This is a genomic window from Trichocoleus sp. ST-U2, assembly GCF_039961875.1.
In the GTDB taxonomy this organism is placed as follows: domain Bacteria; phylum Cyanobacteriota; class Cyanobacteriia; order Cyanobacteriales; family FACHB-T130; genus FACHB-T130.
The window spans coordinates 1-55649 of the sequence record NZ_JAMPJY010000027.1 but is presented as its reverse complement, the minus strand read 5'-3'; the positions used below and the strand labels follow the sequence as shown (position 1 = coordinate 55649).

At 46.5% G+C, this 55649-nt stretch carries 65 protein-coding genes, 1 tRNA gene and 1 pseudogene (1 of these 67 running past the window's edge); 35 read left to right on the top strand and 32 right to left on the bottom strand.

The genetic code is table 11. From position 1 onward, the window contains the following. Both NC996_RS17945 and NC996_RS17940 read right to left on the bottom strand, forming a co-directional pair. On the bottom strand, positions 1–707 hold the start of the coding sequence (locus NC996_RS17945) for a protein phosphatase 2C domain-containing protein (RefSeq protein ID WP_190681948.1). Its footprint begins 1660 nt before the window's first position; 707 of the gene's 2367 nt are visible here — the first part of the coding sequence; the start codon lies at positions 705–707; its stop codon lies off the left edge, out of view. Positions 708–860: 153 nt separating this feature from the next. Further along, the gene (locus NC996_RS17940) at positions 861–1100 is read right to left on the bottom strand and encodes a DUF6737 family protein (protein WP_190410864.1); all 240 of its coding nucleotides are present in this window, start codon (positions 1098–1100) and stop codon (positions 861–863) included. Between the two features lie 356 nt (positions 1101–1456). Between NC996_RS17940 and NC996_RS17935 the strand changes: the two genes are divergently transcribed. Continuing rightward, a complete protein-coding gene (locus NC996_RS17935) occupies positions 1457–1804 on the top strand; it encodes a hypothetical protein (RefSeq protein ID WP_190681945.1) in 348 nt (115 codons plus the stop codon). 85 nt (positions 1805–1889) lie between these two features. Then, complete coding sequence (locus NC996_RS17930) at positions 1890–2162, top strand: hypothetical protein (RefSeq protein ID WP_190410862.1); 273 nt, start codon at positions 1890–1892, stop codon at positions 2160–2162. Between the two features lie 79 nt (positions 2163–2241). On the opposite strand, the gene NC996_RS17925 is transcribed toward NC996_RS17930, so the two are convergent. Continuing rightward, the gene (locus NC996_RS17925) at positions 2242–2586 is read right to left on the bottom strand and encodes an NAD(P)H-quinone oxidoreductase subunit M (RefSeq protein WP_190410861.1); all 345 of its coding nucleotides are present in this window, start codon (positions 2584–2586) and stop codon (positions 2242–2244) included. Positions 2587–2720: 134 nt separating this feature from the next. Next, positions 2721–3266, bottom strand: a complete 546-nt coding sequence (locus tag NC996_RS17920; RefSeq protein ID WP_190429652.1) for a 3-isopropylmalate dehydratase — start codon at positions 3264–3266, stop codon at positions 2721–2723. A gap of 370 nt (positions 3267–3636) precedes the next feature. On the opposite strand from NC996_RS17920, the gene NC996_RS17915 reads away from it, so the two are divergent. From NC996_RS17915 to NC996_RS17900, 4 genes are all read left to right on the top strand, one after another. After that, entirely contained in the window at positions 3637–4527 is an 891-nt protein-coding gene (locus NC996_RS17915; RefSeq protein WP_190681942.1) for a hypothetical protein, read from the top strand. Between the two features lie 483 nt (positions 4528–5010). Beyond that, a complete protein-coding gene (locus tag NC996_RS17910; protein ID WP_190432645.1) occupies positions 5011–5271 on the top strand; it encodes a hypothetical protein in 261 nt (86 codons plus the stop codon). Between the two features lie 219 nt (positions 5272–5490). Next, positions 5491–7719, top strand: coding sequence for a GAF domain-containing protein (locus tag NC996_RS17905; protein WP_190681939.1), 2229 nt, complete (start codon positions 5491–5493; stop codon positions 7717–7719). Between the two features lie 221 nt (positions 7720–7940). Beyond that, complete coding sequence (locus NC996_RS17900) at positions 7941–9623, top strand: AarF/ABC1/UbiB kinase family protein (protein ID WP_190681936.1); 1683 nt, start codon at positions 7941–7943, stop codon at positions 9621–9623. A 254-nt stretch (positions 9624–9877) separates the two neighbouring features. On the opposite strand, the gene NC996_RS17895 is transcribed toward NC996_RS17900, so the two are convergent. The 5 genes from NC996_RS17895 to NC996_RS17875 all read right to left on the bottom strand — a co-directional run bounded on the left by NC996_RS17895 (position 9878) and on the right by NC996_RS17875 (position 14934). Next, a complete protein-coding gene (locus NC996_RS17895; protein WP_190681933.1) occupies positions 9878–11113 on the bottom strand; it encodes a hypothetical protein in 1236 nt (411 codons plus the stop codon). A 1-nt stretch (position 11114) separates the two neighbouring features. Then, positions 11115–11369 (bottom strand): hypothetical protein, encoded by a 255-nt coding sequence (locus tag NC996_RS17890; protein ID WP_190681930.1) that lies wholly within the window; start codon positions 11367–11369, stop codon positions 11115–11117. A 2-nt stretch (positions 11370–11371) separates the two neighbouring features. Beyond that, complete coding sequence (locus NC996_RS17885; RefSeq protein WP_190681928.1) at positions 11372–13114, bottom strand: hypothetical protein; 1743 nt, start codon at positions 13112–13114, stop codon at positions 11372–11374. A gap of 246 nt (positions 13115–13360) precedes the next feature. Then, a complete protein-coding gene (locus NC996_RS17880; protein WP_190681925.1) occupies positions 13361–14431 on the bottom strand; it encodes a hypothetical protein in 1071 nt (356 codons plus the stop codon). A 2-nt stretch (positions 14432–14433) separates the two neighbouring features. Continuing rightward, a complete protein-coding gene (locus NC996_RS17875) occupies positions 14434–14934 on the bottom strand; it encodes a hypothetical protein (RefSeq protein ID WP_190681922.1) in 501 nt (166 codons plus the stop codon). A 12-nt stretch (positions 14935–14946) separates the two neighbouring features. On the opposite strand from NC996_RS17875, the gene NC996_RS17870 reads away from it, so the two are divergent. The 8 genes from NC996_RS17870 to NC996_RS17835 all read left to right on the top strand — a co-directional run bounded on the left by NC996_RS17870 (position 14947) and on the right by NC996_RS17835 (position 19335). Further along, the gene (locus NC996_RS17870) at positions 14947–15621 is read left to right on the top strand and encodes a hypothetical protein (RefSeq protein WP_190681919.1); all 675 of its coding nucleotides are present in this window, start codon (positions 14947–14949) and stop codon (positions 15619–15621) included. A gap of 195 nt (positions 15622–15816) precedes the next feature. Then, positions 15817–16185, top strand: coding sequence for a hypothetical protein (locus NC996_RS17865; protein WP_339380269.1), 369 nt, complete (start codon positions 15817–15819; stop codon positions 16183–16185). Between the two features lie 33 nt (positions 16186–16218). Continuing rightward, positions 16219–16782, top strand: a complete 564-nt coding sequence (locus tag NC996_RS17860; protein ID WP_190681913.1) for a hypothetical protein — start codon at positions 16219–16221, stop codon at positions 16780–16782. After that, positions 16782–17027, top strand: coding sequence for a hypothetical protein (locus NC996_RS17855; RefSeq protein WP_190681911.1), 246 nt, complete (start codon positions 16782–16784; stop codon positions 17025–17027). The genes NC996_RS17860 and NC996_RS17855 overlap by 1 nt, the downstream gene beginning before the upstream one ends. Further along, positions 17028–17828: a hypothetical protein gene (locus NC996_RS17850; protein ID WP_190681907.1), complete on the top strand. Its 801-nt coding sequence runs from the start codon at positions 17028–17030 to the stop codon at positions 17826–17828. A gap of 3 nt (positions 17829–17831) precedes the next feature. After that, positions 17832–18008, top strand: coding sequence for a hypothetical protein (locus NC996_RS17845; protein WP_190681904.1), 177 nt, complete (start codon positions 17832–17834; stop codon positions 18006–18008). Positions 18009–18179: 171 nt separating this feature from the next. Beyond that, a complete protein-coding gene (locus NC996_RS17840) occupies positions 18180–18497 on the top strand; it encodes a hypothetical protein (RefSeq protein ID WP_190681900.1) in 318 nt (105 codons plus the stop codon). 10 nt (positions 18498–18507) lie between these two features. Beyond that, on the top strand, positions 18508–19335 hold the full coding sequence (locus NC996_RS17835) for a peptidoglycan-binding protein (RefSeq protein WP_190681897.1): 828 nt from the start codon (positions 18508–18510) through the stop codon (positions 19333–19335). 60 nt (positions 19336–19395) lie between these two features. Here the strand turns inward: NC996_RS17835 and NC996_RS17830 are convergent, their stop codons facing one another. The 10 genes from NC996_RS17830 to NC996_RS17785 all read right to left on the bottom strand — a co-directional run bounded on the left by NC996_RS17830 (position 19396) and on the right by NC996_RS17785 (position 24021). Then, positions 19396–19542 carry a hypothetical protein gene (locus NC996_RS17830; RefSeq protein ID WP_190681894.1) on the bottom strand — a complete coding sequence of 49 codons (147 nt, stop codon included), beginning with the start codon at positions 19540–19542 and terminating at the stop codon, positions 19396–19398. A gap of 7 nt (positions 19543–19549) precedes the next feature. Next, complete coding sequence (locus NC996_RS17825) at positions 19550–21097, bottom strand: hypothetical protein (protein WP_190681891.1); 1548 nt, start codon at positions 21095–21097, stop codon at positions 19550–19552. Continuing rightward, the gene (locus tag NC996_RS17820; RefSeq protein ID WP_190681888.1) at positions 21097–21504 is read right to left on the bottom strand and encodes a hypothetical protein; all 408 of its coding nucleotides are present in this window, start codon (positions 21502–21504) and stop codon (positions 21097–21099) included. The genes NC996_RS17825 and NC996_RS17820 overlap by 1 nt, the downstream gene beginning before the upstream one ends. 16 nt (positions 21505–21520) lie before the next feature. Then, positions 21521–22186, bottom strand: a complete 666-nt coding sequence (locus NC996_RS17815; protein WP_190681886.1) for a hypothetical protein — start codon at positions 22184–22186, stop codon at positions 21521–21523. A 61-nt stretch (positions 22187–22247) separates the two neighbouring features. Next, the gene (locus tag NC996_RS17810; RefSeq protein WP_190681883.1) at positions 22248–22421 is read right to left on the bottom strand and encodes a hypothetical protein; all 174 of its coding nucleotides are present in this window, start codon (positions 22419–22421) and stop codon (positions 22248–22250) included. Beyond that, the gene (locus NC996_RS17805; protein WP_190681882.1) at positions 22418–22564 is read right to left on the bottom strand and encodes a hypothetical protein; all 147 of its coding nucleotides are present in this window, start codon (positions 22562–22564) and stop codon (positions 22418–22420) included. The genes NC996_RS17810 and NC996_RS17805 overlap by 4 nt, the downstream gene beginning before the upstream one ends. Next, positions 22561–22776 carry a hypothetical protein gene (locus tag NC996_RS17800; protein ID WP_190681879.1) on the bottom strand — a complete coding sequence of 72 codons (216 nt, stop codon included), beginning with the start codon at positions 22774–22776 and terminating at the stop codon, positions 22561–22563. The genes NC996_RS17805 and NC996_RS17800 overlap by 4 nt, the downstream gene beginning before the upstream one ends. 204 nt (positions 22777–22980) lie before the next feature. Continuing rightward, positions 22981–23376, bottom strand: coding sequence for a hypothetical protein (locus NC996_RS17795; protein WP_190681876.1), 396 nt, complete (start codon positions 23374–23376; stop codon positions 22981–22983). Continuing rightward, on the bottom strand, positions 23363–23632 hold the full coding sequence (locus NC996_RS17790) for a hypothetical protein (protein WP_190681873.1): 270 nt from the start codon (positions 23630–23632) through the stop codon (positions 23363–23365). Before NC996_RS17790 ends, NC996_RS17795 begins: the two co-directional genes overlap by 14 nt. Before the next feature lie 167 nt (positions 23633–23799). After that, on the bottom strand, positions 23800–24021 hold the full coding sequence (locus NC996_RS17785; RefSeq protein ID WP_190681871.1) for a hypothetical protein: 222 nt from the start codon (positions 24019–24021) through the stop codon (positions 23800–23802). A 78-nt stretch (positions 24022–24099) separates the two neighbouring features. Between NC996_RS17785 and NC996_RS17780 the strand changes: the two genes are divergently transcribed. After that, positions 24100–24540: a hypothetical protein gene (locus NC996_RS17780; protein WP_190681868.1), complete on the top strand. Its 441-nt coding sequence runs from the start codon at positions 24100–24102 to the stop codon at positions 24538–24540. A 136-nt stretch (positions 24541–24676) separates the two neighbouring features. On the opposite strand, the gene NC996_RS17775 is transcribed toward NC996_RS17780, so the two are convergent. Next, on the bottom strand, positions 24677–24991 hold the full coding sequence (locus NC996_RS17775; protein ID WP_190681865.1) for a helix-turn-helix transcriptional regulator: 315 nt from the start codon (positions 24989–24991) through the stop codon (positions 24677–24679). A gap of 260 nt (positions 24992–25251) precedes the next feature. Beyond that, positions 25252–25548 (bottom strand): KGK domain-containing protein, encoded by a 297-nt coding sequence (locus NC996_RS17770; RefSeq protein ID WP_242037430.1) that lies wholly within the window; start codon positions 25546–25548, stop codon positions 25252–25254. 112 nt (positions 25549–25660) lie between these two features. Here NC996_RS17770 and NC996_RS17765 point away from each other — a divergent pair, with 112 nt between their 5' ends. The 6 genes from NC996_RS17765 to NC996_RS17740 all read left to right on the top strand — a co-directional run bounded on the left by NC996_RS17765 (position 25661) and on the right by NC996_RS17740 (position 29804). Next, complete coding sequence (locus NC996_RS17765) at positions 25661–25894, top strand: hypothetical protein (protein ID WP_190681862.1); 234 nt, start codon at positions 25661–25663, stop codon at positions 25892–25894. Positions 25895–25967: 73 nt separating this feature from the next. After that, positions 25968–28496: a DnaB-like helicase N-terminal domain-containing protein gene (locus NC996_RS17760; RefSeq protein ID WP_190681858.1), complete on the top strand. Its 2529-nt coding sequence runs from the start codon at positions 25968–25970 to the stop codon at positions 28494–28496. A gap of 3 nt (positions 28497–28499) precedes the next feature. Further along, a complete protein-coding gene (locus NC996_RS17755; protein WP_190681854.1) occupies positions 28500–28715 on the top strand; it encodes a helix-turn-helix domain-containing protein in 216 nt (71 codons plus the stop codon). 3 nt (positions 28716–28718) lie between these two features. Further along, complete coding sequence (locus NC996_RS17750) at positions 28719–29066, top strand: HNH endonuclease (protein ID WP_190681851.1); 348 nt, start codon at positions 28719–28721, stop codon at positions 29064–29066. A 122-nt stretch (positions 29067–29188) separates the two neighbouring features. Beyond that, positions 29189–29539, top strand: a complete 351-nt coding sequence (locus tag NC996_RS17745) for a hypothetical protein (RefSeq protein ID WP_190681849.1) — start codon at positions 29189–29191, stop codon at positions 29537–29539. Beyond that, complete coding sequence (locus NC996_RS17740) at positions 29523–29804, top strand: hypothetical protein (RefSeq protein WP_190681846.1); 282 nt, start codon at positions 29523–29525, stop codon at positions 29802–29804. The genes NC996_RS17745 and NC996_RS17740 overlap by 17 nt, the downstream gene beginning before the upstream one ends. 164 nt (positions 29805–29968) lie before the next feature. Here NC996_RS17740 and NC996_RS17735 read toward each other — a convergent pair whose 3' ends face one another. Together NC996_RS17735 and NC996_RS17730 are read right to left on the bottom strand one after the other, a co-directional pair. Next, on the bottom strand, positions 29969–31096 hold the full coding sequence (locus tag NC996_RS17735; protein ID WP_190681841.1) for a site-specific integrase: 1128 nt from the start codon (positions 31094–31096) through the stop codon (positions 29969–29971). A 150-nt stretch (positions 31097–31246) separates the two neighbouring features. Beyond that, a tRNA-Glu gene (locus NC996_RS17730) sits at positions 31247–31319 on the bottom strand. Between the two features lie 279 nt (positions 31320–31598). Between NC996_RS17730 and NC996_RS17725 the strand changes: the two genes are divergently transcribed. Further along, positions 31599–32090, top strand: coding sequence for a hypothetical protein (locus NC996_RS17725; RefSeq protein WP_190681838.1), 492 nt, complete (start codon positions 31599–31601; stop codon positions 32088–32090). Positions 32091–32149: 59 nt separating this feature from the next. Here the strand turns inward: NC996_RS17725 and NC996_RS17720 are convergent, their stop codons facing one another. Next, complete coding sequence (locus NC996_RS17720; protein ID WP_190681835.1) at positions 32150–33835, bottom strand: iron uptake porin; 1686 nt, start codon at positions 33833–33835, stop codon at positions 32150–32152. 216 nt (positions 33836–34051) lie between these two features. Between NC996_RS17720 and NC996_RS17715 the strand changes: the two genes are divergently transcribed. The 5 genes from NC996_RS17715 to NC996_RS17695 all read left to right on the top strand — a co-directional run bounded on the left by NC996_RS17715 (position 34052) and on the right by NC996_RS17695 (position 39119). Further along, positions 34052–35029, top strand: a complete 978-nt coding sequence (locus NC996_RS17715) for an aldo/keto reductase (protein WP_190681832.1) — start codon at positions 34052–34054, stop codon at positions 35027–35029. Positions 35030–35287: 258 nt separating this feature from the next. After that, entirely contained in the window at positions 35288–36322 is a 1035-nt protein-coding gene (locus NC996_RS17710; RefSeq protein WP_190672916.1) for a multicopper oxidase domain-containing protein, read from the top strand. Positions 36323–36418: 96 nt separating this feature from the next. After that, positions 36419–37450: a helix-hairpin-helix domain-containing protein gene (locus NC996_RS17705; protein WP_190681992.1), complete on the top strand. Its 1032-nt coding sequence runs from the start codon at positions 36419–36421 to the stop codon at positions 37448–37450. Positions 37451–37474: 24 nt separating this feature from the next. Next, positions 37475–37909 carry a ferritin-like domain-containing protein gene (locus tag NC996_RS17700; RefSeq protein WP_190410818.1) on the top strand — a complete coding sequence of 145 codons (435 nt, stop codon included), beginning with the start codon at positions 37475–37477 and terminating at the stop codon, positions 37907–37909. 241 nt (positions 37910–38150) lie between these two features. Next, entirely contained in the window at positions 38151–39119 is a 969-nt protein-coding gene (locus NC996_RS17695) for an FTR1 family protein (RefSeq protein WP_190681829.1), read from the top strand. Between the two features lie 317 nt (positions 39120–39436). Here NC996_RS17695 and NC996_RS17690 read toward each other — a convergent pair whose 3' ends face one another. Continuing rightward, entirely contained in the window at positions 39437–39736 is a 300-nt protein-coding gene (locus tag NC996_RS17690) for a 30S ribosomal protein PSRP-3 (protein WP_190410816.1), read from the bottom strand. Between the two features lie 127 nt (positions 39737–39863). Here NC996_RS17690 and NC996_RS17685 point away from each other — a divergent pair, with 127 nt between their 5' ends. The 3 genes from NC996_RS17685 to NC996_RS17675 all read left to right on the top strand — a co-directional run bounded on the left by NC996_RS17685 (position 39864) and on the right by NC996_RS17675 (position 42682). After that, positions 39864–40697 carry a TIGR01548 family HAD-type hydrolase gene (locus NC996_RS17685; protein WP_190681826.1) on the top strand — a complete coding sequence of 278 codons (834 nt, stop codon included), beginning with the start codon at positions 39864–39866 and terminating at the stop codon, positions 40695–40697. Between the two features lie 154 nt (positions 40698–40851). Continuing rightward, positions 40852–41325 (top strand): peptidoglycan-binding protein, encoded by a 474-nt coding sequence (locus NC996_RS17680; protein WP_242029116.1) that lies wholly within the window; start codon positions 40852–40854, stop codon positions 41323–41325. Between the two features lie 313 nt (positions 41326–41638). Then, positions 41639–42682, top strand: coding sequence for a WD40 repeat domain-containing protein (locus tag NC996_RS17675; protein WP_242037429.1), 1044 nt, complete (start codon positions 41639–41641; stop codon positions 42680–42682). Between the two features lie 290 nt (positions 42683–42972). Here the strand turns inward: NC996_RS17675 and NC996_RS17670 are convergent, their stop codons facing one another. After that, on the bottom strand, positions 42973–43275 hold the full coding sequence (locus NC996_RS17670; protein ID WP_190410814.1) for an RNA-binding protein: 303 nt from the start codon (positions 43273–43275) through the stop codon (positions 42973–42975). Positions 43276–43669: 394 nt separating this feature from the next. Between NC996_RS17670 and NC996_RS17665 the strand changes: the two genes are divergently transcribed. After that, positions 43670–44734, top strand: a complete 1065-nt coding sequence (locus tag NC996_RS17665) for a WD40 repeat domain-containing protein (RefSeq protein ID WP_190681823.1) — start codon at positions 43670–43672, stop codon at positions 44732–44734. A gap of 218 nt (positions 44735–44952) precedes the next feature. On the opposite strand, the gene NC996_RS17660 is transcribed toward NC996_RS17665, so the two are convergent. The 4 genes from NC996_RS17660 to NC996_RS17645 all read right to left on the bottom strand — a co-directional run bounded on the left by NC996_RS17660 (position 44953) and on the right by NC996_RS17645 (position 50687). Continuing rightward, on the bottom strand, positions 44953–47373 hold the full coding sequence (locus NC996_RS17660; protein WP_190429972.1) for a sucrose synthase: 2421 nt from the start codon (positions 47371–47373) through the stop codon (positions 44953–44955). A gap of 184 nt (positions 47374–47557) precedes the next feature. Then, positions 47558–49081 carry a carboxypeptidase M32 gene (locus NC996_RS17655; protein ID WP_190681821.1) on the bottom strand — a complete coding sequence of 508 codons (1524 nt, stop codon included), beginning with the start codon at positions 49079–49081 and terminating at the stop codon, positions 47558–47560. A 51-nt stretch (positions 49082–49132) separates the two neighbouring features. Next, positions 49133–49249: a hypothetical protein gene (locus tag NC996_RS17650; RefSeq protein WP_347277778.1), complete on the bottom strand. Its 117-nt coding sequence runs from the start codon at positions 49247–49249 to the stop codon at positions 49133–49135. Positions 49250–49757: 508 nt separating this feature from the next. After that, entirely contained in the window at positions 49758–50687 is a 930-nt protein-coding gene (locus tag NC996_RS17645; RefSeq protein ID WP_190525142.1) for a tetratricopeptide repeat protein, read from the bottom strand. A gap of 565 nt (positions 50688–51252) precedes the next feature. Between NC996_RS17645 and NC996_RS17640 the strand changes: the two genes are divergently transcribed. From NC996_RS17640 to NC996_RS17630, 3 genes are all read left to right on the top strand, one after another. Beyond that, the gene (locus NC996_RS17640) at positions 51253–52680 is read left to right on the top strand and encodes an aspartate ammonia-lyase (RefSeq protein WP_190681818.1); all 1428 of its coding nucleotides are present in this window, start codon (positions 51253–51255) and stop codon (positions 52678–52680) included. Between the two features lie 59 nt (positions 52681–52739). Then, positions 52740–53042 carry a hypothetical protein gene (locus tag NC996_RS17635; RefSeq protein ID WP_190535628.1) on the top strand — a complete coding sequence of 101 codons (303 nt, stop codon included), beginning with the start codon at positions 52740–52742 and terminating at the stop codon, positions 53040–53042. A gap of 122 nt (positions 53043–53164) precedes the next feature. Beyond that, entirely contained in the window at positions 53165–54127 is a 963-nt protein-coding gene (locus NC996_RS17630; protein ID WP_190681815.1) for a DUF362 domain-containing protein, read from the top strand. 263 nt (positions 54128–54390) lie between these two features. On the opposite strand, the gene NC996_RS17625 is transcribed toward NC996_RS17630, so the two are convergent. Further along, positions 54391–54636, bottom strand: a complete 246-nt coding sequence (locus tag NC996_RS17625; protein ID WP_190410806.1) for an HNH endonuclease — start codon at positions 54634–54636, stop codon at positions 54391–54393. Positions 54637–54669: 33 nt separating this feature from the next. Between NC996_RS17625 and NC996_RS17620 the strand changes: the two genes are divergently transcribed. Then, complete coding sequence (locus NC996_RS17620) at positions 54670–54963, top strand: DUF4090 family protein (protein ID WP_190410805.1); 294 nt, start codon at positions 54670–54672, stop codon at positions 54961–54963. Positions 54964–55488: 525 nt separating this feature from the next. On the opposite strand, the pseudogene NC996_RS17615 reads toward NC996_RS17620, so the two are convergent. Continuing rightward, positions 55489–55649: pseudogene (locus NC996_RS17615) on the bottom strand (transposase); the annotation flags it as partial.

Here is a 55649-nt window from a genome sequence, read left to right as displayed (position 1 = left end):
TGTACGGCTCCTTGGTTGAGCTGCTGACAAACTTGTTCCAAAAATTTTCCAATGGTTGGGTGTGAAGCGGCGACCCATTTAGACCAGAGTTGACCTAAGTTTTGCAGCGTTACCGGGGAGCTTCGATCCGCCTGCAATATCAATAACCGAAGGATGGAACCTTCTACTCGCAGCAGCGCTGGTGTCAACAAACTCGACCCTACATGATTGATTTGCAGGGGTTCCCACAAATTTGCCATCTGCCATAGCCAAGTCAGTTGGCGCATTGCCGAGGCGTTTTTCCAGACGCTGGTTAGTTCTGGCATGAGGGTGCCTTCCCCGTTCCCGCAGCTGTAAATCGGTACCTGCTCTAGCAGCCAAGTTTCGGCGTTACGCTGCCCTTCTGTTGGTGTCAGAAGTCCGTATAGTTGGGGAACGTGCAGCTGATAGGGAGACAGCTTGAGATACGGCATAAGGCTGTTGGATATCTCCGGCAACATTTCCGGAGACAAAGCCGGTTTGGTATCTAAAATGATGCGATCGCTTTTCAGCAAATATCGCTCAGCAATCAGATCCCCAGCTTTGTAAGCCTCTATCCCTTCACCAACTGCCCACAAGTACCGTTTGAGCAGCGGCGTGCGGCATTTCTGACAAAAGTTATGGCTCTGGGGATTCGGAGCCTGACAATTGAGATTCGAGCAGTAAAGCGTTGCCGCAGAATTGTTCATGAAGGTTATGCGCTCCCATCAGCCTGTTGTGATTTGACTTGCTGTTACCAGAAGCTACTGAGAAAGGTAGCTCTTTCTCAATTCGCCAAATCTGAGCGTTAATCTGGATTGTAGCCTCTGACACTCAATAGATTTGCGATCGGTCAATAAAACTCATTCTTCACTTACAGAATTTTCGGTTTGCTGATAATAACGCCGCATTAGTCGAGGCCAGAGTAGCAAAAAGTATGACATCCACACAAGAATGGGAATCGAGACGCCAGCCGTGATCCAAATTGTTTTGGTTAGTGTCCAAGAGGCAGTGATGACGGTAATAGTCGTCAGCAAAATAGACCAAGGCTGACACCACCAAGGTTTATACGTCCAAGGGCTTTCGGGGTCTTTTTTATACACTAGAGGTAAAAAATAATCAAGTTTCTATTTCCAGAGTTTAGCGGTTAAGGGTCTTCTCGTGCTTGGGAAACTGACACTTCGCGTTAAATTTGAATCAGACTAGGCGATGCTTTTTTAAACGTTGGGTAAAATCACTCCGGCTACCAAATTTCAACCGGGGCAGTTTAACTCCTCTTTCAACTCCTCACGAGTGAGGGGCGAAATCCTCCCCTTTCTGGGTAGAGATGGGGAGTCGAGGGTTTACATTTGTTGTCCTGCTTTGATATCGCATTGTGCCCTTTGCAGGTTCTCCGGTTTCGCCAATCAAGGATTGTTGTTCCAATTTGCTCTGTGTACTGCCACTTTCCCCAATTGCCATGCCCAAGTCCGAAGCTTATACTGCTACAGATCCACCATTTGCAGAGCTTAATTCACCTGCTAGTGCAGAAATTAAGCAATTAATTGACTCTCTAGAGGAGTCTCACCGCCTGCGTTCCAAGATGGTAAATTTGGAAACTTGGGCGCTGGCTGAAACGATGGATCATTTTCTTCCAGGGTTTTGGAGCCGCTTCTTAGAAAATCGCCGCATTGCTCTTAAGCAATTTTTGGAGCAGAAACGAGCGGCTAAATCCCAAGTTGCTGCAAATGCTCAGTCTTTGGATGGTAGCGTTATCAACCCAACTCAGCAAAATTCCCCATCAATGCAGAAACAGACAGAGAGCTGACTTACACCCACAGAAAGAGGCGATCGCACACCCATTTCTCTAATCTAATATTAGTAACATTAAGATTCAAATCTTTAGGAGTTATATGGAAAACCCACCCAAAGATACAACCAATAGAACTACTAATCCGGGCGATAGAATTTCCGATAAACCCGAAACCGTTGAAGAAAAAGCCCAGCAAATTGCGGTAGATGCGCCAGATATTACCGGCGACCATATCGTTGTTCCAACTTACTTTGAAGTGGAAGAGCCGGACGGAGAAAAGAAGGCATTACACCATGTTAAGGATGCCGAGGAAATCTCTGATGTGATTCGCCAAGCTCGCGTTGATGAAAATGGGAATCGGATTTGGCGGTAAATTATCTGTAGTGACCAGTAATTAGTTGTTAGAAAGTTTTCTGATATTAAACTCAACTTTTCTAACAACTAAAAAAGAATTACTCAGCCGATTGAGTGCTAACCTGAGGCAGTCCCATGCTGTAATTGAGAACGCGGCTACTCAGGTTGTAACTAATTTGCCCCTGCTGTAGCAGGCTTCTCAGGAAATGTTCCAAGTCGGAACCGATACGACGCAGATTATATTCTGTTAAATCTGCACCGTTGTAAGCTTCAACCATCTCATCGAATTTGCCATAAACCTGTTGCAGAGCGTCTTCGTTCCAATTAAATTCATTATCTGGATCGACATCTAGGGTCAATACATTGTCACTCTCGACGAGTTCGTTGTTCTTCACTTCAGCGGTATAGATGCGGATGTGGCGGGTTGTACACTTTAGGAGCATAGTCGTCAATAGTTTTTGGCTTACAGACATTAATAACTATTTTAAAGAATTGTAAAAGCGATCGCGCTTAGATTCAAAAGTTTTGAGTGTTGAAAGATTGAACTCAAAATTCAACACTCAGAATATTGCGATCGCTACCGCGTAGGAATCATCCCCGTTTGCCGAGCATAAGCGAAAATTCCCCCTGCATCAATCACTGGGCCTACATCGCCCAATGGCTGGAGAGAATAAGTTTTACCCAAAGTATGGTTAATCAGCTGATTTTGTTCAAAATCAATTGAAACATCCTGTCCCGTTTCAAATTCATCGCACAACCGCTCAGAGGATTCCCAAGGGTAAAGTTCCCCAGTAGCCGCACAATTGCGGAAAAAGATCCGAGCATAAGACTGAGCCACCACCGCTTTAACGCCGCTAGCACCCAAAGCAATCGGTGCATGTTCCCGCGAAGAACCGCAACCAAAGTTTTCCCCAGCAATAATGATGGGATACTGGGTCTTGATTTCTCCAGAAGCCACAAACTTTCCATAACGATCCGGCAATCCAATCAAGGCATAACTGCCCAATTTTTCGTACTCGTCAGGCTTGGAAGGAACCAGAGTCAGGTATTCAGCTGGGATAATTTGATCGGTATCAATGTTGTCATCCAAAACAAAAATTGCGCCGCGAATCAATGCGCCCATGATTCAGTTCCCGGTTTTTCCAATCTTCTGTTTAGCTATTTCACTTTATCATTCAAGAGCGCGACTGGCTGCTCTGCGACAGATAGCATCTCGCGATGGGAGGTGCTTGCGTGCCTCCCAAGCGCCTTAACAAAGCTTCGTAAGCGAATCTTCCGCTCAATGTAGAAAAAATATCTTCTGACAGGGACATCTTGCCACAGCAAGACCCTTGGCAATCGTCTGCGCTGCTTCATGAAACTAAGAGCAAAAAAGGAGCGATCGCAGTTGCCGGTCAATTATACTACTCTGACAGAGTCTCTTAAACAAAAAGACTGATACTCTTAAATAAAAAAAGTCAGGTTGAACTACCGGCATCATTTACTCAAACAAAATGGTTGATCCGATGGATGATATCGCCAAACAAGCTCGCCAGGGGAGCGTGGCGGCGATTATTCAAATACTCAATGACAAGCTGGCAGAGGCTGGTGTCAGAACTAGAGCCATTTTTGCCGATGGTGTCTTGCAGCTTTTGTGTGAGGCAGCTACGCCAGATCAACTCGAACAATCTAGCCTGGTACAGCGCATTCGGCAGATTCTGGAATCAATTTCACCGCGAAATATTCGTCGAGTCAATATCAACAGTCGGATTGTCCGAGAGCAACAATTACTCTGGCTAGAAGAAATTCATCGAGATCCGGAGAGTCAGTTACTTTGGGCTGAAGAAATTACCCTCGCCAAGCCGAATGTTTTTCGACGTTTAGGAGAAGATTTCAAGGAACGGAAACCTGCCAAAAAAAGTCAGCCACCATTCCCCCAACCGTCCTCCCGGTTTGTACGGGAAAAACGCCAATTCTGGCGTGGTATTGTGGGCGGTGCCAGCTTATCGTTACTTTTACTGCTGGTAGGGTGGGCACTTTATGATTGGCTAGGGCCATTTACGATTACTCGGACGCCAGTTTCTGCGCCAAACTCTTCCCCAAAGACGACAGCGCCAGCAACCTCTTCAGCTCCTGTAGCATCAAGCACCCAAACAACTGCATTGCCTTCGTCAGATCCTTTTGCAGACGCGGTGCGACTGGCGGAACAAACGTCAATTGCGGGGAGAAATGCTCAGACTTCTGCTCAGTGGTTGGATTTGGCGGCTAAATGGCAACAAGCTTCCGATTTAATGGCTGCTGTACCCCCCTCTGATAGTCGTTACGGAACGGCTCAGGATCGGGTGGAATCTTATCGGAAAAAGAGTGAAATTGCCCAGCAGGAAGCAAAAAAAAGGCGTTCTTAAACGTCAAACATTGTTGTTCCCTAGGTTGTTCCCTAGAAAAACCGCTGAAAATCACTTCTTTAGTGAGAACCCCGTTTTATTCAAAAAATGAGCTTCTCGTTGCTCCAATGGTTTTTCTGCCGACTACCTGACATTAGACTGGCAAGACTGCGCTAGTGCTACGCCAACCCCTCCTGACTGCTCTTGTTTTAGGGATGAAACGCTTACGGAGGAGGGGGAGAAAAGAAGTTACATCACTGTGATTTAGACCAAGTCTGCCATTGAGCTTGATTTAAGAAAAAGCCAATTTGGCATTCAGGTTTTAGTAGATATTTCAGTGATTTCAATCACAAAAGCCCTAACTGGAAATCACAAGAATCAGGATGTATACATCATAAAGTCATTGCCGACAGGGTCACTTAGACACAAAGATTAGCGTCACCTGATGGCAACTGGATAAATTGGATACTGACCTTGCTGAGCAAGTCGTCTAGGAGGTGCACGATGATTCTAATTCGAGAAGTGGTTCAACAAGCTCTCAGTACTGGTTTTTTGACAGTGGAAGCAGAAGAGCTGCTCCGGGAGATGCTCCAAGGCAAATATGGCTCAGAGGATCTGAAAGCTTTTATGAGCCTACAACAAGCTGCCATGTCTGGTCAGGTGACGCAAGAGTCGCGCGTGCAGCTGGAAGAAAAAATACTGGGGCAGGCTGAGTCGTTGAAACGTTTACCCACAGAGGTACTGGTTACCACTTCTAGAAATTAGGCATTTGAACTGGTAGAAATCTAAAAAATCTGGGAACCCTAGTCTATAGAAGAGTGAGGGTGAAATCTGGTTGCCCCAGTCATGGTTGTAAAAGATTGACAGCGGATTGCTCCCGACAAACGACTGTTTTTATTGCTGCCGTGCCAACGCCTCTCCCTCTATCCAGCAGAGTGTCTTTTAACCCCTGCCTTGATGTCCTCCTAATGAAGCTCGGCTAAGATGAATGATGCACAAGCGGATATGGATGCAGCCACTGCGATCGCAACGCGGATGTCCCAAGAGTTGGTCGCAAAGCGGCACGCTAGCGTTAGTAAAGCGGCTCAGGAAGAGCTGGCGGCTGTCAAAGAGCTGCAAACAGCTGCAACCCTGATGGTAGAGCCTCTCACTTCACCGATGCCCAGTCCAGTTGAACCGGGTTTTATAGAGGAATACAAGGGCGCACTCATGCATTACCCCAGCGATCGCTGCATTCATTTAGGGCAACAGATTACTCAAATCCTTCTGACAAGCTCAGATCCGGAAGCGGTATTACCCAAAATTGCGGAGGTGGTGGGAAGGAGTTTGCAGGCAGATGCTTGTTTTATAAAAGCGATCGCGAGCCATCAGGCGACGCCACAGGCTGCTTTTTGGTACGCAGAGGCATTTTCAGGGTCTAACGGAACATCCAACGTGGCGGAGGCGGGAACCGTTGAGTTTAAGAGCGTGCGTCCTCTGCCCTCGAAAGGATGGATGCAAGAAAATGTCGTGCTAGAAGAGATCCTAAGCGCTCGCCAACCCGTAGCGATTTCGGATACTCAGGCAATTGAAACTGGACGTGCCTGGGAAGATCCGGTACGTGCCGTGCTAGGAATTCAAACCCAATTTCAATCTTCAGCAAATGGGGTGATTATCGTCGGGCGATCGCAACCCGGCGATTGGACAGAGATTGAAAAAGAATTGTTGAAAGCTGTGTCAGACTCAGTTGCGATCGCCATTTCTCAAGTCCAACTCCAGCGACAGGTGCGTATCGCCGCCCAATACCAAATCCTGATCAACCAGCTGACCTTGGCAATTCGAGCAGGCAAAGACGTGAATCAGATTCTCCAACTCGCGCTTGCCGGTACAGCTCAAGCTTTCCAAGTTCACCGTGGCTTTATTCTACTGTTGAAATACGTCGCTCCCCCGTTGAAAAACCGTTCTTTAAAGCAGATTCCTAAAGCGAAAGTTACGGTAGTTTGCGAATGGTCTTCCCAAAGCAACAGCGAACAACCAGCAATTAAAGAAACAACCGCTTCTGTTTTACCTTCTTGGTTAAACCATTCTTTTGCTCTATCGGAGTGTCACTGGTGCCAACAAGTCTTCATGCAGTCGCCTGAGCTATTGGCGATCGCGAATCAAGCGGATCTCGCTACCAGCAACCCAGCAGACACCTCTGCCAGCCAATCCTCCGACCTGTTTAAAGAAGCCATGCCTGCTCTGCTGATGGTTCCTCTGGAAAGCCAAGGTACCGTGTTAGGGTTCCTGGTGCTACAGCATCATCAGCCTCGTTCCTGGCAATCTGAGGAATTAGAGTTAGTAAAATTAGTCAGCGCTCAGGCGAGTACGGCAATCATTCAAACGCAATCATTACGCCAAGTGCAAGCTCTTGTCGAGGAGCGTACCGCCCAGCTGCAAGGCAGTATGGAAGTGCAGGCAAAGTTGTACGAAAAAACTCGCCAACAACTCGATCAGTTGCGGCAACTCAATCAAGTGAAGGATGAATTCATCAGCAACCTGAGCCATGAGTTGAACACACCGCTCACCACGATGAAGCTAGCAATTCGGATGTTACGTCAAGCTGAACAGTCACCCGAAAGTCGTGCTAAGTATCTGCAAATGCTGGATGAGCAGTGTACTCGAGAAATTGATTTGATCGCGGACTTACTCGCTCTCCAGAAACTGGAGTCGAAGAAATCTTCTATTCATCTGCAAAAGATAGACCTCAAGCAGGTTATTCAAGAGTTAGTTGAGCCGTTTGAGCAGAAATGGGTGGATAAAGGATTAACGCTAGCAGTAGAGTTACCCAAGCGATCGCTAATGCTTCAGACTGACACGGATAGCCTCAATCGCATACTGCATGAGCTTTTGACCAATGCTGGCAAATATTCTGAGCCAGATTCTACCGTTCATTTGCGTGCTACTCACGAGATTAATCCGCAAGGGAATCAGATTGTTCTTTACTTGAGCAACAATGGTCCTGGCATCTCGCCAGCAGAAATGGGGTATATCTTTGATAAATTCCGCCGGGGTAAAGGCATCACCGAACAAGCAATTCAAGGCACTGGGTTGGGTCTAGCTCTGGTAAAGTCTTTAGTACAGCACCTCAATGGTGCGATCGCTGTCTCTAGTTGTTCTACTGAAGATACTCACGCTTGCGAAACCTGCTTCACGCTCACCTTGCCTCAGTCTTTTGACAGCACTCAAGTCTGAAGCCAGAAACTAGACAACCAAACGCCAAATCTGAGAATTTATAAGCTGTTGCACGTTTAACTTGCATATTCTGAAAATAGGGGAAAAGTGGTGAATTCCTCTCTTCTGTTCTTGTAGCAGTTCAGACTGGCTTGCTTCGAGATTTCACGGCTTACTAATTCTTGTAAGGGCTTACCTGCCAAGCACCCCGATTCTGACTCCTGACTTTATTAAGGGATGATATGCTCGCAAAAGCTCCACTAAAACCCCTACGTTGGCAACGAACGAAATATACTGCCCTTGCTCGTCAACTAGACATTTTTGGAGCAGCAGCAGAGTGGGTGTTTTATTTATGGTGGGATAATATCTTTAGAAATACTTCCCCTTTACATAAAAAGCGTCGGGCACAGTGGTTAGTTGAAACTTTACTAGATTTAGGTCCCACTTTTATTAAGATTGGGCAGGCATTATCTACCCGCGCAGATTTGCTGCCTCTAGAATATGTAGAAGCGTTGGGGCAGCTACAGGATCGGGTTCCGGAATTTAGTGCCGAGCAAGCAGTCGCGCTGATTGAATTGGAACTTGGTAATTCAATTCATGCTCTGTATCGGGAATTCGATCGTTTTCCGATTGCTGCGGCTAGTTTAGGGCAAGTCCACAAAGCACGGCTGCATACGGGTGAAGATGTCGTTGTCAAAGTACAACGTCCGGGATTAGAAAGGTTATTTAAATTAGATTTTCAAGCTTTGGGTAGGCTTGTCCGTTTTTCGCGGCGCTATCTGCCTTGGACAAGAAAATATGAATTAGAAGCAATTTATAGCGAATTCTTTAATCTTCTTTATCAAGAAATTGATTATATTCAAGAAGGTAAAAATGCCGAACGTTTTGCTGCCAATTTCCTCGGTTATCCCCGGATTCTGATTCCGAAAGTTTACTGGCGTTACACAACCACCAAAATTTTAACTGTAGAATATTTACCTGGAATCAAAGTCAGCGATCGCAAAACTATTGAAGCCTGTGGCTTAGACCCGAAAAGAATCAACCAACTTGGAATCTGTTGTTATTTAAAACAACTCTTACAAGATGGCTTTTTTCAAGCAGATCCTCACCCTGGAAACATGGCAGTGAGCCAGGATGGCAGCTTAATCTTTTATGACTTTGGCATGATGGCAGAACTCAAGTCCATTGCCAAGGATCAAATGATTAGGACATTTTTTGCCGTCCTAAAAAAGGATACAGACGAGGTATTAGATACCTTAATTGATATGGGTTTAGTGGTGCCTGTCGCGGATATGACTCCGGTACGAAGGTTATTAACTTTTATCTTAGATAAATTCACTGAAAAACCAATTGATGTCAAAGCTTTCAGTGAAATGAGTACCGAAGTTTATGCCATGTTTGAGCAGCAACCCTTTCGCTTGCCTGCCCAGATGACGTTTATTTTGAAGGCTTTAACTACACTCGATGGGATCGCTAGGACACTCGATCCTGAATATAATCCAGTAGCAGCGGCTCAACCCTTTATTAAAAGTATCACTGTCTCTCAAGCTAAAGGAAATTTAATCGGCGAACTTGCCCGACAAGCCAAGAATTTTATTGGTTATAAATTGCGACAGCCAAAAGCTTCGGAAATTTTAATCCGGCGCTTAGAAGAACGAATTGAACAGGGAGAGTTACAACTGCGAGTGCGAACCCTTGAAAGCGATCGCATCCTCAAACGGATTAATTTAGCCCTAAAAAGCCTAGTTTATGCCTGTTTAACAGGTTTTACCCTCCTGTCGGCGGCAGTGCTGCTGGCGCTACCTTCCTATAGTAGTTGGGCGATCGCTATTTTTGGTTTATCAGGTCTATGGTTCTTGGTGTTGCTACGCTCTTTATTCAATTTAGGCTTGAAAGAAAAAATAGACAAACTCACTGAAAAATAGCTGTTAGCCGTTCGTTCTTTTCTCATCTAGTAACGATGAGAATTTATTCCCTTAAATTAAAAAGGCAAAAGGCAAGAAAAACTTCTTGCCTTTTGCCTTTTGATACCCCCAGGGGAATTCGAATCACTCGCCTAATCTCCTGTAATGTTCTGTTGGTAAGGTGTCTATTCGCAGGATAGCAGCTCTTGCCTAAAATTTAGCCTAAAACCTCCACGAGACTCACTTGCTGATTTGGCAATTAGAGCAAGGAAGGATTAAGCGGGATTGAATGAGATCGCTACAGTTTGCTGAGGGCCTAAGAGCTGTTGTTGCATGAGTCGCTGTGCTGCCATTTGGCTCTCGATCGTGTTTACAACTACATAACTGGCTTCTAGGCAGGAGTCACTAAAATTTTCTAAAAACTCCTCTGTAAAGTTCCTTAAGTTCGGATCTTTGATTTTTTCAACTCGGTTTTCGATTGCTTGGTTGAATGTAAATGAGGGCCGTCCCGCGTCCCCCCACTTGGTGAAATTGTCTCCTAATGCTAGTTTTAGACTGTTGTAAATTGGGGTATCCGGGCGTTTTAGCCATTTCCTCGCACCCATGAACGACTTCAAAATTACAGCATTCACTAAGCTTTGAAAGGCAGTATTTGCACACTGAGCCACTTGACCCATTAATTCGTCCTTCGCTTCGTCGCCCACTTCGTTCAAGATTGCTTTGGCGACAGCGGGATTAAACGCAAAAGCAGTTGCGCCCGGTAAGGCACCACAGACAAGATAACCAAGGGAACTTCCAAGCAAACCGCCAGTTAACCCGTAAAGACTTTCCATCTGAGATTTTAAAGCCGCCGTTAAATCCTGATCGGAAGCGTTCCAGTTAAAGTTGAATACGTATTGCGTGGTTCTCACGCCTAACCCAAACAAGGCAGGGAGGGATGTAATCACGCCGATTTTGACAAATAAACTGGAAGTCAACCAACCAATCCCCGGACTAACGAGCCGCCACAACCCAGCGGCCCCACGACTAATTCCCGTTAGAGCCAATAGGCCCAAGCCAACTTCCGTAAATTTGTTGGCGGTGCCCTTCGCCGCCAGCCCGATCCGTCTTAAAATCGGATTCCCAGCCTTATCGACTTCGGCCCAAGGGAAAAAGTCGTTCCCTGTAAAGCTTTTGGCGGTGTCAGTCAATCGCTTATCTGCAATCCCTTCTCTCAACCCCTGGCGTAAGTCGTCGAGCGACCCAGATGCTTCTAAATCATCGTTGTCGATGTCAAATTCTGGACTGCCACCGAGCGATCCAGAACCGTCAATATAAGATGCTCCATAACCTTTTTTTGGGTCTTTTCCATAGCTGGGAACGTTCTCAAACGCAATCGGCTCGAATCCTCCAGAAAGAGACGCACCTAACCCTTTATCTAATGATTGGGCGTTGAACTGAGGAAGCGTCCCTTTAAGTGCTGCTGATGTCCGATAACTGATGGAATTATTTTTAGATATTGCTAAAGGCATTTTATTTATTCAACTTACGAATTTTGACTTGTTTTTCCCCTTTCTTTTCGCCTTTTTGACGGACGAACCCTGTTTCAGCATCGTTTAAGAATGCGTCAAAATCTTTCTCTTGAGCTTTTTTAACTCCTTTAGATAATGACCCTTGGATCGGCTTTTTACCAGACAGTACTTCGGCGGCTTCCCCGATTTTATCGGTTTCTCTTAGCATTCGCTGTTTAGTCTTTTCTTGTTGACCGTCCGCTTTGTTTTCAGCCATATCTATACCCGATTACTGAAAGTTGCCCGAATCGCCGCCGCCGCTGTTCTCAAGTCGGTTAAGGCTTCTTGGAAAGAATCCCTCCCCATCCATTCGGCGGAATCCACTTGAGTTTTTGAAGGCTCTAGAAACTTAGAGAAATTCGCCATGTCTTCCTCGGTTGCATCAGCTGGAGGTACACCGATTTGAATTGGAACATCAAAGATTTTTTGCTCGGTGTCGTAGTCCAAGTATTCTTGGATATCTTTAACAACGAGCTGAGTTTTAGCGACTTCAACTTTTACAGCACTTGCTTCTGTAAGTGTTTTTAAGTTGATGTCCATCATCATTCCCTGGGATTGAATCAGGTTGGCAACGAGCAAAATAATTTCCTTTAAAGTCTCTGCAATGTTGGGTAGTACAACGCGGTCGGGTTGGTCTCCTTTCTTGGTGGCGTCACTATCTGCAATCGGAATCACTTGATGAAATTTCCCTAGTACCGCTGCATCCTGTTCGCTTTGCCATGCGATAAATTCCGCAATTGATTTGAGCTTGCGGCGTTTCTTCCCATCAATGAATCCGAAAATCTTTCCCCAAACTCCGGATTTTTCCGGGTTGATGACCGTTGCTGGTACATCAATCGGAAACGCTTCGATTCCGAGTATTTGATTAGCTACTTCCGCTCGTTGAGTGGCAAGCTTAACCGCATCAAATAAAGTTTCTTTTTTGACCGTCTTTTTCTGCCTTCCCGGTTTATTGGGGTCTTCATCAAATAAAACCACTGATTGAGGTTCCCCTATCTTTTTCAATAGGAGTCTTAATAAGCGTTTAACTTCTTCTAGATCGCGGTCGTTCTTGTCTTGGTTGGGGTTAGATGGACAACATCCCATACAATCACATTTTCTTTTGGGTGGAGGTGGAGGTGGTGTTGGTGATGGCTTTTTCCCGTTCCCGGACGGCTGCCCATCCGGTCGGGTATCGGGACAAAATATATTAGCTTCAGATTCAAGAGTAAGTAAGCCATTTTGGGAAATATAAGTAGCTACATGACCCTGAAAAAATGGCATTCTTGGATCTGTGACGGAAGAGTAAGTATTGCATCCCGCTAAATCTGAAGCGGCTTTATTCGCTCCTAAAGCGATAGTTATTGTTTCCTCTTCCCCTTGCGCGTAAATAATTTCATCGTCGAATCCTTCCGCTTCAATAATTGCGTAAAAATTAATTCCTCTATCGACTAAATCTTCACTGATTGTTACCTCATAAGTAGTATAAAAAAGACCTAAAATTTTTCCTCTAAACATCATTCCGAAAGTTGTGTTCGGTTGATATCCTCCGTATACAGTTGATCCGCTTCTCCCTAAATAATCAAATTGAGCGTGAAAAACTACAAAGTATTCTTGAGGACATTGCCCGCTTCCTCTTTCTGGTGTCCATGCCCATCCCGCATTAGGCGGTAAATCATCAAGCAATACGGGAGGGGGCGGTGACTGATTATTTGAAGGTTTTTCCTGCCTGCACTTAGGATCTATCGCAATAATTTCCACTGGAGGAAGTTTCACAAAACCTAGAACAGGCGTAACCTTAATTCCTTTAGCACACTCATTAAAAACAATTTCCGGCTTTAAGGCTACAGGTCTTTTACTAAAAGGTTGTCCACCACAAAGCGGCGAATCCGGATATCGGGCACAGTCACCTGGATCTGCTGGTTCGTCCGGCGTAATATAAAAAGGCGTATTAGGAATTTGTCTAAGATGTTCGTAAACCATCTCAATCCCTCACGTATAAGGTATCGATTTGGCGGCCTGGAGATTCTTCTTTAAAAGAGCGAATAATCAGCGATCGCTCCCAGCGGGTACGTCCTGTTACTGATCGAGCTGGATAGAAAAAAACTCCTCTAGCTGAGGCTTCCGGTTTTAAATGGCGTCGTTCAAAATTTGCGTGGTCAAGTTGCCTGCATTCGTAGGGTGCGTACTCTTCCCTGTAGATTCCTTTTTGAAAGCGGTTAATGTCAATCATTTATCTTTAACGATTCTTAAAGTCGTTGGAGTGGTGGCGGCGGCAAGTCTTAAGGCAGTAGATCCCGAAAAGTTTACCCCTACACGACTTCTAACAGTATCCCCAACGTTTAAAAATATAGTTATCTGTCCGCTTAAGTAAGAAACAACCGTTGAGCCGGTATAAAGTATTCTTTGAAAAACTAAAACAGTAGAATTAACGATAATGGATATTGAGTGATCGCCGGCTGTAACTGTTCCCGCAGAACTCGCTAGATGAACATTAAAGCTAAAAGTATAGGTTCCCGCTTCCGGACAAGTAAACGTCAACCCGTCCCAAGCATTAAGCAAGTCTAGAACTTCACTTGTGTAACTAATTTCGGTTCCAGTTCCATTAACGAGAGTCAAATCGGTATCACGGCGGGCAACCACTACAGGAACCGACAAAGCAAGTAGAGAGCGAATTTGGGCGGCGGTTTCTTTCTCTAGCAAGCTTAAACCAAAATCTTTTAGATTTAAAGCTGCAATCTTTTCTAGGTTGTCCGAAGTGTTCACAACCTTGACTTCCTTGACTAAGTTTGCATAAATTAAAACCGTATCCTGAGCAGTTAAAAACCCGAAAGTTACATCCTGAATTTGTACGCCTATTTTTGCAACTTCTCCTAGTTCTATGGCTAAACCTTCCGTAAAGAAGGCCATAAGGTCGGCCTCATAGTAGGGGAGGTCACCCCGATTTAACAAACTCACAATCCCTTTACGTTTCCAGTTTAATCCGTCCGTTTGCAAAAGTAGGTTTAAATGTTTTCGAGGCGACTTCCATTCTAAGTTTCTTAAAGCGGTATTAATTTCGAGGTTGGTCGCTAACTCGTTAAACTTTGGAATTTCAACCTCTTTAATCGAGTTAATATCAATTGTCGCCTTGAATGCTTTCAGGTAACGATTGATTGAAACATGATAACCAGCCTCACGATAGGCGTTTTCCCTTGCGGTTGGCGTCGTATCGTATAAAGAAACAATGTTTTGTGAATCCGTTGGAAGTAAATCTCTATTAATAACTATTGTTTCTGTGTAGGTGAAATTCTCAAGCATTTTTATACTAGATAGGGAACTGCTGTATAAATCGGTCTTCCATCGGTTGATACGGAAGGGATTATCGGAATTTCAATGGAACCTCCGAAAACTTTCGGGTTGATATCATAACTGCCCGTAATCCTATCGGCGGCGGTTGGATTCTTAAGGGCATCTGCCTCTAAGTCTTGACCGTATAAGATAACTTCGCTTAAGTAAGCGGCAAAGTTTGCCGACTTAAAGGTTCCCCCAGTTCCAGGCGTAAACGTTACCCCGGTTAAATAGTCTGGAACTGTGATTAAATTGCCGCCCGTCTCGTTCGTTTCTCGGTTAACTGGAAGCGAGAAATTACATCTAAATAAAGTATCGGTAAACGTGAAACCTTGAATATAATTAAATTTTTGAGGATTCCTTGCGGGAATCAACTCTTGATTCTTTGCAAAGGTTATGATTTCTAATAGATGGGCTTCAAAATTAGTCTGTTTGATTGTGCCACCTGTGCCGGGAGTAATACTAATAGCCATAGGGTAAAAATTATGAGTGATGAGATTATTTTAAGTGGTTCCGAGGAAACTTTAAAGCCAGTTATTACACTTCTTATTGGAATAAATCAAATGCTACAAAAAAACGGAGGAAACGAATTTATTTCTACGAATAGCGCAGTTAAAAGAAGACATAAGCCTCAAATAAATTTGTTTTTTCAAGAAGAAGGAGTAAAAGATTCCTATCGTCGTTCAAAAGGCCATATAGGGTTCCGTATCATGAATAAAGAGAGCGAATCCATTACCAATCAAGAATTAAAAGCAGTCGCGTCTATTATTAAAAGAAAATTTGCTGGTGGAGGCGGATTTGTTTGGAATAAAGGAAAAATTATGTGTTCCTACAGTGATTGGGATTTAGGATATCAACTTCAGTTACTTTGCCAGTCCGAAGCCGAAGGAAAACGGGTAATCGAGCAAGTTTTAGATATTAGAGGTCATTCACCAGAATGGGAAAATATGACTATTAACAGGAATGCAGCCCCAGAAAAAGCCTTTCCTAACACAAAAAGAAAGAGAATTATTTTAGGAAAGTCTGTCGATGCCCCTAATCGCAGACCTGTTGTAAAAGTTAAGTTCCAGTACGCGACGCTCACTTTACACGGTCTAGTTAATCCCATCTGTCTTGTGGATCGGTCAAATCGCTTCTCTAATCCAATAGAGCGGGGATAGCTCCTTACTGACTATCCAGTAAAAATGCTGCAAGTGTTTCTAATTATAGTGGTAATCATTCTCTCAAAGGTTAACCTTTGAGGCTTTTCTTTTATTTCCCTAAAACCTTTGCTGTGTAAGGATTTTCACGGATTGACGAGAACGATTATTCAATGGCATCTTTAAGGCATCCTTTAAATCAAATTTGGACAGGATATGGCTGACCTTTCTTTTGAAACCTTGGAATCACAAAATGAAGTCCCACAAGGAAGCTTTATTGTTGCAAATGGTAAAGTTTTACTAGATATTGGTGCTTTTATCGGTCGCCCGGTTGCCGCCCTAAGCGAATCGGCAGTAGTGGATTTGGTCTATCAATTAATCAAAGTTGGTGCAGCGGCCCAAACTGCGATTAATGCTGGAGATGGTCAACCTCTTCCCCCTGGAGAGCGATTAGCCGCCTTTGCTGCCCCTGCAATCCAACCGCCTCGGACAAGTCCCGATGGGCAGCTCTACGCGCTGGCAACTGGCAGCGTTACCGCTGTTCTCCCGATCCAAGTCGGGGCCGCTCAAGCTCCGAAGCAATAAGCAGAGGGGATTATTAATTAGGGATTAAAAGAAATGGGAAGACGATTTTCACGGCTAGACTATGCCACAAGAGTTTTGAAGGCAACTGGCGGAGCTATCGATAATTACAAGGCTTTCAAAGCAGGCACTGCGGATTACGACGTTGAGGGACAAAAAAGGAACGGTACGGTTCGGATTGGCGTTCGCCCCTTTGGGATTTTAGTTGCCTCTCCCGCAGCGCCTACTATTTATCCTTCCAGTTTGAGCGGGCGAGCTGATGGGCAGATTACAGCAAACGGACTAAGCAAACTGACTCTTTCGCATCGCGACGCCGATGATGTAAATGCTTCGGGAGCGGGTTTTAATTCGGCGAAAATTATTGTTCAAGTAGCCGCAGGCGCAACTACTTCAAAAATTAGCCAAATTACAAAGCTTTCTTACGACAAAACTCCGACCGAATCCTATACCATTCCATTCGGGGCAGTTGATGCGGATGCCGCAACTGAGGGGGTTTACGAAGCTTTTCAGCGATTAGCTGGACAGGTCGCTGCGGTCGCGCCGGCTGCCGGTACTTCTCGTCGCGTGAGTTTTCGACCGGAGAGATTCAGACAGAGATAATGATGCAGATCCAGGAATCTCAAATTGAGAGCGCTTGTGCTTTGAGTACGATAATCATTCCCAATTCAGGGATTGATTTAGAGCGGGAATTCCGCAAAGTGTTTGAAGTCAATCAAGCGCTTTCTCTCTTCCTGGCAGGTGAAATGGATATGGAAACTTATTTGGATATCTGCGAATTTTGGGAGCAAGATATGGATCGATACTTGCTTGTTGCCGATGCCAATTTGCAACTACTGGGTTTTTAAATGGCGTGGGTCAGTCTGGGAAATCATTTATTTTCTGTGCTGCCGACCAGTAACGATTGGCAGATGTTGAGCGAAGCGATTAACCCTTTCGAGGCGGTAACGGTTCGCTCTAAGATTGCCTCGGTTGTTACCAAGAATGTTGAAGACCGGATAATTTACCCGGAAGTCTACGGGCTGCTTGCAGATATCTATTATTACGCTTCGGCTCCTGCTGATTTTTGGGTGGGAGGAATGAGCCGCTTCAGCGTGATCGCATCCGCTAGCGAACTGCACCCTTTTCCGGTCGTTGGGGGTACGACTGTCGCCAGCACGGAGCAAGACCCCAACACCCGCCGCTTGAAGCAATACGATTTACCTGGCGGCTTTCACTATCTGCGAGCGACCGAGCCGGATGCGACGGCAACTTACAGACCAGACGATAATTTGATTCGGCGGATTGGATATAAAGCGATTCCCAAAAAGAAGGGCACTTCTGGAGGATATTTCCAGGCCTGGCTTTATGGGGACAAAAATCTGGATTTTTCGGCTGAGCTATTTATTTTCTCGCTGGATGCACTCGTCAATGTTCCGAGTATCGCCCCGCCGCCGCCGCCCAATCCACCTTCAGCCAGTGCGAATCTTACTAAAGAGCAGCGCTCTGTTTATCTGGCGCTGTCCACGGATTACCGGACACTGGACACAATTCTTACTTATTTAGAAATGCCTTCCGGTCAGGTACTTGGTATTTTATTTGAGCTTGAATTATTAGGACTTGTTGAACAAGAACCGATGAGCGGGCGCTATCGAATCACGGGACTTTAGTATGTGGGAAGAGTTGGGAAAAAATCGAAGCGGGGTAAAGGGGAAATATACGATGAAGCAAAATCAGAGCAGCTTTCAATTCGTCTAACCCCGACAGCTAAAAGGCTTTTAAAAGACAAAGCATTAAAAAAAGGAATATCGATTCAAGAATTAATAGAAAGATATTCCCGCGAAATTTAGGTAGTCTAGCGGGCGTCTATGCCAGCTAGCGCACATCTTTTTTACTGCTTTAATCTCTGTAGTTTTCCATTTCTAAACCTTACAAAGAAGATTGATTGAAGCGCAAGCAATCTGAGCGGAAATCCAAAAAAACCATCGCATACTGAAATCATAAAGACTCAGTATGCAGCCATGAATTCTATAAATACTTCTACGGTTTTAGTTGCCAATTCTGCGATGCCTTCTTTCTCGCCTCCGGTTCCGTCAGCGGGTTTGGTGGAGTGGTCGGTACTCTCAGTCCTAGCGGTTTATCTAGTGAAAGAAGGTTGGAAGTATTTCTCCACCTCAGAGCAGAAAGACCGGGACGCAGATCGCCAACTTCTACAGACTTTGATTGAAGACTTGCGAGACGCTAAAAAAAGCCAGAGTGACGCTCATCTTGCTGCTCTCTCAGGGTTGCGAGACGAACTCCGAGAAATCAAGGCATCAGTAACGAAACATTCTATCTAAGGTGATTCTTGTGAAAACAGTAGGCCAGTATTCTGACTGCTCGACCGCTGGTGTCCGCGCTTTGGATCTACAACTAATTCGCCAGATTGAAAGAATTAGCCCTGGCCTACTGGTTGATATTTCCCATTTGATGGTTCAGTGTGGCCCTGGCGTTCATGCCTATCTCCAGGCCCCCGCTGTCGCCCCTTTGAGAAAAGCGATCGCTGCCCGTGGCAGAAAGATGGTTGTAAATTCTGCCTATCGCACCATCGTCCAACAGTTCATTTTGTACTTGCATTGTCAAGAGGGACGCTGTGGGATAACAGCCGCTGCCCAGCCTGGGAAATCAAATCACAATACCGGCTTAGCTCTGGATATTGAAGATGCAGCCGGTTGGCGTCCGTATCTAGAGAAGTTTGGCTGGGATTGGATCGGGTCTTTTGACCCGATGCACTTTGACTATCGCGGCTCTGGCTGTAAAAACTTGTCGTGGTTGGCAACCAAAGCCTTCCAGCAGCTTTGGAATTACAACAATCCAGAGCAACGAATTATTGAAGATGGTTGCTGGGGGAAGCAGACGAAACACGTTTTGAAGCTCGTCTCAGTTGATGGCTTCGATTCGGTTCCAGGTTTTGAAAAGGGAGAAAAGTTACCCGACCTCCCTCGAATTCCCGAAAGTTTAAGAGCCGGTGATAGGGGGGAGCAGGTTGCCCAATTACAGAAGAAATTAGGCATTCCATCAGACGGCGTTTTTGGATTAGGAACAAAGATAGCGGTTAAGAGTTTCCAGTTTGATCGCGGTTTGACTGCTGATGGAATTGTCGGGGTACAGACTTGGCAATTAATTAATGAGCAATAAAAAAGCCCTTGTGAGTACAAGGGCTTTGAGAACCGACTCGGCCTTTGGGATTTTACATGGTTAACCTTCCGGGTTCTCTCCATCTGCCCAGAAAATTAATCCTCTTGTGTCCAGCTCGTCCAAACTAGCGGCATTGATTTCTTCCACGAATAAATCTGGGAGTGATCGCATAATTAGGCGAATCAATTCTGCAATAAGTTTATTCATTCTGTTTTCAGGTTAGTTCTGCCTCGTTGAGTATCTGTTCCAACCTTTCCTTTGCTGCTTTGTATTTCTCGCTCCCCCCTTTTTTCACTCCCCAGACACGTTCGATGATGACATCTTTTGCTATTCCAGAACGCCTGAACGCTACTACCGAACCTCTCACCCAAGGCTCAATATCTGGGTTTAGAGGGTCTGCTATTTGCGCGGGTTCCGTGGGTTCTGGATTGCTGGAACCCACGTTCATTAGGCGTTCTAGGCGTTCTACGTCATTAGGTTCGCCAGGGTTCTGACTGGGTTCTGGAACGTTCTCATTTTGTTGTTGAACGTTCTCCGAACCAGGGACATTTTCTTTCTGTGGCTGGAATAATTTCCACACATACTCTGGTCGAATCCATTCCGGCTTGATGGTAATTTCTTGACCTTCAATCGTTTCACCGTTGGCAGTTTTGATGCCGGAGATGCGCCCTCTAAATAAAGGTTTATTGTCCGAATCGCTGTATAGCTCAATCTGAATTAAACCTCTATTTTTAGCTTTGCTAATTCCTTCGCCCCCTCCTAGTGCTTGCAAAGTGTTGTCATGCGCTATCAGGATAGGTGCTTCCGCTGCTTTGCGCGGGTCGGTGAGTACCTTTCTAATGAATAAAGACGCTGGTTCTTTACACTCGTCATATTGGTTGTAGTTAGTCACTTCATCCCAAATCGAGGTGATCCACTGGTCTTTTAGAGTGCGAGTGGAGAAGCGTTCGTACATGGCCTCTAGCGCTTCACCAACCTGGGCGTAGTTGTGATTGCTGCCATAGCCGACGACCGCCAACTTCACGAGGTACTTCCAAGCGTCGGTTTTATTTTGGTGAAAATGTGGATCTGCAATGCCAACGATTTTGTGACAGTGCAAGTAGTAACGCACCAGGGCAAGGAAGGCAGCGAAGTAGGATTTAAAGCTGCCCATATCGCCGTAGATGAGAATCGGTTTTTTCATCAGCTGCTCAATCCATCCCCCCTCGTGTTCCTGGATTAGCTTAATTAATTTTTCGCGGGGGCTTGGTTGCTGGGGCTGGACTGGTTGAGGGATTGGAGCGGCTTGGGTGTCTGGAGTAATCGCCTCTGACACAACTTCAGCTTCCATTGGCTCCTGGTACGGTGCCAACACAGCGTAGGATTGTTCAGCCGCTTGGATCATCGTTTGCTGGTTAAAGCTTTCAAGTTCTGCCTGTGCTTGCAGCTTCAGCTTTTGCAGGTTTAATCCGTCCCAGATTCCCTGATATTTTTGGTGTTTGGATTCGATGCAAGAGAGCGATCGCGCTAAACTCATAGACGCCCCAAACCCAGCAACGGCAACTAATGCCCCGCATAACTTCCAACCCGCAGCGCCAGGGGTGCGCTTTACTTGGCTAGCACTTTGATTAACTTGTATCCAGTCTGGAACCGTTCGCGGTTCGCATCCGGTAGCAGTCGGGTGACAGTATTCAATCTTCCCGTCGAAGTGTCCAGCCGTCGCCACTGACGATCCGACGATGCCAACGGCGAACGCTCCAAGCATGGCTAATTTAGGATTCATCAGCGGCCTCTCCCCATAAATACAGATAAGCCAACGGCAAACACACCTAGAATTACGCCGATCCAAATTAGCGGATTCACCATTGCAATCAGATTGACAAGGGCATCCCAAAAACCGGCAATGGTTGAGAACGCGATCGCAAGTCCGATCACCGCTCCTTCCCGCCTATCTCCCCTGATTGCGATCGCAATGTAACCGGCTGCGATTCCCAGTAGCAGGCCGTAGGCAATTAGCATCCCTGGAATTAATCGGGATAGCAGCGCCAGGGCTAAGCCGCCACTAAAATACAATCCAAACTCTGATAGATTCCCCGTCGCTTTATAGAAGCGAATTTGATTCGTTTCCGGGGTTTCATCCTCAAAAAAATCAGCCTCGTGGTGAGGCTGATGATTATTAAAATTCAGCATCAGCTTTCACCTTGAATTAACGACCTCTAAACCAATCACCAACACCTTGCCAGAATCCCTTTTTTTGAGAGCGGGAACCGTTAGTGATTAAGTCTTTGCGCTCCTCTTTCTCTTTCCTCACTTGTTCAGATAAAGCTTCCCGTCGTTCCATTTGGGGAATCTTTTCTTGAATGCGATTTACAGCGCTTTGGTGGCGACGTGCCACAATTTGCAACGCTGTCTGAAAGTCCATTCGTTCCAAAGTTAGGGCGCTTCGTCCTTCTGCATCCAACAACCGGACGCCGTTAGCGGCTTTCTCTCCCATCATTCGGATGTGCTGCTGGTAGCCTTTCCCAGCGAGAAACACGTTTAGAATCTGCTGGTCAATTTTCTTGGCACCGGCAGCGGCGTCCTTTTGGACTTCTGCTACGAATTGCTCGTATTTCACCTGCCCGTCAATCAAGGTTTTGAAGTGTTTCTCTAGAATGGGTAACACTTCAATTAACCGATCCATTGCAGCGGCTCGATCCGCATATTCGGCTAGCTGCTGGTCTGTCATGTTTGGGAGTTCGGCAAGGTCAATCCCAAAGTAGTTTTTAGTTAGTCCGACGAGGTTTTTATCAAGGGCGTGTACCTTGTGAATCCCTGACTTTTTGCCCTCGTATTTAACAATCGCAGTGCTTTTAGACGATCCAAATTCCATGACTAATCCTTAAATAGCGAAGTGCGATCGCTCTCAGCATTGAAAGCGATCGCTTGATTGTTTACCGACTCAATCCAAGCGCTCGTTCCATGCCGCGCTGCTCAGCTTCAAGCGTTTGGATGTGCTGCTCTTGTTGCTGAATGATTAAATCTTTGGGGTCAGTTTGGGGTTGTTTGGTCATGAAGTAAAACCCGACTCCAGCCAAAATTAAAGCGAGTCCGATATGGTCTTTCATGCCATCTCCCCCTGGTGCATCCCTTTTGTGATTCGGTCGAGGGGCACTCCGGAACTACCTGGATGAAAGCCAGGGGCAAGTAGCACGCCTCCGATTGCAAGCGCGAACTGACAAGTCAGCGCTTTCGCTATCGCGTATTTCATGCCTCCCCCCCTTTCCCACGCGCTGGATGATTGGTGAGGCGATCGGTTATCCGTTGGGCGACTTCCCGCACTTCCGGATCTTCAATACTGTCAATGATTGGCTGTGGGTCAGTGCCTTTATGGAAGGCGTCGGTTAATTCAAGTGCAGCGTCTAGGTCAACTCCGTGGGCAAGATATTGCCCATCTGGGAATCCGACTTCAAAATCTGTCATGATCGGAATATCTCCTTGATTGATTGGGGAGCCAGTACCAGCGGTTGGAAGCCTGCAAAACTATCGCCGCTGGTTACTGACAAATCTTTAATTTTTAGAAGAGTGGCACGCCGTCGGCAACGACGGAAATTGAGTAACTGGGATAGGTAACGGTAGAGGCTTGCCACCAGTGCGAGAGCTTTTGATAGATGAGGTTGAGCATCATTAGTTCTCCTCTGCTTCGGTGGTGGAGTAGGAGAGCAAGGAAGATGAACCACTGAATTCTCCAGCGGCCAATAGAAATTTTGGGTCATTTTCCGCTGCCTCCAAACGCTTGCTTTGGTTATCTATGCCGTCAATGAAGTCGTCGAAGGCGTCGATAACGCCTTCTGCTATATCACCAAAATCACCAACTGAGATTTCGTAGAGAGCGTCTGCAATGCCACCGCCAACGATTTGAGCTTTGACGGCGTTAGCGGTCTTGCGACGGGCGAGAGCAATCTTATCTGTGATTTGGGTTTGGGCTTGCTCGGCATTAACTTGAGAACGTTTTGAGCCAGTTGAGCCAGAGCTTTTTTTACGCTTGGCTTGTTCAACGGCTTTTTTGTCAGCTTCGGTCATAAATCTGCTCCATTTTTTGGTTGATTTCTGAAATCGCACGCTTGCGACCTTTTTCTCGGACTAATTCGCGGAACTCGTTCAAAACGTTGAAAGCTTCCAACGTGAACCCTTCTTCGTATGGTTGATAGTCGAAACCCTTGACTCCAAGCTCTAGTAGGACTCTCTGATCGCGTCTTAGTTGGGCGTCAGAGATGTCAAGTAGCTTCTTAGCTTGGGAACGAGTAATCCATGTTTGGTCTGCATTTACTGTCCTCATGGTTGAGTTGTGGTTGAACTGTGATTAAGTTGTGGCTACACTCACGGAGTGAGCATAATTCGGTCATTCTAAGGGAATTATTAGTTGTTAATGCATAATAAAAACGCTCCTTTCAGTTGGGAGTTGAAACCAGCGAATACCACCCCGCTGGCTTTGCCATTTCTGGGCTAACTGATGACGAGGGGGACACCTTGATAAGCGCAGAATTGATTTAAAAAGTAGATCATCATCTGCCGCTGTTCGTTGGTGAGATCGCGCTTTTCTTTCTTCAACAGACCAACGTGGACACCAACTTGCTTAAGAGCCGCAGCTTTGCGGGTTTGGTTGCCAGCTTGGTTGTATTTTCGGATCTGGTTGAAGATAAGATTTTGGTCGATTGCGCGTTCCATTTAGAACCTTTTTGGGATTACTAGAAGGGAGTCGGGGAATGAGAGCCTCTCCGGCTCGGCTCTCAACTAGGTGATCAAATGAATCAGTTTGAGTTTGTTCAGTACGAAAGTGAACCTCGATCGATTGAGTTGTATGAACCAGGCTATAGATATGACCCGGACTATGCGCTTTCTCGCTCTGAAGAAGCGATTATTTTAGTTTTAACTACGCTAATTGTCTTAGCGGTGTGCGGCGCAATTGCATGGAATCTACCTAGAAAAGTTGGATACAAGGGTCTATCTCAATGGCTTTGGTTTGGGTTTTTGGTTTTTCCTTTTACGACAGTGTGGACTTTGTTGGCTTTTGTTTTGATACCGTCACCGAAGGACAAGGAGCTTAAGGTATTGAAAGCTCAATTGAAATTGTCGGAGGACGACCTAGATTCAAAACAGAAGCAGATTGAGCGAAATGTGGAATACATCAAGAAGGCTAACTTGGCTATTGAAACGTTGAAGGAACAGGCAATTAAACGAAATTAGGTTCATCTCCTTAAGTTATGGATAGAAAGCCGGGTGTCGGGAAGCCCCGGCTTTTTCTATGGGGCGATACCAAGAGCCAGATGCTGAAATCCTCCTTTGGTGATTTCAAGGTGTATGCGGCACGCCCCAAAGCTTGTTAGTTGACCATCCGCTTCCAGTCGTCAAACGAAAGCTCTGCCCGGTCAAGAAAGAGCTTAAGTTGCGATAGCGTTAACCTGATTTGAGCATCCTTGAAGGCTTCGGCAAACTCGGAAAAACTACATTGATAGGCAATGATCGCGGCTTCAATCTCTTCTGGGGTATCGAAGATCGGAAGCTTGGCTCCTCTTTCCCAGTTACTGATTGTCCCCACAGTTTTTTGTAGGTCTACCGCTAATTGCATTTGGGTTTTTCCGGTTCTGTCCCTCAGGTACACAGGCGTTATGGGGTTGGTATTTTCTTCGGATTTCATAATATACTAGCAGTGCTACTACCCCAGTGTAAGTACCGGGGGTAGAAGTGGCAGATACAACAGTGGGGCAGACCTGGATTTTGCCGTCTGGTCTGCCCACATCAACATCGTCCCACTAGGGGGATATGCAGTTTAAAGCTAATAAGTACAAATGCGGAAGAGAGGTCTGTCCCCTATTTGCTGTAGGGGACAGACCCCGTCATAGTGTGCCGATTAGCCCAAGGTGGAACACACGTTAAACAGGAGGTGACGCGACAAACTTATTGATCTGTGCCCAACTGCTTTCGCAGCGGATCTAGAGACTCATGGTTATCAGATGGCTCGTCGGGTACAAACTCTAGGCGGAGCCGCAGTTTCCCCTTCTGCCACTCTTTCCTAGGCTTTAAAAGCTCACAAGTTAAACCATCGCCAAGCCAGTCAGAAGCTAGATTTTTCATTTCTCCGCCTAAGCAATGCATCACTTGCAACTTCATCTCATTGACCTTGCAGGTGGGAATGCCAAGAGGACTTATGCCCTCATCCATCCAAAGCACATCATCGTTATCGAGATCGTTCATGACAATTACTTACCTATAGACACAGCAACACTGGGCAGACCTAAAGTTAGCCGCTCCGGTCTGCCCATCTAAATCGTCTCATTAGCGCTATTTGCGCGATCGCAACAACACCATGAGCAATGATCTGATTCGTAATTTGTTATGGAACACGACTCCGCGCTTCGGACTCCGAGAAGCGGTGGATATTCCAATGCTCAATCTGAGGGGATGGATTATGGGCGTTGCTGTCCGCGAAGACGGCTGGGCTTATCAAATCAACTCTGAAGATCGTCCTCCGGTCTGGCTACCCGAATCTGATTTACAAAAGATTCCTTTATCAAGGGAAGAGTTACACGATGACTTTTGAAAATTAACCAAAGAAAAAGCGATCGCCCCTGACCCGTTGAAGGGAGCGATCGCCAAAGAAGGAGAACTAAAAAATGATTGCAACTTCTCAATTTATAAGCGGTGACAGATTGCCGCCAATGAATCTCGAAGCAGAAGAAAGCGTTTTAGGTGGCATCCTAACCTATCCAGAATCCTTTTCTCTGGTTGCTAAACAACTACTTCCAGAACACTTCGCTCTCAAAAGTCACCAACAAATATATAAGGCTATTGTAGCAGTTTCAAGCCTTGCCAAACCACCTGATTTAATGCAGGTTTTAACTTATCTTCACGACCGAGGATTGCTTGATTCGATAGGCGGACAGAGTAAGCTAGCTCAATTGGTTGATTGCACAATATTCGCAATTAATATTGACGGATACGCCGAATTAATCATCGAGAAATACCAAAGAAGAAGATTAATTCAGCTTGGAAACGAAATCAGTAGTGCTGGATACGAAACCTCAGCAGAGCTATCAGAACTACTTAGCTGGGTGCAGGAGCAATCTTTTAATACTACTCAAGAGGCGCTAGGAGGTGTAAAAGATTCCAAAGCATTTAAACACCAGCAAATTGTCTCTCAAGTAGCAAAGCTGGAGCTAGAAGAAGAAAATCCTTCTTTGCGATACTTCAAGCTCATTGATATTGCCAAAAGCTCAGGATTATCCGTTGCTCAACTGGAGACAATCTACTACAAACATTTAATCAACGATGAAAACGAACCGGCTATCCCCCTAGCAGAATTCCGTCAAAAATACGGGGCATCGGTAAGCCGCTGGTTTCTACATGGCTTCCTCTCTGAAGGCAAGGTTTCTCTCTTCTACGGGAAGGGTGGGGTGGGTAAAACCCGGCTCATCTACGACCTAATTTATAGCGTTGCCAAAGGTCAAAGCTGGAACGGGTTCCCAGTCACAGCCAAGAGCCGGAAGATTCTGCTTGTCCAGACCGATGAAAGTCAAGGGGACATGATCGAGGCTCTCAACGCCAGGGGCGTCACCGACGATCTCCCAATTCTGTGTAAGAGCCGGTGGACAGTAGACCATATCCAGCAGCTCAAGAAAGAGATTGTTGAGTTGGGGATTAACTGGGTTGTCATCGACTCACTGACCGCAGTATCCCAGAACTCGATCTACAGCGAGAACGATGTGCCCTATGCGCGTCCAATCCTGCTTTTGAAGGCGCTAGCGCAAGAGTTGGGAATTCACATCAGCATTATTCACCACGCTGTTTCTGACGGGTCGAAGCCCAGAGGAACGACAGCGATCGTCAATGCTGTTTCAGATGTTTTCTGCATCGCTGCAAAGTGCGATGCCCAAAAACCAGACTCTCTCAACCGAGTGCTGAAAGTTGAGAAATCCCGCTCTAGGGCACCGGGAATTTACGACCTACTCTTTGACCCCGAAGACAACTCCTGGCTGCTACTAGGCAAACAAGGAGAAGAGGAGGACAGCCCCAACCTGACGATCAAGGATAGGATCATCAGTTTTTTACAATCCCATCCCAACATCAGCTATGAGGCCGCTGAAATTCACGAAGAAATTGGCGGGCATCTCGATAGCGTCCGTCGCTGTGCAAGTCAGCTGGCAAGAGATGGTGAAGTCAGTGCTAAGCGCCTCCCCTCTGGTGCCAAAGGATACTGGATTGCTTTGGACGGCGATGAGCTACCGACACACACCCCACCGGACCGGGAGAAGATCGCCAAGGTTAAGGCTGAGTTAAAGGCAGCCGATATTGAGGCGGATGATCACCCCGATGATCACCCGATGATCACCTGCAATGATCACCCTTGCGATGACGGATTAGCAAGCCTTTCGGAGATTCGCCGACATCCGATCATTCAGAGCCAAGAGTTTTCCACAACAAAATCCGCCGACATTGATGATCAGATGTCGGCAGATCCTGAAAACCCTCGCCAAAAGGAAGTTCCAGGGGTGATCATCAAGGGTGATCATCAGGTGATCATGGGTGATCATAGCGATCGCCCCTCCGCTTTCAAAATTGGCGACACAGTAGCTACTTCTGACCCCTATTCAACTCAGTACACTTGGCACGGCTGTATAGAAAATAGCCGTGGTGACGGAGAAGAGTGGCTGGTGCGATGGGCAGAACGGGCGGGGAAGCCAGGACGCGAAACTGACTGGTATTTCACCTCTGAGCTGAGATTAGTTCAAGAAGCGATCGCCACAGAAGAGGTAAAACCAGCGACATCAGCAGAGGATTTTGAAGTTGGAGACAAGGTCTGGGTTGAAGCAGTTTCCAGGAATCCCCCTTATTCAGGAGAGGCGACTGTGACAGCGATAGGCAACAAATACCTGAGCGTTGAGATTGGAGGTCAAAAAATTCCATGCGAAAAATCTGAAGCCAAAATTCTTTCCAGGGCAGAGACCACTACATCTAGTGATGAGGAGAACGCGATCGCCACTGCGACGCTAGAGCTTCGTGAAGGTCAGAAAGTCCGCTGGAACGGGATGGGCTGCGAAATTATCAAGCTTTGGAAGCATAAAGCTAAAATCAGCAGCTACAACCCTCAAAACAACGAATTCATAACCCAAACCGTTCCAATCGAGGAACTAAAGGAGAGTTGACACATGGCGAGTACATCGCAATGGCTCGACACCGCCGCCGCAGCGGTCGTGCTAGGCATTTCCGCCAGACAACTTCGGAAGCTGCGGAAAGAAGGACTGTTCAAACTTGGCAAACATTATCGAATTCCTAGTGCCCCTGGTGCAGCTCGACCAACTTATCAATGGCACCCCGAACGATGCGCTCAGGCGCTGGAAACCCCGATGGAAAAAAGGAGTTAGAAGATGCCAATGGATCGCCGTCTCTATCCCGCCAATTGGGATGAGATTGCCTTGCAAATCAAGGAAGCTGCTAATTGGAGCTGCCAACAATGCGGCAGGGAATGCCGCCGCAAAGGGGAAACCCTTTCAGAATTTTGCACGCGCAGGAATCGCCCCTGGGACGAAGTCACCGACCATCCCCAAAGATTCACTCTCACAGTCGCTCATTTGGATCATGTTCCCGCCAACTGCGACCCCTCCAACCTAAAAGCGCTCTGCTCGGTCTGTCACTGCCGATATGACCTCAAAGCTATGCCACTAAAAAAGCGGCTTAAACGAGAACGACTAGGTCAATTAACCTTGCCTATTTAACGGAGTTCAAAAGGAGTGATTGAATGGCTAAAAGACGACCATGCCCTTTATCCCTAGATTGTTCGGGAATGGGAGCTTTAAGAGGAAGGCCTTGCGTTAATTGGGATACCTGCAATTGGTGGGTGAAGCCTTGGCGTTTGCCTTACGAATTTAAATTACTTGAGTCGGAGGGATTGTCCTATCTATCCGTAAAATGGTCGGACTCATTTGAACAACCAAGGTGGCAAGAAGCGGGGTGGGCTGCCGCAGAACCATTACCTTTTGTTCATTTAAAAGCGTCAGATGGGTGTCGGATTCTGTACGTTAATCGATCTAGGGGAGATTGGGACAAAGCTGAGCTACTTGGAAAGAAATACCTGCTCTGGGCTGCCGCTCAATCAATGAATTATGCAGAGTTTTACGAGTTCGATCCAGACGTTTATGAAGACTGGCTGTACAAAGAGCCTTGGTACAACGTTGAACAAATTCATTGAGTTGGGGGACGCGGGCGATCGCTTGGATTCAGGACTTTTTTTAATCAAAAAATACTTTGACCTCAGCGAAGGACTTGATGAAGAAAAAAGGCTCTTGGCGCTTTTATCCATCAGTCACTATCACGTAAAAGTTAAACTGGTTTTCAGATCAGATAAGGATGTTTGGGGTTTATACCTTAGTCAGTTTGCTGTCGAAAAGCTTGTTAATTTAGCCCTAAAACAGGAGCCTTTGGAAGATTGCAATGAAAATAGCAGGGACAATTGAATTTTCAGGAGTTGAAGCTTTTTTGAAAACCGATTCTGGAAATTACAAGATTCACTCTAGCGAAAAAGCAAGACTGGAGTTAGATCGAGATTTACATGAAGGAGTACACGCCAAGGGAGAAGAAGACTCCAGCATTGTGCCGCCTCAAAAATTTGATGGATGGGTTAAAAATGACTCTCTAATGTTGGAGGCTTAGGGCGATCGCTCCTCATCATCAGCGCCTCAAATGCCTTTTGGTGGTGTTTGTCTGTAATCCAGTGGTGATAGGTGTCGGTGTGCATTTGGACGCTGTGCCCCATCTGCTGAGCCGCCAAACTTAGATCGAGTCCAAACTCTAAGGTTCGTACAGCCCAACAGTGGCGCAGGTCATAAAGCTTAAATCCGGGCAGTAGCGGGTTGAGGTATTTGGAGCAAGATTCTCCAATCCGCGTGTTGTTTCTGTCCAGGCTGATATTTGGCGTCTGTACTTGTTGGATTTGAAATTGGTTGTACCACTCTGGATAACAAGGCCATACTCGTCTGGCTCCGGTCTTCCCTCCCAGCACGCTAACAACTTGAGAGCCGGACCTAATCTCATCAAGATCGAGGTTAAAAACTTCGTGAGGTCTTAAGCCGTAAGTAGCTAGCACCCCATAGACCCAGCGCCACGCCGGGTTTTTAATCGTTGAATAGCATTCGGCAATTGAACTGTCATCAGGAAGCGTTCTTGGTGACACTCGCCGCGGCGAATACCTGCCAGCGTAGGGGCGAAAGTCACACGGCAGCTCAGCAAACTTGGCTAAAGCATTCAGTACCATACACACCCGCTTTCTAGATTTACTGTCGGGTGCTGTTGTCAGTACCAACTCTTTTAATAGTTCCACCGATAGCACCCCGTCTTGGGGCAACTGCCGCAGCACTTTTAAATAGTCTCCCTTCCAGGTTGATTCGCTTTTATCAGTGCGCTGTCGCCGGTGGAAGTAATCTGCCTCGAACCGCTCGATCCAATTGCCTATCGTGCCAGCATTCTCGGTGTCAGCGGCGGCTGCCCTTATATAAGGTGTCCAGCTAAATTCGTTGCAGTCCAGCAGCGCCCCAATTTTTCGGGCTTCTTTTTCTGCCTCACTAATGCCAGCGGGGTTCGCGTGGACACCTAAAGCCAGCCGCTGTTGATAGGAAATCAGTTTTTGGGAGGAAGGCTTTGGCGGAAACGTCGCCCGAAGATAAAGCCTATCCCCAATGACTTCAATTTTCACTCCGACCTTCGCCACTTTCAGGCGTCCGTTCGCTTGTGCTAATTTCCCTTGGATCACGCTTGCCTAAAATCCAGCCTAGTTTTTTAAGTATATTTAGGTCTATTTAAGTATGTTTAGGTATATTTCATTCATGCCACAAATACTAAAATCGCGTCATCGCAAGGTTTTTAAGGCTTGCGATGACGCGATTTCGTTGTGACTTACGGATACCCCCAGGGGAATTCGAATCCCCGTCGCCTCCGTGAAAGGGAGGTGTCCTAGGCCTCTAGACGATGGGGGCCTGCTCCGTTGCACTTTTATTAATTTAGCCAATTGAAAAGCTTTTGTCAACACCTAAACGAAAAAAATTTGAGCGGGGAGTTAAGACAGGCAATTTCGGAGTTTTGGGGCAGGAGGAGCGCGATCGCGTTAGGCTAGTGGCTGGGTAAGCAGCGAGTGTATGCGGCAATAATTTGCCGTCCCGCGACCAATCGGGACGTAATTTTAGTGAAAAGCCCGATCGCGTTAGCTAGAGCTGCTAGAACAATAGTAGTCTTTAATTTCTATCTCCTCACATTCCATGCTGACCCATCACCGCAGACCTGTCTGCTTATCACTTGTATCTACTGATATGCCGGTTTGGTCTACCATTGAAACCGCTGCTACCTTATATCAAAAAGACAAACAGCGCTTTCATCTGCTGCTCACGGAACCAGAAATCCGGGATTGGGAACGCTCTGATGAAGCGCCCCCTGTTGCTAAAGACCAACCGCCAGAAACTCCCAGACTTTTGTGGTTGGAAATTTCACCTTCTAGGGTGATCATGACCATGCAGGGAAACGGCAAGTTGAGTTATCGCCATCTCTGGGAACGAGGAATTTATGGTCTTAGCCGCTATTGGTTACATAGCGAGTCCTTAGCCGCGCATGGACAGGTGCGTCTGCGAAACTTTACCAAAAGTTTGACCCTAGAAGGGCGTCTCTTGCCAGAACATCTGCGGCTGGAATATGAATTATGGTCGGAAAAAGTCCAGTTGGGGAGCTATATCCTGAATCTGGAGATTCATCATTAGTCATTCGTCCTTAGTTGCGACTCCTCAACTAAGGACGGATGACTAATGACTTCAGACTTTTAAAAAGTAAACGTTGTTCGGATGGTGCCAATCACCAGATCGTCATTAGCCGCATTATGATCGGGAGCAGTGAGCCAGATAATCGCCGGTGTTATCGCGATGTTATCTGTCACCTGGTACTGATAGAACGCTTCTAGGTGCAATGAAGTATCGGAATCCTGAATCCCCAACTGGCTAAGGCTATTAGCCCGATTTGTCACCTTTGGTTCCATGCCAACAATCACACCTGCCAAATTGCCGGTTTTTCCCAAGTCAGGAAATGCCAACGTTAAAGCCCAGTTCCAGATGTTGGCATCTCCCAGCGCGATCGCCCTCGCCGCCGTGTAGCCAACCCATCCTCCGACGACAAACCGGGGACTAATCTGAAAAGAGGCTTCTACACCGTAGGAATTGCTAACAACTGGAAACCCTAACGGATTTAACTGATTATTCAGATTGGCGTCATTGCTGCCAGTTTGCAGGTCATTTTTATAAGCGTGAACATAAGTTAATCCAATGCTGGCGCGATCGCTGGGTTTAAATAATACTTGTGCTAGTGCCCCATAAGAACCATTGAACAATCCGTTTCCAGATTCTGGATTATCAGCGTCACCGGCTAAATAGCCTAAGCTCAGTTCCAGTTTGTCGTTGAAAGCATGCCGAATCCCAATACCCGCCCCTTCAACCAGGTAGTAAATGGAAGGACGGGTTCCAAAGCGAGATAAGGCACCGCTGCCACCATCGCCATCCAGGTAAGGGTTGACGGTATTCGTAAAGTTTTCTGCATCAGCGGCATTGGCAGCAACCACGACTTCTGTATTCTTGCCGACGGGGAACTGGTAAAGCAGCTCATCAATCACGACATCACTGCTAGTATCGCCCGTAAAAAACAGGTCGCCTTCTGGAGTAAGGGTACGTTCGGGAAGCGAACCCAATTCTTCAGCTTGCAGTCGAGTTCTCAGGATATCTCGACCTGTAAAGCTAGTTTCTAAGTTTAGGCGCGTCCGATGCCCAAAGATTGCCACGTCATCGATCGGCTTGCCATCAGCATTTTCCCCAGTTGCAACGCCTGCAACCCCAAAAATCGCTTCCCCAGCAAGTTTGGTCGTGGTGGAAAATCCAATCAGTTTCAGTTCCTCAGTCCGCGCTGTTAGTTCATCGACTTTCCCGCGCAGCAAGGCGAGTTCAAGGGTATATTCTTCTTTTAAACGCTCCAATATCACTAAGTCTTCTTTAGCAATGGCGTCTCCGTTCGCCACAGGCAGTACCTGGCTAATTCGGTTGAGGGCAAGATTTAGGGCAGCAGCGAATTCATCGCGGCTCAAGGCTCGATTGCCCCGAAAGGTGCCATCGGGATAGCCAGCAATGACCCCATATCGCTCTACTAAAGACCGTAGCGCCTCATACGCCCAGTCACCTGGTTGAACATCCTTTAGCTGGGAAACGTTGGTGACTTGGTTCATGCGGTCATCAACAGAGTCTTCCTGCGCCGAGTCTGGCTGAGCGTAGCCATCAATTTGTTCTAAAACGCTGGATGATGACTCCGGGGGGTCATCGACGGGCATGACAACTTCTGGAGTGTCAACAGGAACGGGATTTTCTGGCGTTGTCGGAATTTCAGACGCGATCGCTTTCCCACTGACAATCAGGATTGCTCCTAAAACTGCTGAGCTTAGCCACTGAGAATTCCTGAGGATTTTGCACATCTCTACTCTTCACACCACTTAAGCTTCTTCCCCATTGTTCATTGTCAAATGCTTTCTAACATGACAACAGAGAAGATTTGTTTTATTTCAGCCAGAGTGTTCCGTCGTTGAAATTTCAGACGCGATCGCATCCGATGAAACAACCAGAATCATTGCGATCGCAAGCAGGAATCGCTGCTAAAACAAAGAGTAGAAGCACTACTCTATAAAATCACCATGACACCGAAAACAACGCGCCGTGCTTTCTTAGCCACTAGCATAGCTGTAGCAGGAGGGATTGTCGGCACTGCGGCGTTGAAAGAAGAGCGGACGCCTGCGGAGTCATCTCCAACCCTGGTGACAGCGACCATGCCAGAACGGGAATTGGGAAGTACTGGGGTGCGTCTCCCGATTCTCGGTTTAGGGGGTGCTGGACAGACACCATTATCCTGGGAAAATTCGGAAGAGAAAGCGATCGCGCTCGTTGAAAAAGCTTTAGCTCTTGGCATTCGTCACTTTGATACAGGGGCAAGCTATGGCCCTAGTGAAGATTATCTAGGAAAAGTTCTACCTGCACATCGAAGTAGGTTGTTCCTAAGCAGTAAGACGGCTATCCGCGACCGAGATGGGGCTTGGCGAGAGTTGGAGCGCAGTCTCAAACGTCTGAATACAGATTACCTTGACCTGTGGCAACTCCATCATGTCTCTTTTGAGCCAGAACTAGACGAAATTTTTGGGCGTAGCGGTGCAATTCAGGCTTTGGAAGAGGCAAAACAGCAAAAGTTAGTGCGTTTCGTTGGCATCACCGGGCACCACGAACCGGCAATCATCGCTGAAGGCTTGCGCCGCTATGCCTTTGACACAACACTTATTCCCATAAATGCTGCGGATAAACACCATCCACGCCCGTTTATCCCCGCAGTGCTACCAGTGGCGCGGGAGAAAAAGACGGGTGTGATTGCCATGAAGGTGCCAGCTTACGGGCGTCTATTTAAGCCGGGAGTGTTGGAGGGAATGCATCAAGCGTTGGGGTATTCGCTGTCAGTCCCAGGTGTACATTGTGCAGTCATCGCCGCTGAAAATCCTACACAGTTAGAGTCAAATGTCAAGGTAGCCCAGGCATTCCAACCACTTGCTGAGAGAGCGATCGCAGAAATTGAGCAACGCACGGCTGCTGCTTGGGAGGATAATACTTTCTTCCGGGCTTGGACTTGATTGTTTTAACCGCAAAGGACGCAGAAAAATTCGCCCTCACGACGATTACCGAACCTCACTATCGAAAAAACGGCGATGAAAGTCGCACGACGCCTTAATGCTATATATGCACTGTCAAAACTAGGCAAGCAATTTTACTAACGTTTATCTTGATTTACTTATTGAGAATAATTGACAATAAATGAACAGAGTTTTATACTCTTCTGGAATTATTTACAAACTTTCCTCAATTGATCGGCGCGAACCGTCGATCGTGCCATGCCGAAGAACCCACTACTATTACTACAACAAGGAAAACCTTTGAGCCGCCGCAAACTGCTGGCACTCGGATTAGCAGGAGTCGGTGTGACTGGTGCAGCGTTAGCCGGAGGTAATGCTTTACGCTTGGCTTTACCCGCTCTCAATAAAAAACGAACGCTCCCAGCAAGAGTGCCACCAGTTGCCAGCGATACACCCGCCGATCCGAGTGGCTTAAACCCAATGAGGGTGTTGCGGGATTTTGATTATGGCACGATTAAGCAGGAAAATGGACGCACAATCCGGGAATTTCGGATTGTTGCGGAGAATTCCATGCTACAGCTCAATAGTGCGGTTTCTTTTAACACCTGGACTTTCAACAATCGCGTACCGGGGCCAACATTACGGGCAAAAGAAGGCGATCGCATTCGCGTTCTTTTCCTCAATCAAGGTGGACATTCCCACTCGATGCACTTTCATGGCTTCCACCGTTCTGAGATGGATGGAGTGCGTCCGGTGCGCCACGGAGCCGCAACGATTTATGAGTTTGACGCAGAACCGTTTGGCGTGCATCTGTACCACTGTCACACGGAGCCTGTGACGCGGCATATTAGCAAAGGTCTGTACGGTATGTTTATCATCGATCCTCCTGAGGCTCGTCCACCGGCGGATGAGATGGTGTTGATGATGGCTGGCTATGACATCGATGAGGATCGGAAAAATGAACTTTATGCCTTTAATGGTCTGCCTGACTATTACATGATGCACCCGATCCCGATTTACCAGAATCAACTGATTCGCCTATACGTTCTGAACATGATTGAGTTCGATGTAGCGGCGACGTTTCACCTGCACGCCAATATGTTTCAGGTGTATCGCACTGGGCGCACTCTAACTCCCAGCGAAGAAACCGATGTGATCACGATGGGTACCGCTGAGCGGCATATCCTAGAATTCTCTTTCCGGTATCCGGGAAAATATATGTTTCATCCCCATCAGGATGAGATGGCAGAACATGGTTGTATGGGTCAGTTTGAAGTAATGGGTTCCGCTTAGTAGAAATTTTCGCAAAAAGTAGTTGATATAGTTTTGCAACTACTAGATAATAAACCCCGGAATCTGAATAAAAAAATGTCTCAAAACTCTTCAATGATGCCTTCTTTTCGGTCTTTATCTTATACCGTGGCGATCGCTGGTTTAATCGCTCTTACCAGCTGTGGGAATGCCCCAACCACTGACAACACCGCATCCCCAGCAGCGAGTCCCTCGACCGCAGCTTCTTCCCCTGCAAGTACCACAGAAACGGCTGCTCACAATCACAGTAGTGGTAAGCAAATCAACATTAACACGGCTATTCTCTCCGAGTTAGATAAATTAGAAGCAAAATTAGGCATTCCAGCACTGTCTAATAAAATTCAAGCAAGTCGTCCCTACGGCAGTCCTGAGGAATTAGTTACCAAAAAAGTAATTAGCCAGGAGCAATATGACCAAGTGAAAGACATGGTCACGATTCAGGATGTGGTGCTAACTGGGGAAGCCAAAGACGTTGATTATATGACCAAGTTAGGCTTGATGAAGGGTCATCTCTTGGTTGCCAGAGAACTACTTGATCAACAAAAACCCGACCAAGCGGAACCTCACATTGGGCACCCGGTAGAAGAAATCTACGTGGATGTAGAAGACCAACTCAAGGAACGCAACGTCAAAGAATTTAAGACAACTTTGATTAGCCTGCAAGATTTAATAAAGTCCAAACCCAAGGATGCCAGCGTAAAAACGAGTTTCGCTCAGTCCACAGAGGCTGTGGACGCGGCAATTCAGGCTTTACCCGAAACCCAACGCCAGTCTCCAAAATTTGTGCTACAGACGATCAACGGGTTGCTGGATGCGGCGAATGCAGAATATGGAGCCTCGATCGCTAACGGCAAAATCTCCGCTGCGATTGAGTATCAAGACTCGCGGGGGTTTGTTAACTACGCCGACACTTTGTATAAAGGGATCGCCGATAAAATGGTTAAAGAAAATCCGGAAGCCCACAAAGCGATCGCAGACAGCATGACCCAGTTGAAAACTGCTTGGCCCTCCGCCATTCCCCCGGCTGCACCCGTAAAGACTCCGGAGGAAGTAAACCAGCTAATCAAGACAATTGAGAAGAACGCTCAAACTGCGATCGCGAAGAGTTAACCAATCTAGGACATCACCGAAAGCATGAAAGAGCTTGACCAAAAAAAGACTATTGACCTGCTGAACACAATCATGGAATTTGAGCTGGCAGGAGTGGTGCGTTATACCCATTATTCCTTGATGGTAATTGGCCCCAATCGAATTCCGATTGTGGAATTTTTCAAATTGCAGGCAACTGAGTCTTTGACCCATGCCCAACAAGCGGGAGAAATTCTGACAGGTTTAGAGGGACATCCCAGCCTACGAATTGCTCCCATTGAGGAAACCTATAAACATTCGGTGCAGGACATTTTGCGGGAAAGCTTCAATCATGAAAAGAAAGCGTTAGACCTCTATAAAACCTTGCTAGACACTGTTGCCGATGCCAGCATTTACTTGGAAGAATTTGCCCGCACGATGATTGGCACCGAAGAAATGCACACCATAGAAATCAAAAAGATGTTGCGCGACTTTAGCTAATGGGTAATGGGTAAGCAGAGTTTTGAGTTTTAAATATTGAGCTTTGAGCTAGAAGAAAGTTCTAATTACGGTTCTCGGTTATGTGAGGTACATTCTCAAAACTGAAAAGCTTGATAATCGTGAATTTTGGCGTACCTCACTGGTGCAATAACCACGATCGCTCAAAACTCAAAACTCAGATGAGATAAACTCTTGCCTCTACAACTTTTTCCCAATTGCTTACTACCAATTACCAATCGTCATGGATTTTAGTTCTGCGCTACCTACCTTTGCGATCACCCTCCGCGAAGGCGTTGAAGCCGCCCTCGTTGTGGGGATCGTGCTGGCTTGCTTGAAAAAAGCCAAGCAGAGTTCCCTGAATCCTTGGGTTTATGCGGGTGTTGGGGCTGGGCTTGCCGCCAGTGCCGTAGTCGGCGTTTTGTTAGCCTGGATAGCTCAAGCGCTCTCGAAATCCAATCAACCCTTTGCACCCGTGCTGGAGCCACTTCTGGAGGGTGTATTCAGTGTAATCGCGATCGCGATGCTCAGCTGGATGCTCATCTGGATGACTCAACAGGCACGCTCGATGAAAGCATCTGTCGAAGGAGCCGTTACATCGGCTCTGAGGCAAAAAGGGGGTTCGGGTTGGGGTATTTTCAGTCTAATTTTTATCGCAGTTCTGCGGGAAGGTTTTGAAACTGTTCTCTTTATCCTTGCCAAATTTCAACAAGGTTTAATTCCAGCTTTGGGTGCCTTGGCTGGCTTGGGAGTTGCGGCTGGGATTGGTGTTGCTTTATTCAAGTGGGGAATTCGGATTAATATCCGCCTGTTTTTCCAGGTGATGGGCGTTTTATTGATCCTAGTTGTTGCAGGTTTGGTCGTATCCTCGTTGAGCCATTTTGACTCAGCGATTGCTACATTAGCTCAAATGGATCGGAAGTCAGAAGCTTTGTGTTTCTACTACGAACGGTTTGCTAAAAATCCCTCCTGTATTTTGGGACCAATGGTTTGGAATACGACCCAAATCTTTCCTGATGACAAGTTTCCTGGGCTACTTTTTAGCGCCTTGTTCGGATATACCGATAAGCTCTACGTCGTTCAAGCAATCAGTTACCTGCTGTTTTTGCTGACTATTGGGGGCATTTATTTCCGCAGTATTACCGGACGCACCAGTGTAGCCGCGGCAAATGGTAAATCGGCACAAAAACCGATTAGCTATCGGCAAGAATAGCGCCAATTGCAAGATTCTAGAGATTGGTATAGAGGTAGTCATAGAAAAACCCGTTTTCTTCTCAGAAAACGGGTTTTTCTATTTTCGGATTGTTTTAGCGACATACCGATTGTCCCACCGCTTCAGGGTGACAGGAACAATACGTCCTTTGCAAAAATGAGCGATCGCCAGTTGCTAAGCAGGAAAGTTTAGCCCTAGAAAAGAAATTGCTACCCTCTTTAGTCACATAAAGGTTAGCTTATCTCTCTTGCTCAACTCCGAAGTGCTTTGGCAGCAGGACAAAAGCATTAAACTCTGGCAGATGCACAGGAGAATTCTTAAGCACTACCTGTGAAGGCGACTTCTGGAAATTTTGCCTGAGCATCAGACATAGAACGACGTTTGCCTTCTTCTTGCCAGTAGTTAATCACTTCTGTCGCTTTGTTGAGCAACGCGACGCGCTCTTGATCGGTAATCCAATGCTTGGCTTCCAACTCATTTTTTAGCTGTTCCCAAGCATCGTTCCGAGGCCAAAAAAAGTAAGATGTCAGAGGGCTGGTGCCTTTGCCTACTACTTGGTCAACCGCTAGTGCTACGTTCTCTTCCAGCCAGAGAACCTTTAAAATAAACCTCGACAATCACACCTCCAGGGAAGTCCCAGGCTTGTTGAATACTGTACAAACGATTATTTTACACCTAGGCGATCGTGGATAGCTATGTGTTTGCTCATCGAATATTTTAATTGGGATTGGGAGATGCTTTGCAGTGGTTCAAGAATCTAGTTGCCTAAGTTTAGTCGTTTTCGATATTGACGGTGTAGTGCGAGATGTTGGGGGATCTTACCGACGGGCGCTAGCTGATACTGTGGAGGAGTTTACGGAGGGTGCTTACCGACCAACCCCAGAGGAAATTGACCATCTGAAGTTGGAAGGGATGTGGAATAACGATTGGGAGGCATCCCAAGAGTTGGTCTATCGTTACTTTGAAAGCGTTGGACAGAAAAGATCGCAACTAAACCTTGATTATGACGTTTTGGTTGCTTTTTTCCAATCGCGGTATCGCGGGCCAGATCCGCACCATTGGACGGGTTATATCTGCGATGAACCGCTGCTATTACAGCCGAGCTATCTAGAGCAATTGACAGCGGCTGGGATTCTCTGGGGCTTTTTTAGCGGTGCTACCCGTGGCTCGGCTAATTATGTCTTGGAGCAACGCCTGGGTTTAAAGTCGCCGTTGCTCATTGCGATGGAAGATGCTCCGGGTAAACCTGACCCAACAGGGCTGTTTGCGGCAGTACAAGCGATGGAAGAAAGATCGTCGGTTCCCCCCTCAACCCCGGTTATTTATGTGGGAGATACGGTTGCCGATATTTACACGATTGAAAAGGCGCGATCGCTTAGCGTCTCCCCAGGAGAATCGCTCCACCCTGACCGTCGTTGGATTGCAGTGGGCATTTTGCCACCCCACGTTCAGGAAAACCAGCAACAAAGGGATGCTTATGCAAATGCTCTCAAGGCTGCTGGTGCTGCTGCGATTTTCAGCAATGTACAGGAATTGACACCCGTGCAGATTTTACAACTGGTCAATTCACCAGAATGAGCGAATCGTGTAGCAGCGGGCGAGTGGGTATTGCTTCATACGAATGGGTGAGCGGTTAAGGTGAGTTTAAATACACCTAGCAGGGCGAAGGGGAAGCGGGGCTGCCATCAGTAGATTGGAACAGTAGAAACAACACTTCCCAGGAAAATTCATCATGCAATCAACCAATCAATTTGAAGCCATGACTCCTCAAGCCGCTGCTACCAATGCGATTAAAAAGCCAGTTCTGCGTAGAGGTTCCCGCGATCGCGCAGTGGTAGAACTCCAACAACTACTCGCTCATTGGGGCTATTATGCCACTCCTTTCGATGATGTGTTTGACCTCCCCGTCGAAAATGCCGTGAAAGCTTTTCAACACCGCGTCTTTCTAGTAGAAGATGGGATTGTTGGCGCTAAGACGTGGCAAGCTCTTTACTCTGGTGCCCCCGTTGATATGCCGGAACTGAGACTAGGTAGCCGTGGTGAGGCAGTGAAAACCCTTCAGAAAGTCCTACAGTTGATTCCCGATGGTATATTTGGGTCAATTACCCAGAATACTGTGAAAAGCTTCCAAAGCTCCCGTGGCTTGGTAGCGGATGGAATTGTCGCTTCTCGCACTTGGTTTGAGTTGAGCAAGCTACCTCACTAAGAAGTTGTTGCATCGGGATGTGGTGGCGCTCCTTTTTTACCCGCATCCCTCGTATCGAATTGGAACTTTCAACCAGCGCGATCGCTCTAGAAGTCTTAGGGCGATCGCTGTGCTTTTCGCGCTGGTTGTTTAATCGGGAGTCTCAACTGTGCAGAAAATCGATAAATTTTTACTCAGAATGCAGCTTCTGACCGCAGAGAGTGTGCGGAGCGGGTATCGCCATCTATATTAAGAAACGACCTGTAAAATTCTGCAATTACTGCCCATATTTCAGCAGATGTGCAAAATTTCTTCCCATTCGTCTGTTATTTCTATGTTTTCTGCTCAAACTAGGACTTTAGTCGGTACGATAGGCGCGATCGCCACAGTCATGGCTACGAGCGTTATAATTCCACCAAGCAACATCAAGGCATACGCAGCTCCAATTGATGCTTCTGTTGCAGTAGCGAACTTAAACGCTTGGGAAAACGCTCAACTAGAACGCACCCTCAGAGGGCATTCAAATTGGGTAAATGCTGTCGCCATCAGCCCTGATGGAACAACCTTAGCCAGTGGCAGTTCTGACAACACGATCAAACTTTGGAATCTTTCCAGCGGACAAGAAATTGGCACCCTTACCGGGCATTTCAAACCAATTTTCACAATTGCATATAGCCCCAATGGGCAGCTTCTCGCTAGCGGATCTCAGGATAATACAATCAAAATCTGGAATCTTGCTACAGGTCAAGTAATCCGCACTCTCAGGGGGCATTCTAGCTCCATTGATTCGGTCGTTTTCAGTCCTGACGGGCAGTTTATTGCCAGTGGAGGTAAGGACGACACGATCAAGATTTGGAATCTGACTTCCGGCGAGCAAATCTTAAGCCTCACAGGTCATGCTAATGGGATTGATGTTGTTGCCTTTACCCCAGATGGGCAGACCCTCGTGAGTGGTTCTGAGGACAAAACGATCAAAGTTTGGGATCTCTCTACAGGTCAAGTCATCCGCACCTTGAGAAAACATACAAATGCGGTTCATTCCTTGGCAATTACCCCAGATGGACAGACACTTATAAGTGGGGGTTTTGACAAAACTATCTACCTTTGGGACATGACCACATGGCAGCTCAAAGGTCGCCTGAGAGGGCATGCAGACATGGTTTATGCAGTTGCTATTAGTTCGGATGGACAGTTTCTCGCTAGTGGTAGCGAAGATAGAACAATTAAAATTTGGAGCCTAAAAACTGGGAAACAAATTACAACGCTGACGGGTGATTCTAGTGCAATTTATTCCCTCTCTATCAGCCAAGATGGACAGACGATTGCAACGGGTAGTTATGACAAAAACATCCGAATTTGGCGAACGCAGGGACTTTAAATTGAATAGCTAAAAACTAAAATCTGGGCTAAAAGCTTAAACCCATTGAAGCGAGTTTTAGCTTCCCCAGGAAACTTTTAGCTTGACCAATGCTATAAATGTCGCTCGTTGACGTACATCTTGAATCGTCACACTTGAGAGGCATACCTGCAAAAAAAAGGCTTAAGCATAATGCTTAAGCCTTTTTAAATTTAATACGAGTAACTGAAACTAATTGCGCTTACAAATTACTCAGCCCTTTTTGTCTCAGCTTTTTCAAGGAAAAACTAAAAAGGTTTAGTTTCTAAAGCTTAGTAGCGGCGAGAAAAGCTGTTGTTTCCGCGACCACCACCACCAGACGGGCCTCTATCTTCTTTGGGCTTCGCCTTGTTAACTTTCAAGTCGCGACCCATCCATTCAGCACCATCAAGCGCTTCAATGGCAGCTGTTTCTTCAGCTTCTGTACCCATTTCTACGAAACCAAAGCCACGTAGACGACCTGTTTCCCGGTCAGTGGGTAGCTGGACGCGCTTTACAGAACCATATTCTGCAAAAACCCCAGTCAGGTCTTCTTGCGTAACTTCGTAGGATAGATTGCCTACATAAATAGACATAGATTGTCTCCAAAATCAAGGGGGTGTAGAGATTTGAATTTCGGAGAGAAGCCTGTCAAGACCAAAAGGAAAACACCTATCAATACTATAAACAAACACTGCAACCGAATTTATTCTCACCTATTACGGTAGCACAACAGATTCTGGAATGGGGCTTTTGGTATCTAAGTTTTCTCCAACTAATCTTTAAACTTTGACCGAGTATAGCTTCTAGCTAATTTCCCGGATTCAGCAAAGTCCGAGCGATCGCTTTCCTTGCGATTGCATACTTCTAATAAATTTGCAACGGTAACATTACATAAATTTTCTGATTCTGGGCACACAGGTAAATCAACAACGTCTCAGTGTAAAGCAACACATTTTTGTAGTGTGCGTTGTGTCCCAATTTACTAAAATGACAAATCAGCAAATTTCCGCTAAGGTTTTCACGGCGCTGGTCGTGGTGGCAACGATTGGCGTTTCTGCAATGCCTATGTTTAAAGCAGTATCTCAGCCGCCTGTCATTCCATCTACCTTAACGGCTCAAATACCCACCAACACTTGGCAAAATGTGCGACCGATTCGCACCATCGAGGCTCATTCAGGGAGCGTGGGAGCGATCGCGATCGCTCCCAACGGACAGCTAATGGTTAGTGGTAGCGATGATGGCACGATCAAAGTATGGAATCCGAAAACGGGTCAACCAATTCGCACCCTAACTGGGCATACTGACACCATTTGGGCACTTGCGATTAGTCCTAATGGGCAAACCCTCGCCAGCAGTAGCGCGACCAACGATGGCTCGCTAAAACTGTGGAATTTAAAAACTGGCAAGGTAATCCGGACTATCACGCGGGATTGGTACGTTAAATCTCTCGCCTTTAGCCCAGATGGAGAACGCCTTGCGATTGGTAGCTGGAACACGACTGCACGGAACGCAGAGATTGAAGTGTGGAATGCACGCACGGGTAAATCGATCTATAGCTTCCAGGGATCTCCTCAGTCGAATTTAATGGTCGCCTTTAGTCCCGATGGAAAAACTCTCGCTAGTGGGAATGAAGACAGTACGATCCAACTATGGGATCTTAGGTCAGGCAAACCCATCCGCACCATCAACAATGGAGAGGCTGTCAGAGCGATCGCTTTTGGTCGAGATAGCAAAACCCTTGTCAGCGAGACTTATAACCAAATCGTCAAAATCTGGAATCTGCAAACCGGCGAACTCATCTCTACACCGATTAAGGATTCAGGCACCGTTTTCGTGAATGCTGTTGCTTTGCATCCGAATAATCAAATACTTGCAAGTGCATTAGGCGGATCGGAAGGCAGTTTAAATTTATTTGATTTGCAAACTGGTAGTGTAATCAATCCTCTTACAGGGTCTTTTAACGTTATCTCCTCACTCGTATTCACCCCAAACGGGCAGACTCTTGTTAGTGGTAATTTTGACGGAACAATTACCTTCTGGGAACCCCAATAGTTATACTGTTTCGCTTTTGCCTGAAGTGAGATTGGCATCGCTTCAGGCTCTATTTCCCTTCTCTTGCGTAGGAAAAGCCCGACTCTAGACACATTGGTTAAGAATGTTATCTGCGACCTTCTCTTAGCTCCCAATAAATTGGGGGTTGGAGGGATCGAAACGTAATGCAAATCACGTCAGATCCCCCTAGCATCCAATTTATTAAGAGGAGAAACTCCCTATCGCTGCATTTGCTGTTCCAACAGTTTCTGCGCTCTCGGCTTGTAAATTAAATAGAACAACGCCTCAATGTAACGCAGTAGATCTTCGCGGTTCTCCTTGGAAGTATAATTCCAGAAGCCGTAAATTCGAGCTAAAGATAGAAGTTTGGTTGTGTGAATCTTCCACGTATAAGTGCTATAAACTCGATCAATCGCTCGTGTAGAAATTTCGTACCAGTAGTTAGGATTTTGGTCGCACTTAGATACAAACTCCAGGATTTTTTCCGCCATCTCTTCAAGATGCGTTGGGTTAATGTAGAATCCATTAAATTTATCCTGAATAATTTCTAACGGGCCACCAAATTGAGTGGCGAATGTCGGTAAACCAGAAATCATCGCCTCCAAAATGGTCAGACCAAAAGCTTCAAACAGCGCTGGTTGAACAAAGACACCTTGGCGATCGGCAATCACCCGATAAATTTCACCAGAGTCGGTTTTAGAAAGGCGCACGCCTAGCCAGCGAATTTTGCCTTGTAGATTGTACTTTTCAATGATTTGGTAAAGCTTAACAATTTCATCTTTTTCTTCGTTATCGCTTGATTCCTCAACGCGCAACTTCCCAGCAACTAAAATTAAGTTGCAATGTTCTTGTAAAGCTTCGTTCTTGCCAAAACACTCAGCCAATCCGGTAAGATTTTTGATTCGGTCGAGACGAGCCATTGAGAAGAGGGGGCGCTTGTTTGGATCGTCCAATTTCCCTAAAATTTGGGACGGATCTTCGAGGGTAAAGAGCATCTCCTCGATCCGGGCGCGATCGCTCGGTATGCGATCTTCGGTACGCGAATAGGGAAAATAAGCATTTTCATTTACTCCAGGCGGCACCACGTTGAATTTGGGGCTAAATAGCTCAACTCCGCTCACTACATGGTACAAATCCGGCATCGTGAAACACTTGTAAGATTCATACTGTCCCACACTATCCGGCGTTCCGACAATTTCTTGATAAGTACTGCTAATGATGAAATTTGCAGCATTCATCGCAATTAAATCGGCAGTGAATTGTAGGGAGAAATGATACTTTTCTTCCAAGTCGTTCCAGTAGAGGTTACTGAAAAGATATTTAGATTTTTCTAAGGCGTGGGCAATGTTGCATTGAGTCACCTTCAAGCGACGCGCCAGTAAAAATGCCACCAAATTACCGTCGGAATAATTTCCGACAATTAAGTCGGGCTTACCTTGAAATTCTGCCAGCAGCTCTTTTTCCGAGTCGATGGCATAGCTTTCTAGATAAGGCCAAAACTCAAACCGGGAAATCCAGTTTTGAGTCACTTTGGGATTAAACTCTCGCAAAGGCACTCGCAAAATCCAAGCATTATCTGTGCCGTGAACTTTTTCTAAGCGTTGGTTACACAAAGTACCATCGCTATTCGGAATTAAGCGAGAGAGAATAATTACTTTCGGCTCAACACCTAGAACATCCAACCCAGCCAGCGAGAGGTCTTCTTGCATCTGCTGTTCGAGACTCTTGGCTTGGTCGAGGACGTAAACGACCTGTCCGCCAGTATCCGGACGTCCCAAGACACCTTCCTGCCCAAACCAACCGTGGGGAGACACGAGGACAATCCGGAAGACCATTGGAATCCGGGAGAGGAAAGCTTCTAGAGTCTGATGATCGGGGGAGTCGAGGAGTTCATCAAGAATTTCTAGAGTTTCCCGCACCCGTCCGGCGGTGTTTCCCCATCCAGGCTCAAAGCCCATTGCTTGCAAATCATACCGAAATTCATCGTAGCTTTGCTCAAAAGGGCGATCGCCCAAAAATCCCAAAGCTTGCTTGACACGACTAGAAAGTTGCTGCTGCGATTTAATTCGCCCGTTGATCAGCAGTTGCAGATTGTTATAGGAATGGACGCTTAAAAATTGAAACAAGCTCTCCAGCCATTGTCCGGGGTCTTGAAAGAGTTTGCTCGATAAATAACGGTTGAGATACTGTACCCCCTTACCAATATTTTTAGGGTCGCGAATGGTCGGGGTATAGTCGTAAAACGGCTGAAAATCGAGTTCTAGGATGTCGCCTTCCTGGGGATGGAAGCGATTCACCAGGCGATCGCGTACATCCAGCAGTTCTTGCACCGTCATTGGTTCGACAATTAAATCTTCCGTTAACCGATAGATTTCTTGAGAAGCAATGGTTGGGCGGACGATCAAACAGATGTTTCCATCCTCCCGAATAATTTCTTGAGTGTAGTAAATTAATTTACCTAAATGGGAAGATTGGTCAAAATGTTCAGGCTTCTGGTGATTTGTGCAGTATTCGGAAAAAGCATTGAGAATGTCGTTTCTCAGTAAATACGACTTGTCCTGTTGGCGTAACTCACTCACAAATTGGCGCAGATCGATTTTTTCATCACTCTCTAAAACAGCCTGAATCAAATCGGACATGACAACTCCCTAGATTAGTTCAATAACATTCACAAAGACTAAACTACAAAATGTTTTTCCTGGTGACGCCCTTCCGAAGGTGGAAGGAGTACGTCTCAAACCAAAATTAATTCACCGTTCATCTTTCTTAAGAGTGAATCGGCTAGGCTATGCCTAGCCTAGCTTCTTTTCACGCTATTGTGTATCACAAAGCGTAAATTTCTCCGTATTTTTGCTGAATATAACGAATCAAGGGATTAATACTCAAACAATTGCCAGTGACGCGCTCGATAATTTCAGCGGCGGTATATTTCTGTCCATGTTGGTAAATATTCTCTCTCAGCCAATTATGTAGAGTGCTGAACTTCCCTTGCTCGATTTCGGTAGGAATTTGGGGATTCGCCTTGAGTGCAGCTTCAAAAAACTGGGCGCTCATCATGTTGCCGAGAGTATATCCTTGGAACATTCCGCCGATGCTACCCGTGTACCAATGGACATCCTGCATGACGCCAACGCTGTCGTTGGGGGGGACAACACCCAAGTCCGATCTGTAGCGTTCGTTCCAAGCTTCCGGGAGATCGCGCACTGCCAGCTTGCCTTCCAGTAGCGCCAATTCCAAGTCAAAGCGGATCATGACGTGGAGGTTGTAGGTGACTTCGTCGGCATCGGTACGAATGAGCGATCGCTCGACTTTATTAATCGCCCGGTAGAATGTCTCCAGGGGTATATTACTAAGTTGATTTGGGAAAGCTGCTTGCAGTTGCGGATAGCAGAATTTCCAGAAGTTGCGGCTGCGTCCCACCTGATTTTCCCACAGCCGTGATTGGCTTTCATGCACCCCCGATGAGGTGCCGGTGGCTAAAGGCGTCCCTTCATATTCTGGGTTAATCCCTTGCTCGTACAAGGCGTGTCCCATCTCGTGAATGGTGCTAAACAGTGCCTCATTCAGATCGTTCTCTCTAACGCGGGTAGTAATTCGCACATCCCCAATCGAGAAATTGGTCATAAATGGGTGCAGTGTCTTATCTTGTCGTCCCCGTTGGAAGTCATATCCAATCTGTTCGATCACCTTTAAGCTAAACGCTAGCTGTTCGTCTTCTGGAAAAGTTTGGTGCAAGCAACTATCATCGACAATCGGCTGGGAAGCGATCGCATTTACAATTGGAACCAGTTCTTGACGGAGTTCCGCAAAGAGCGATCGCACGGTTGAAGCCTTCATCCCGTAATCGGCACCATCAATCAGCGGATCTGCAATATGCTCGTAGCCAGAGAAAAAGCTGGCATAGTCGCGGCACAGCTCCAGCGTTTTTTCCAGATAAGGCTGCACAGCGGCAAAGTTATTTTCCGGACGTGCTTTTGCCCAAGCACCATAAGACTGAGTTCGGTGGAGAGACATTTTTGCCATAAAATCTGCTGGCACTCGCACCGCGCGCTCGTAGCTGCGTCTGACAACACGAATTAGGCTGGCTTCATCAGAGTCGTAGGGCAAGCTTTCCTCGTAGGGACGCAAATCTTCTAACAGTTGCGCGATCGCTGGATCGCTAAACTTAGTATGGGCAATTTGCCGCAGAGTCGCCATCTGCCGCCCTCTCGCCGCTGCACCCCCAGGCGGCATATAGGTTGCCTGATCCCAGTAGAGTAGGGAAGACGCTGAATTAATGTCGTCGATTTCGGTGAGGCGGGTTTTGAGTTCTTGAAGTTTGGGGTGAGTCTTGTCCAGAGTCTGCATGATTCGCTGTTGATACTCGTTTCCTATAGTGTGGCGCAGGACGAGCAAATATCAGTTCAACCACCGTTCGCGATATGTCACTTTCCCAGCTTGCTCAAGCGCAAAAGTGACGACCGTTTCACTCAGTCGGATACCTCTATTTCTGACGCGTTCAATCGCTTGCTGCATTGAAACTAGATACCCTTGCCGCTTGGCACGCAGCAAAATGTCTATAGAACCTGTTAGTGAAAGCCGCTTAATCTAGCAATCCGCCTACCAACGGCTGCGTTCATACAGACGGTTTGGATACCTTCATTTGTTGCCGTTCAGCGACGCAGAGATGTCTGCTACTGTCGTCCCGCTTGGCACATTCATGACATTAGGATGCACCAAAAGGAAGGTTATAACGTGTATTTGAATGGCTGTGAGGAAATGGTTAATTAACTACTGGGGCGAACAGGTAATTATAAAAAATCAGCTGTGGCGGTTGGAAAATTACCTGTAATCAAACCCAAGGTAGACAATATAGGATACTTAGCACCCTTTACTTGGTCGGAAGCAGCGGCAAGACTTTATACAGTGGAAGAACCTGGTAGCGAGCGCTAAAGAAAAGAACAGCTCGATCCAGCAGATGTAGGTAGGGTGGAGGGGTCTGTCTCCAACCCTACATTGAGGGGGAATGAGCAATAAAACTGGATCAAAACCTGGGTGCTTCCAGCAGCGCCTCAAACAAATCTTGATCGCGAACCGCGTCGAAATCTGGGTCGTATTTTGCCATTTCCCGATATTTTTCCTCACTCAGACGAATCGCTTGTTGCAAGTTGTGGACTGTCTGCTCGACATTGCCCAGCAAAGCATAGTAGCAAGCTTTGTTATACCAAGCGGTGGGGTAGTCAGTCTGAAGTTGTAACGCTTTATCACAAGCAGCGATCGCTTCTTCGTAGCGAGCTAATTTCCCTAGAGCAATGGCTTGGTTGAACCAAGCTTTGTAGTATTCCGAATTAATTTCCAAACTTCTTTGGAAGCTAGAAATTGCCTTTTCATAAAGCCCCCAATCATTTAGGGTAATGCCTCGGTTGTACCAAGCATTGCAGGAATCTGGTTTAAACTCAATCGCCCGGTCATAGCTATGAATCGCCTGTTCGTAATGATTGAGTTGGGCAAGAGCATTGCCTCGGTTGTACCATGCCCAGTAGGCGTCTGGACGCAGCTTCAGGGTCCGGTCAAAGCTGGCGACCGCTTTTTCATAGAAACCCCAGTCAATTAAGGTAATGCCCCGGTTGTGCCACGCAGCGGAAGCATCCGGGTTAAATTCTATGGCGCGATCAAAGCTATTAAGCGCCTGTTCGTAGCGACATAATTTCCCCAGCGCAATACCCCGGTTGAACCAAACCCAAGAAGCATCCGGTTGAATTGACAAGGCGTTGTCGAAGCTGGCGATCGCTTCTTCATGGCGACCTAAATTCCCTAGGGCAAAACCCCGCTGCGATAAGGCATCGGGGTAATTGGGTTCGCACTTGAGGGCGTTGTCTAAACAAGCGATCGCCGCTTCATATTTTGCCGACTGAAGCTGGCGTAGTCCTTGCTGGAAGAAGAATTCTGCTTCGAGGCTAATAGTTTGACCCATAGAATTTTGCATCTTACTTTAGGAGGATCTTGTATTTAAGATTCCCAAAACAATAACATAAGTCAACATCAAGACGGTAAATCCCTTTCTAAAATACATTCAAAGCAAGAACGATAAATTCCAGATGACCGCTGGGCAAAGGATTCAGCCGCTGGAGGCAACAAAAAATTTCCTTGAGCAGTCGGTACGGTAATCCTTATTTAACCTCTCTCTCACCCACCTGGTGCCAAGGGAGGAGCGATAAATATCCTCTTCTATAAAAAATTGACTCCGCTTCCCTCTCTCTTAGGGCAGGATTAGGAACCCTGGGCAGGGGTTATCCCATCTTAGATTTGGGATTTCAGATTCTGGGTGACACCAGTCTTGTCAGTAGACACTTCTAACAATTTATTTGTGCCGACCTTCAGGTGAAATGGGATTTAGACGGATCTTTTCTCAGAAGGATTGCGCCGGTATTGCGTAATCCTTCTGAGAAAAGAATGCTGCCAAATCTGAAGACTGACTCATCGCATCCCCCAGCTAGACATGGGATGATCTCATCTAAAAGAATCCATAGACAACTAACATGAGTGAACAGATAGGTAGAACCTACCGCATCGAACGCGATTCAATGGGCGATCGCCAAATCTTGGATAACGTTTACTACGGCATTCAGACGCTTCGGGCGATTGAAAATTTCCCGATTAGTGGAATTAAACCGTTGCCCACTTATATTGATGCTTGCGTACTGATTAAGAAAGCAGCAGCGATCGCAAATGGGGAACTTGGCTGCATTCCCCAAGACATCAGCCAGGTGATTGTCCAGGCGGCGGATGAAGTGCTTTCCGGGAAGTTCCGCGATCAGTTTGTCGTGGATGTCTACCAAGCGGGTGCGGGGACTTCGCACCATATGAATATCAACGAAGTATTGGCGAATCGGGCGCTGGAACTGCTGGGCGATGAAAAAGGAAATTACAAGCGCGTCAGTCCCAACGATCATGTTAATTACGGTCAATCGACTAACGATGTAATTCCTACGGCGATTCGGATTGGGGCGCTGGTGGCGCTGGAGAGGACACTGTACCCAGCTTTAGCCGATGCGATCGCTACTTTGGATAACAAGGCTGAGGAATTTCAAGATGTCGTCAAATCTGGAAGAACCCATCTGCAAGACGCCGTACCTGTACGACTGGGCGAAAACTTCCGCGCTTGGGGGCAAATTCTCGCAGAACACATGATTCGCATCGAGAGGGCGTCTGAAGATTTGATGGCGCTGGGTTTGGGTGGAAGTGCGGCGGGAACTGGGTTAAATACCCATCCGCAATATTGCGATCGCGTTGCCCAATTATTATCAGAATTAATCGACCAACCCTTGCGCCCAGCCCCTCATCTGATGGCGGCAATGCAGAGTATGGCACCTTTTGTCAGCGTCTCCGGTAGTTTGCGGAACTTAGCGCAGGATTGCGTCAAGATATCCCATGACTTACGGCTGATGGATTCGGGGCCAAAAACAGGTTTAAAGGAAATTCAGCTACCCCCAGTACAGCCTGGATCGTCGATTATGCCGGGGAAATATAACCCGGTGATGGCAGAGATGACTTCGATGGTGTGTTTTCAGGTGATGGGGTACGATTCAGCGATCGCTTTAGCCGCCCAAGCGGGACAACTAGAGTTAAATGTGATGATGCCGCTGATTGCCTATAACTTGATTCACAGTATTGAAATTTTGGGCAATACCTTAAGCGTACTAACGCAGCGTTGTTTGGAAGGAATTACCGCCAATCGCGATCGCTGCCTTGCCTATGCAGAAGGAAGCCTCGCCCTCGTCACTGCCCTCAATCCCCACATCGGCTATCTCAACGCGGCTGCTGTTGCCAAAGAATCTCTCGAAACTGGCAAATCCTTGCGGCAAATTGTCCTAGAACGAGAGTTGATGAGTTCCGAAGAACTAGCCAAGGTCTTAGACTTGGAGGAAATGAGTGCGATGTCAGGAGTGCAGCGTCCGGAGTTGTAGATACACCAAAATTTGCATCTATCCAAAACTCAAAACTTTCTAACCAGGAGTCTTGTTCTATGCATAGTCATGATGGTTTGACCCAGTTGACTTTTCACTATATTGATGGGCACACAGAATCTTTTACTGTCTATGAGTCAGTCGAGGAGGGCTTAGAAACGAAGCAGGAAATCCGGCAAGAAATCCGTCGGCTTTTAGATAAATCCTGGTGGATTCTCCACTTACCTGAAGAAACGGTTTTTATTAACACCGCCAATATTACCAAAGTTGAGGTGAAGCCCCCGATTCCTCACCTCCAGGGAGAAGATGTCTTCTCGAATGCCCAGCGGGTAACTGCCCTGACTCGTGGCAGCAATCGCTGAGAATTTGAGATTTTAGATTAGGAATTGCCAGGTCTTCATCAAGAATTGGAGACTGGCAATTCTCACTTTAATTGATTCAAAATTCTTGTATTCGCTCAATCCTCAATTACAAACGCAGAATCATGAAACCTTCCGTTAGTTTAATTCGTGCGAATTTCTACGATCGGCAACTATTGCGAGAATCCGTGGAAAGTTTGCTGGAACCGTTGGGAGGAATCAAAGCTTTTGTCAAAGCAGGCGATTGCGTTCTCCTCAAGCCCAATTTACTCACTGGCGGACATCCGAGTAAAGAATGTGTCACCCGTCCCGAACTGGTTCACTGTGTTGCCAAACTGGTACAGGAAGCGGGTGGCAAGCCTTTCCTGGGAGACAGTCCCGCGTTTGGCAGCGCGATGGGTGTGGCAAAGGCAAATGGTTATCTTCCCCTTATGGAAGAACTCAATTTGCCGCTAGTGGAATTTACAGGGAAGCGTTACGAAACCGTTAGCGAAGGGTTCAACCATCTGTTGTTGTGCAAAGAAGCAATGGATGCAGATGTAGTAATCAACCTGCCTAAACTGAAATCCCACTGTCAGCTAACGATGACAATGGGGGTCAAAAACTTATTCGGTTGCGTACCGGGAAAAATGAAAGCCTGGTGGCACATGGAAGCAGGGAAAGATAGTGCCCGATTTGGGGAAATGTTAGTAGAAACTGCAAGGGCAATTAATCCTACCCTAACAATTTTAGATGCAATTATCGGGCATGAAGGGAACGGCCCTAGCGGTGGCGAACCTCGCTTCTTAGGGATTTTAGCGGCATCGGCTGATGTATTTGCCCTGGATCGGGCGATTGTGGAAATTCTCAATGTAGATCCTCTCAACGTCCCTACTATGGCGGCTTCGATGAGGTTAGGACTATGCACAAACGTGGAGGAAATTGACTTTCCCCAACTGCATCCGGATGATCTAAAGGTGCTGGATTGGCAACTTCCTACTAACATGATGCCTATCGACTTCGCGATGCCTCGCGTGATTAAGTCCACGTTTAGGCATCTTTATATCCGGTTTATCAAGGAACCGATGAATGCCTACGCAGGACGATAAGAGTTTACCGATAAAAAAACTCGGTTTCTATAGAAATCGGGTTTAGAAAGCCATCAATAAACAATTTTGAGGCAGATTCGGTAAATGCTGTTACAGTAGGATACAAAATCATCAGCGTAATCTATTATCTACCCTCCGATTGCTTAGGAAGACCGCCCTGACTCATGCTAGAGGCGGTTTTTTTCTGTCTGCCAAATGATGGAGTGTTAGCAGCGATGCGCGGACAGTATATTTTTAAAAACGAGTCTGGTGTGTTTTCTAGATTAAAGATCGAAATAACGCCGGAACCGAGGATCTAAATGGTTGGTTTTGCGCTGGTTACAGGGGAGACAGAGGGTTTGTAGATTGCTGATGTCATTAGAACCGCCACGAGAGAGCGGTATGATGTGGTCAATCGTGAGGTTTGCTTCTAGCGCCGTTTTGCCGCAACTTTGGCACTGACAGCGATCGCGCTGAAACACATACTTCCTCACTTCTGCCGGGATGCGAATTCTGGGCGTTTTAGTCATAAAATGCTTTTGTAAACACGATCCCACGCTGCAATGAATCCAGACAATCAAACAACTACAGGCGCTGATGCGATTGATGTAGCGATCGCGCAGGGAATTGATTTTGACGGTTCCCCGATTCCAACACCAAAACTAGAATTATACACAAAAGTAATGGGGCTGGAAGCTGGGCGGCAGCGCAGCGGCGTATCCAATACGATGCGTTCTAGAATTGTTCGCATCGGCGCTAAGCATATTCCTCAGGAAGAACTCAACCAGATGCTAATCGACGCCGACTTTGCACCGCTGAAAGAAAAAGAAATCGCTTTTTACTATAGCGGTAAATAGTATTAGTAATTACAATTCCCCCTAGATGAATGAAACTCTAGGGGATTTTTTTAGTAATTTTTATCCTGATTTTCTTAGTTAATCATCTTACGAAGCTCGTCAAGTGGTGATTCTGATTGGCTGATTTCTAGCTCATTTCGCATTCGTGTTTCTTCTTCATTTTGCATTAGCACTTCTTTTACTTCAGGCTCATCAGGAATAAACTATAAGGTGGTTTTTATTTTTACCTGACCTTTTTGCCAGTCACTAGCACCAACTTTAAGAATTTCACAATCTATCCCCTCTCCCAACCACCTTTCGTTTGCTTTATAGTAATGGTTATTAATGATTATTCCTGTATCTATCTCTACTTATTGTGATTTTAAAGATTCATATAAGTAGCTAGGATGATTTAAACCTAAAACGCTCTAACGTATATCCCCCTTGTTCACTCCGTGATTCCATGCCGTCGATTACAGCAAGGGCTAAATCATATTCATTGTCGAACATTCGTCCTGAAATTTCATGGGCTTTGAGTTGATGCCACTGTCCTTCGATGGGGTTCATCTGGGAGCAATAGGCAGGCAAGAAGAAAATGAATAATCCTTGCTCTTGCCACCGTGCCCACTGCTCACGTACCAGTTTACTAGTGTGAATCGGTCCATTGTCTTGAACGATAACGGTAAGCCGTCCCGTTCGTTTGAGGG

Excerpts from the sequence above, each read along its gene's own strand:
- NC996_RS17880 (WP_190681925.1), bottom strand. The coding sequence starts at position 14,431 with ATGCTTGAGAATTTCACCTACACAGAAACAATAGTTATTAATAGAGAT.
- NC996_RS17815 (WP_190681886.1), bottom strand. The coding sequence starts at position 22,186 with ATGGAATTTGGATCGTCTAAAAGCACTGCGATTGTTAAATACGAGGGC.
- NC996_RS17715 (WP_190681832.1), top strand. The coding sequence starts at position 34,052 with ATGACACCGAAAACAACGCGCCGTGCTTTCTTAGCCACTAGCATAGCT.
- NC996_RS17910 (WP_190432645.1), top strand. The coding sequence starts at position 5,011 with ATGATTCTAATTCGAGAAGTGGTTCAACAAGCTCTCAGTACTGGTTTT.
- NC996_RS17625 (WP_190410806.1), bottom strand. The coding sequence starts at position 54,636 with ATGACTAAAACGCCCAGAATTCGCATCCCGGCAGAAGTGAGGAAGTAT.
- NC996_RS17710 (WP_190672916.1), top strand. The coding sequence starts at position 35,288 with ATGCCGAAGAACCCACTACTATTACTACAACAAGGAAAACCTTTGAGC.
- NC996_RS17635 (WP_190535628.1), top strand. The coding sequence starts at position 52,740 with ATGCATAGTCATGATGGTTTGACCCAGTTGACTTTTCACTATATTGAT.
- NC996_RS17765 (WP_190681862.1), top strand. The coding sequence starts at position 25,661 with ATGAGCAATGATCTGATTCGTAATTTGTTATGGAACACGACTCCGCGC.
- NC996_RS17650 (WP_347277778.1), bottom strand. The coding sequence starts at position 49,249 with ATGCAGCAAGCGATTGAACGCGTCAGAAATAGAGGTATCCGACTGAGT.
- NC996_RS17800 (WP_190681879.1), bottom strand. The coding sequence starts at position 22,776 with ATGACAGATTTTGAAGTCGGATTCCCAGATGGGCAATATCTTGCCCAC.
- NC996_RS17820 (WP_190681888.1), bottom strand. The coding sequence starts at position 21,504 with ATGCTGAATTTTAATAATCATCAGCCTCACCACGAGGCTGATTTTTTT.
- NC996_RS17725 (WP_190681838.1), top strand. The coding sequence starts at position 31,599 with ATGCTGACCCATCACCGCAGACCTGTCTGCTTATCACTTGTATCTACT.
- NC996_RS17930 (WP_190410862.1), top strand. The coding sequence starts at position 1,890 with ATGGAAAACCCACCCAAAGATACAACCAATAGAACTACTAATCCGGGC.
- NC996_RS17885 (WP_190681928.1), bottom strand. The coding sequence starts at position 13,114 with ATGGTTTACGAACATCTTAGACAAATTCCTAATACGCCTTTTTATATT.
- NC996_RS17850 (WP_190681907.1), top strand. The coding sequence starts at position 17,028 with ATGGCGTGGGTCAGTCTGGGAAATCATTTATTTTCTGTGCTGCCGACC.
- NC996_RS17900 (WP_190681936.1), top strand. The coding sequence starts at position 7,941 with ATGCTCGCAAAAGCTCCACTAAAACCCCTACGTTGGCAACGAACGAAA.
- NC996_RS17875 (WP_190681922.1), bottom strand. The coding sequence starts at position 14,934 with ATGGCTATTAGTATTACTCCCGGCACAGGTGGCACAATCAAACAGACT.
- NC996_RS17905 (WP_190681939.1), top strand. The coding sequence starts at position 5,491 with ATGAATGATGCACAAGCGGATATGGATGCAGCCACTGCGATCGCAACG.
- NC996_RS17660 (WP_190429972.1), bottom strand. The coding sequence starts at position 47,373 with ATGTCCGATTTGATTCAGGCTGTTTTAGAGAGTGATGAAAAAATCGAT.
- NC996_RS17805 (WP_190681882.1), bottom strand. The coding sequence starts at position 22,564 with ATGAAATACGCGATAGCGAAAGCGCTGACTTGTCAGTTCGCGCTTGCA.
- NC996_RS17915 (WP_190681942.1), top strand. The coding sequence starts at position 3,637 with ATGGTTGATCCGATGGATGATATCGCCAAACAAGCTCGCCAGGGGAGC.
- NC996_RS17670 (WP_190410814.1), bottom strand. The coding sequence starts at position 43,275 with ATGTCTATTTATGTAGGCAATCTATCCTACGAAGTTACGCAAGAAGAC.
- NC996_RS17695 (WP_190681829.1), top strand. The coding sequence starts at position 38,151 with ATGGATTTTAGTTCTGCGCTACCTACCTTTGCGATCACCCTCCGCGAA.
- NC996_RS17890 (WP_190681930.1), bottom strand. The coding sequence starts at position 11,369 with ATGGCTGAAAACAAAGCGGACGGTCAACAAGAAAAGACTAAACAGCGA.
- NC996_RS17935 (WP_190681945.1), top strand. The coding sequence starts at position 1,457 with ATGCCCAAGTCCGAAGCTTATACTGCTACAGATCCACCATTTGCAGAG.
- NC996_RS17920 (WP_190429652.1), bottom strand. The coding sequence starts at position 3,266 with ATGGGCGCATTGATTCGCGGCGCAATTTTTGTTTTGGATGACAACATT.
- NC996_RS17645 (WP_190525142.1), bottom strand. The coding sequence starts at position 50,687 with ATGGGTCAAACTATTAGCCTCGAAGCAGAATTCTTCTTCCAGCAAGGA.
- NC996_RS17865 (WP_339380269.1), top strand. The coding sequence starts at position 15,817 with ATGGCTGACCTTTCTTTTGAAACCTTGGAATCACAAAATGAAGTCCCA.
- NC996_RS17785 (WP_190681871.1), bottom strand. The coding sequence starts at position 24,021 with ATGGAACGCGCAATCGACCAAAATCTTATCTTCAACCAGATCCGAAAA.
- NC996_RS17655 (WP_190681821.1), bottom strand. The coding sequence starts at position 49,081 with ATGCAGACTCTGGACAAGACTCACCCCAAACTTCAAGAACTCAAAACC.
- NC996_RS17830 (WP_190681894.1), bottom strand. The coding sequence starts at position 19,542 with ATGAATAAACTTATTGCAGAATTGATTCGCCTAATTATGCGATCACTC.
- NC996_RS17870 (WP_190681919.1), top strand. The coding sequence starts at position 14,947 with ATGAGTGATGAGATTATTTTAAGTGGTTCCGAGGAAACTTTAAAGCCA.
- NC996_RS17750 (WP_190681851.1), top strand. The coding sequence starts at position 28,719 with ATGCCAATGGATCGCCGTCTCTATCCCGCCAATTGGGATGAGATTGCC.
- NC996_RS17825 (WP_190681891.1), bottom strand. The coding sequence starts at position 21,097 with ATGAATCCTAAATTAGCCATGCTTGGAGCGTTCGCCGTTGGCATCGTC.
- NC996_RS17860 (WP_190681913.1), top strand. The coding sequence starts at position 16,219 with ATGGGAAGACGATTTTCACGGCTAGACTATGCCACAAGAGTTTTGAAG.
- NC996_RS17700 (WP_190410818.1), top strand. The coding sequence starts at position 37,475 with ATGAAAGAGCTTGACCAAAAAAAGACTATTGACCTGCTGAACACAATC.
- NC996_RS17780 (WP_190681868.1), top strand. The coding sequence starts at position 24,100 with ATGAATCAGTTTGAGTTTGTTCAGTACGAAAGTGAACCTCGATCGATT.
- NC996_RS17755 (WP_190681854.1), top strand. The coding sequence starts at position 28,500 with ATGGCGAGTACATCGCAATGGCTCGACACCGCCGCCGCAGCGGTCGTG.
- NC996_RS17665 (WP_190681823.1), top strand. The coding sequence starts at position 43,670 with ATGACAAATCAGCAAATTTCCGCTAAGGTTTTCACGGCGCTGGTCGTG.
- NC996_RS17840 (WP_190681900.1), top strand. The coding sequence starts at position 18,180 with ATGAATTCTATAAATACTTCTACGGTTTTAGTTGCCAATTCTGCGATG.
- NC996_RS17775 (WP_190681865.1), bottom strand. The coding sequence starts at position 24,991 with ATGAAATCCGAAGAAAATACCAACCCCATAACGCCTGTGTACCTGAGG.
- NC996_RS17790 (WP_190681873.1), bottom strand. The coding sequence starts at position 23,632 with ATGAGGACAGTAAATGCAGACCAAACATGGATTACTCGTTCCCAAGCT.
- NC996_RS17770 (WP_242037430.1), bottom strand. The coding sequence starts at position 25,548 with ATGAACGATCTCGATAACGATGATGTGCTTTGGATGGATGAGGGCATA.
- NC996_RS17705 (WP_190681992.1), top strand. The coding sequence starts at position 36,419 with ATGCCTTCTTTTCGGTCTTTATCTTATACCGTGGCGATCGCTGGTTTA.
- NC996_RS17925 (WP_190410861.1), bottom strand. The coding sequence starts at position 2,586 with ATGCTCCTAAAGTGTACAACCCGCCACATCCGCATCTATACCGCTGAA.
- NC996_RS17630 (WP_190681815.1), top strand. The coding sequence starts at position 53,165 with ATGAAACCTTCCGTTAGTTTAATTCGTGCGAATTTCTACGATCGGCAA.
- NC996_RS17720 (WP_190681835.1), bottom strand. The coding sequence starts at position 33,835 with ATGTGCAAAATCCTCAGGAATTCTCAGTGGCTAAGCTCAGCAGTTTTA.
- NC996_RS17760 (WP_190681858.1), top strand. The coding sequence starts at position 25,968 with ATGATTGCAACTTCTCAATTTATAAGCGGTGACAGATTGCCGCCAATG.
- NC996_RS17675 (WP_242037429.1), top strand. The coding sequence starts at position 41,639 with ATGTTTTCTGCTCAAACTAGGACTTTAGTCGGTACGATAGGCGCGATC.
- NC996_RS17795 (WP_190681876.1), bottom strand. The coding sequence starts at position 23,376 with ATGACCGAAGCTGACAAAAAAGCCGTTGAACAAGCCAAGCGTAAAAAA.
- NC996_RS17810 (WP_190681883.1), bottom strand. The coding sequence starts at position 22,421 with ATGAAAGACCATATCGGACTCGCTTTAATTTTGGCTGGAGTCGGGTTT.
- NC996_RS17680 (WP_242029116.1), top strand. The coding sequence starts at position 40,852 with ATGCAATCAACCAATCAATTTGAAGCCATGACTCCTCAAGCCGCTGCT.
- NC996_RS17895 (WP_190681933.1), bottom strand. The coding sequence starts at position 11,113 with ATGCCTTTAGCAATATCTAAAAATAATTCCATCAGTTATCGGACATCA.
- NC996_RS17640 (WP_190681818.1), top strand. The coding sequence starts at position 51,253 with ATGAGTGAACAGATAGGTAGAACCTACCGCATCGAACGCGATTCAATG.
- NC996_RS17855 (WP_190681911.1), top strand. The coding sequence starts at position 16,782 with ATGATGCAGATCCAGGAATCTCAAATTGAGAGCGCTTGTGCTTTGAGT.
- NC996_RS17620 (WP_190410805.1), top strand. The coding sequence starts at position 54,670 with ATGAATCCAGACAATCAAACAACTACAGGCGCTGATGCGATTGATGTA.